This window comes from Thiocapsa roseopersicina (genome assembly GCF_900106925.1).
In the GTDB taxonomy this organism is placed as follows: domain Bacteria; phylum Pseudomonadota; class Gammaproteobacteria; order Chromatiales; family Chromatiaceae; genus Thiocapsa; species Thiocapsa roseopersicina.
Window position 1 is genome coordinate 114,533 of the sequence record NZ_FNNZ01000003.1, and the last position, 53,698, is coordinate 168,230.

A 53,698-nucleotide genomic window follows, 5' to 3' on the forward strand; every position below is an offset into this window, starting at 1 on the left:
TCTCAATAATCTCAACCTCCAAGCCGAGGCGTCTCTGTTTCGCAACCGCGTCGGGACCATGACGTTCGAAAACCCGCTGTTCATCACCACCAATACCATCACAGGCGTCTCTCCGAGCACCTTCACCAGCGGCCGCTACGATCTCTACCCGAACAACGACTATTACAACATCCTGGGTGAATACGGTCGTAACTTTCCGGATTTCTACAAGGCCAGGCTCACTGCCGTCGCCTCTCTGGCCTGGATGAAGCAGGATGATGACCTGATTGCGCCGACCACCTTCTCGCTGGCCGGAGGCAATATCAACGGCGTCAGTACAGAGAATATGTGGAATACCACGCGGGCCAACTCGAAGCAGTCTGCCGACGCGGAGATCAATACGCAGCTCTTCAGTTTGGGTCTGGTCATGAGCCCGACCGATAAGCTCGATGTCGAGGGCAAGATCCGCTATTACGAGACCGAGAACAAGACCGAGTTCTTCGCCTGTAATCCGTTGACTGGTCAGTGGGGGCGCCTCCTGAACGACGGCAGCGGCGGGTCCTTTGTCGTGCCGAATCCGACTGCGGGCAGTAATCCGGCCGGCACTCTGCCAACCGCTTACAATCAGGCTGGATGTAATCTCGCTGCTGTCCGGGAGCTCGGTCTCGTCCCGAGTGCGGGGAACGTCAAGATTCGGAATACGCCCTACGATTACAAGCAAATGAACTATGTGCTTTCGGGCGACTACGACCTCGGCAGGGCCTCGAGCCTGAATCTGACGCTCGAGCGGGAGGAGTTCGACCGGGCCTATCGGGAGCGTGATTCCACTTGGGAGAACAGCCTCGAGCTCGGGTATACCAATCGCGGGTTCAGCTTCGGCACGATTCGCGTTTCGGCAGAATATGCGGAGCGTCGCGGGGATACCTACAACATCGAGGCCGATCCGAATTCCAGCAGTGCGATCTTCGGACCTGCGCCCGAGGCGAACGGCACCAATGTGGCGAGCTGGATCCACGCACCCTCCGGTTTGCGAAAATTCGACCTTGCCGATCGGGATCAGACGACCCTGAACGGGCGCGTGAACGTGATCGCGACCGAATCGGTGGATGTCGGTCTCGTTCTGCAGTACCAGAACAACGATTATCCGGCGTCGGATATCGGCCGTACCGATCGATATCGTATCGGATCCGCGAGTCTCGACGTGAACTACCAGCCGAGCGCGGCTTTCGGATTGTACGGGTTCTATACATACCAGCAAGGCAATATGAAGCAGAGCGGGATCCAATCGCTCGGCTGTGTCATCGGGAACTACTATTACTTCTATTCCGATGGCTCGATTGCAACCAATACGACCGGTATCGCGCCGGCGCCGCTCAACAGCGGGGCGAGACTGCGTGATCAGACACGCGTCAGCGGCACGAACTGGCACAGTCTCTGCGGTGATGAATCGGCGATCAATCCGCTTTACAACACCGCTCGTGCCTGGAGCGTGGAGAGCGACGACTACAACCACACCTTCGGCGTCGGCGGACGCTACGACTTCGGCTGGGCCAGGGTCGAGCTCGACTATACCTATACGACAGGCGTCACCCAGATCGGATACAACTACAACCCGAATGCCCTAGGAATCACCAATCCGGACACCTTGGCACTCATCGGCTCGGGCATGCCGGATCTGAATACGACACAACAGTTTGCGGATCTGAACCTGATTGTACCCGTCAATAAGTCTGTTGCCGTACGAGCGCTCTATCGCTACGAGACGGGTTCGATCGACGACTGGCATTACGACGGCGTCTCCGAGAATCCGATGCCGACGGCGAATACACTCTATCTGGACTCGGGTCCGGAGGACTACAGCGCCAGCGTCGTGGGTCTTTTTGTACAGGTGACGTTCTGACCTTAGGCGACGGGGGAACGAGATGGGCGCATCCGCACCGACGACGATCGGGATACCGGGGGATCAAGTGTTGAGAGAGTACTTCGACAACCATAGACGGCTGACTTCGATTCCGACCAAGCCAATAGGACGGGTGAAGATGACGACCATGTTGACGGTGATTCCGTTGATTGCGGGTCCGATTGCGCAGGTCGAGGGACAGGATGCCAAGGCAATCGTCGCGGCCGAGTGCGTGGCCTGTCACGGCATGGACGGCAACGGACCGGTACCGACCTTCCCCAAGCTTGCCGGGATCCAGCAGGAGTACCTCGCCAAGCAGCTCGTCGAGCTCGCCAACGGGACGCGCAAGAGCGATGTGATGAAGCCGATTGCGGAGAAATACTCGCAGGCCGAGTTATTCGCTCTGGCAACCTACTTCAGCGGTCAGCTACGCAAGCCCGGTGTGGTCACGAACCCCGCGCTGGTCGAGGAAGGGCGGATTCTGTATCACCAAGGCAATAAGGAGACCGGTGTTCCGGCTTGCGCCGGGTGCCATAAACCCGACGGCACGGGTACGCCGCGCTCCCCGATGCTCGCGGGACAGGATCCGGCCTATACGTTGCAGCAGATGCGAAACTTCGACCACGACATCCGCACCAACGATCGCGGCCGACTGATGCGCACGGTCGCGGGGCGGATGAACGAGGAAGAGATGCGCGCCGTGTCCGAGTATATCGCCGGCATGGCCGTGACACCGGGGCAGCCATGAGCGGGGAGAGCACCATGTCCAGGTTTATTGCAACGATCGTCTTCATCGCCGCCTCCTCGGTGCAGGCGGGCGACGAACCCAAACAGCCCGTCGCGCCGGGCTTCGAATCGCCGGGCTACGTGTGGAACGAGATGCGCGGCGAGAAGCTTCTCGCGCTGCAGGCCAAGGGCGATCCGCTGCGCGGCGGGATCGCCTTCGAGGTCTGTCAGGGTTGTCACGGTATGGATGCCCTCGGAGAACTCGACGGCACCTACCCGCGTCTGGCCGGTCAACATGCCTCGGTCTTGATCAAGCAATTGGCCGATGTCCGTGCGGGTATCCGCGACAACCGCAAGATGTATCCCTTCGCCGAAGAGCATGTCGTCACGACGCAGGAGCTTGCGGACATTGCCGCCTATTTGAGCGCATTACCAGTGCCCGCGGAGCACGGGGTCGGCCCGGGGACGGACCTGGAACGCGGCCGATCGCTCTACGAGCGCGACTGTGTCGAGTGTCACGGTTCGGCCGGCGAAGGGGATGCGACCAATTTTTACCCGCGCGTCGCAGGACAGCATTACCTCTACCTCTTGCGCCAGATGCACGACATTCGCGGCGGCAAACGCCGTAATGCCAATCCGGAGATGTGGGAGGTGAGCAAGGACTATCGGGACGAGGATATCCAGGTCGTCATCGATTACATGTCCCGATTGCCGTCTGATGGGTAGGCGATCTCGCACTTGCCGACCTCATCGGATCGCGGCTCAACGCTCGCGGATTAGGGGTCGCGACGATAAAGGGTGACCAGTCGCGCGATCAAGATCGCCGGATAGAGTTGCCCGATCAGGGCCTCCATGGCGACGAGCGACCGCGCAAATGGATGCAGCGGGGTGATATCGCCGTAGCCGACCGTCGTCAGCGTCACGAAGCTGAAATAGACCAATTCGGGGAGTGGTGGGTCGTTGATCTGGACGCCGGGGGCAAACCGAAAGGCATCCGGCGTCAGGAGCGAGAGAAAGAGGTAGGCATTTGCGAAGATCATTCCGATGATCAAGTACCCCGCGATGGCGCCGAGGATGCGGTAACTGTTGATCGGCCCCGCTCGGAAGACACGCTGAACGGTGAAATACGCCTGGGTGATGAAAAAGAGGATCGCACCCGCGGTGTCGATCAGATGGATCGTGAGCCCGCCCAAGACAAAATGCGCCCAATGCGAGGCGAAGGCCATCAACGCGATGATCGCGATACCGAACCGGGTGGCGTGATATCGGGCCGTGGCGAAGACACCCGTCAGCAGGATCAGCGAGAAGGTGATGCTGATCAGTCCTCCGTCGGCAAGCGGCGAGCCGTACAGCGGGGTAAAGACAAGGATGTAGAGCAGGAGCAGCAAGAGGAGGGCGGCGAGGCTGTGATCCGGATCCCTCCAGAACCGCCATCGAGTCGACGAGGTGATGTGCTGCGGGGTCATGAGTCGCCGTCCGGTGCGCGGTGTCGAGGAAGCTTTCCTCATGATTGGCGAGGTTCGATTCGGGAGGTCGCGGCTGCGACCTTTGGCGGGCTTTTCGGGGTGCGGATAGCGAACGCGCCCCGCTGTTCTGCGGGGCGCGTTTGATAGGGCTTTCTTGGATAAACGAAGACGAAGCCCGGGCTTGCTTAGTAGTCCATATCGTCCATGCCGCCACCCGGTGCAGCGGTGCCCTTATCCTTCTTGGGCTCGTCAGCCACCATCGCCTCCGTGGTGATCATCAGGCCGGCGATGGATGCGGCGTTTTGTAGCGCCGTGCGCGTCACCTTGGTCGGATCGATGATGCCCATGTCCATCATGTCGCCGTACTCGCCGGTGGCAGCGTTGTAGCCGAAACTACCGGTGCCCTCGGCAACCTTGCTCATGACGACGGAGGCCTCGTCGCCGGCGTTGGTGACGATCTGGCGCAGCGGCTCTTCCAGGGCGCGGCGCGCGATGGCGATGCCGAGGTCCTGGTCGCTGTTGGCGCCCTTCAGACCGACGACCGCGCCGATGGCACGGATCAGGGCCACACCGCCACCGGGGACGATGCCTTCCTCGACCGCCGCACGGGTGGCGTGCAGGGCGTCTTCCACACGCGCCTTCTTCTCCTTCATCTCCATCTCGGTCGCCGCGCCGACCTTGACGACCGCCACACCGCCGGCCAGCTTGGCCAGACGCTCCTGGAGCTTCTCGCGGTCGTAATCGGAGGTCGTGTCCTCGACCTGGCTACGGATCTGATCGCAACGGCCCTTGATCTCGTCGTGCGAGCCGGCGCCGTCGATAACGGTGGTGTCTTCCTTGCCGATCTGAACGGTCTTGGCCGAGCCCAAGTCGTTCAGGGTCGCCTTCTCCAGCGACAGACCGACCTCTTCGGAGATCACGGTACCGCCGGTGAGGATGGCAAGATCCTGCAGCATCGCCTTGCGACGATCGCCGAAGCCCGGCGCCTTGACCGCACAGACCTTAAGGATACCGCGCAGGTTGTTCACGACCAGGGTCGCGAGCGCCTCGCCCTCGACATCCTCGGCGACGATCAGCAGCGGCTTGCCGGCCTTGGCGACAGCCTCCAGTACGGGGAGCAGATCGCGGATATTGGAGATCTTCTTGTCGTAGAGCAGGATGTAGGGCGCATCCAGCTCGGCCTTCTGGCTCTGCTGATTGTTGATGAAGTAGGGCGAGAGATAGCCGCGATCGAACTGCATGCCTTCGACCAGCTCGAGCTCGTTCTGCAGCGACTTGCCTTCCTCGACCGTGATGACGCCTTCCTTGCCGACCTTCTCCATGGCCTCGGCGATGATCTCGCCGATCGAGGCATCGGAGTTGGCGGAAATCGTGCCGACCTGTGCGATCTCTTTGTTGGTCGAGCAGGGACGCGAGAGTGCCTTGAGCTCGGTGACCGATGCCTCGACGGCCTTGTCGATGCCGCGCTTGATGTCCATCGGGTTCATGCCGGCGGCGACGGCCTTGAGGCCCTCGCGGACCATGGCCTGAGCCAGCACGGTGGCAGTGGTGGTGCCGTCGCCGGCGATGTCGGAGGTCTTGGACGCGACCTCTTTAACCATCTGTGCGCCCATGTTTTCGAGCTTGTCTTTGAGCTCGATCGCCTTGGCCACGGAGACGCCGTCCTTGGTGACGGTCGGGGCGCCCCACGACTTCTCGATCACGACGTTGCGGCCCTTGGGACCAAGGGTGACCTTGACCGCATTGGCGAGGATGTCGACGCCGCGGAGCATTCGGGCACGGGCTTGCTCGCTGAAGGAAATCTGTTTTGCACTCATGGATTGCTTGCCTCGGTAAAGCGAAATGGGGGTATGCGGAAGAAGGCGGATGCCTGTTATTCGATGACGCCCATGATGTCGTCTTCGCGCATCACCAGTAGCTTCTCTTCGGAGAGCTTGACCTCGGTGCCTGAATACTTGCCGAACAACACGCGGTCGCCGACCTTCACATCCAGGCGGCGGATCTCGCCGTTGTCCAGCAGCTTGCCGTTGCCGACGGCGATGACCTCGCCTTCGATCGGCTTCTCGGTGGCCGTATCCGGGATCAGGATGCCGCCCGCGGAGGTGCGCTCCTCCTCTTTGCGACGGACGACGACACGGTCGTGCAAGGGACGTAGGTTCATAAACGAGGTGACTCCTTAAGAGCGAAAAACCGAAAGTTCGCGATCTCGACGGGCTGTTAGCACTCTGTCTGATCGAGTGCTAACAATCTAGAGAAAATTCCCAAGATGTCAAGCGCTGCTGAACCGCGTCCGGAGTCCTCCGATCCGGCGTCGGTGATTTCGACCTCGTGTTTCTCAAGGGCTGTCTGGGGACGCGGTTCAGGAGATTTCGGTTTTCGGCAAACTGCGGCGGAGCTCGTGGGGGCGTTCGAGGTTGCGGGATCGAGGTCGTTCTGAGCGGAGGCTTCCAGTCCGGACGCGGATCGAGGATGATGCCGCGATGGATGCATCGAACACTCCCGCGCAGCTTGATACGGAGATTCCGGCCGGGCGCGAGGCGCGCTTCGGCGGGATCGCTCGGCTCTACGGGGCGGCGGAGAGCGCGCGGATCGCCGAGCTGCATGTTTGTGTCGTCGGCGTGGGCGGGGTAGGCTCCTGGGCGGCGGAGGCACTCGCGCGCACCGGGGTGGGCACCATCACCCTGATCGACGACGACACCATCGAGGCGGGCAATGTGAATCGCCAGAGCCATGCCATGACCAGCCAATTTGATCGGCCGAAGGTCGAGGTGATGGCAGAGCGTATCCGAGACATCCATCCGCTCTGCCGGTGCGAGCCGATCCGCGATTTCATCACCGATCGGACACTCGAGGCGTATCTGACCCGCGGCTATGACGCGGTCATCGACGCGATTGACAGCATCCGCTTCAAGGCGGCGATGATTGCACACTGCAGGGCGCACAAGATCCGCATCGTCACGACCGGAGGTGCGGGCGGGCGGCGCGACCCAACCGCGGTCAGGGTGGCCGATCTGACCCGCACGCAGCATGACCCGCTGGCCTCCAAGGTGCGGCGGCGGTTGCGCGAAGCCTATGGATTTCCACGCGACCCGAAGCGGCGTTTCAAGGTCGACTGCGTCTACTCGCTGGAGCAGCCGGTCTATCCGCGCGCGGATGGATGTGTCAGCCACCAAAAGCCCGGAATCAGCGGCGTTTCCCTGGACTGTCGGCTCGGCTATGGGTCGGCAAGCTTCGTGACTGCGACCTTTGGCTTCGCAGCCGTGGCGCGGGTGATCGAGGTGTCGATTAAACCGCGTCCGGAGTGACGTGCAAGGTTTCAGTCCCGGGCGAGCCTAGAAGGAGCCAAAGAGGGCTCAGTTGACGCGGTTTGGATAATAAAACAAAGGCTTGTGGGAGATATGCCCAGGAAGCCGATGCCTCTTTCAGCTGTCGCCTTTACCCTCTGAGCCGCGTCGCGCCGACCTCTTTGGCGTGCAGCAAGGTTGCTTAACGCATCGACGATTCCGGATCGCTCTTCGGCGCGGTTCATAGGAGCCCCTCGCGCTTCAATTGGCTCGTCAACACCTCGATCTGCACGTCCAGGTCCATGATGTCGGACTCCAAGAGCTTCTGGCGTTGCTCCTGAAACACCTCCTCGATGCTCGTCAGGACTCGCCTGAAGTTGGCGTCGAGTTCCGGCGAGGCGGCGCGCTGGTGCGTCCTCGCGTAGCCTTCAACGACGCGCTGCACACCGTCGAGGTAGACGTTCAGAAACTTGCGGGCACGTCGCAGGTCCCGCGGGTCCTCTTCCAGCAAGGTCAGGATCTCGCGGGCGAGCGCGGCGACGCGCCGCAGCCGTTGATTGAGCTCGGGTTGTCGGACGTCGCGGCTCGACTGCTCCACCGCAGCGATCGAGCGCTCGGCTTGCGCCAGAGCGGCAAGCACCTGATCCGTGGTGTCGAGCCCGGAGGCGGCCGTCACCCGCTTGGCTTCACCTGGATCGCCCCCGTAGAAGAGCCGACACCCAAGCAGGGCCACGAGCCCGAAGGCGAAGGCGATGCCCGGATGGTGCCCGACGCCGAGCCAGGCGGTGAGGCCGGTGCCCAAGCCGATTAGGCCGCCGCCGATGGCCTTTAGCGGCCACGGCGTCTTGGCGACGAGACGGTGCGAGTAGGCGGCTTCCGCGACCAACCCGCGCCACAGCAACCAAGCCCCGCACACCAATAGCGCGTAACCGACGGCGTTGCCGATCATCGGCACCAAGAGTCCGCGTGCCATGGCGATGACCGCGGCAACCAAGACCGGCACCGTCAGCAGGAACATCAGGAGGCCCGTTGCCGGGGTCGGCTGACGCGGGATCGAGCGCCGCTCTTCACGGCTGCCGAGAAGCTTTGAGCGGACGACAAAGATCAGGACGGCGATCGCTGTCAGGATAGCGACAAGCGCAAGCACGCGGATCATGGATGCGTCTCCCGAGGCATCAGCGCGGTGCAGCGGTGTGCCGAGCGGTCTCGGCGGCAGCAGAAGCAGGAGACGAGCAGGAGACCGCCAGTGCCTGCCAAGAGGCGACGCCGACGGCGGCCAGGATCAAGAGCAGACCCAGTACCTTGCGCGGGAATTCAGGCATGGCGTTGGACGGCTCCTCAAGCCTCGGCTCGTTGCCGCAGCAACTTGACCTGGAAGAGTGTGTTGCGCTCCTCTTCTTCGAGCGATGACTGGATGAAGTGGATGGTCCGCCGATAGAGCGGAATAATGTTGTACTTGAGCGCGTTGACCCGCTTCTGGGCCTTGCGTTGCTCTTCCATCAGCCGGTGCAGCGCGGTTTCGACCTCGGCAAGACGGGCGAGCAGCACACAGGCATTGGCGAGGTTCTCGCGGGTCGTGTCGAAGCTCGCGTCCGTCCCCAAGAGGCCGACCGGCTTGAGCGGGATGCGCTCGCTGGTCACGGCAGGATACTCCACGCCGAGGGCGCGGCGCGGCAGGATGTCCACCGTCAGGGCCAGCTCGGATCCGAGCGCGGCCTGATGGATCCCGCGGCTGCCCATGCGCAGATGGGTGATGCTGAGACAACGATAGGCCTCGGCGAGCGCCTTTTCGGATGCCTCTCGCAGCCGCCGGTACTCCCCGATCCGCTCGTAGACGAGGCGCGTCAACAGCTCGCGCTTGCGTTCGAGCAGGTCGTGGCCCTCCTCGAGAAACTTCTCCTGCTTCTTGAGTCGGAGGAGCGTGTTCTTGGTCGGTGGAACCTTGATCAGTTGTTGTGCCATGTGGACTCTCTCAACCCGCGGTTGACCTCTCGCTCCGACGTCTCGTCGCACGCCCGACCCGCAATGACAAAGGCCACCTGATGATGCGACGCGTCTCCGGTCGGCCCCATAGGGGCGCCAGTCTCGTGCCGAACGCGGCGACCGGATCGATCCCGTGCGACGCTCGATAGCGCGCGCTCGCGGACCAGCTCCGCAGATAGCCGAGCAAGTCGTCGAGGGCCCAGTCGGCCGTCAGCACGAACGTCGGTGCCCGGATCTCGGGGAAGGGGAAATCCAGCGAACGGTAGCCGTCCTCGACGTGCCGACGCTCATCCGGCCAGAAAGGTTGAATGATCGCATGATAGTCGCCTCGGAGGCAGTGGTTGATGGCCGCGTCATCGGTCTCGAGGAGGCCGTAGCTCCAGACCGCCAAGAGGCCGTCGGGTCGCAGGACACGTCGGACCTCGGCGTAGAATCGCCCAAGGTCGAGCCAGTGCAGCGCTTGCGCCACCGTGACAAGATCGACCGAGTAGTCCGCCAATCCGCACGCCTCCGCGGGTGCGCGGCGATAAACGATACTCGGGTGCTTTATGGCTGCCGCAAGTTGGGCTTCGCTGATATCGGTGGCGATGACTTGCTCGAAGCGGCGCGCCAGCTCCACGGCGGCCTGTCCGCTGCCGGTGGCGCAGTCCCAAGCGCAGCGGCGTGCGGGCGCATGCTCGGCAAGCCATTGGAGCAGCCCTTCGGGGTAGCGGGGGCGAAAGCCGGCATAGTCGGCGGCGACGGGGCCGAAGTGGTCGACTTGCTGCATGGGGATCGTAGCGGCCATCACCCGGCGGGTAAGTGAGCAGGCGGCTGGAACCTTCAATTCAATCCATCTGTTGCATGGATCAATAAGCGGTCGACTGCCGGATCTAGGTTCAACCGCGCTCGGCGAGACACTCGGGGCTGCCGACCTCCAGCTCGCGACACACCAAGGGCCGCTGTGCGTAGATTCGGCACAGCAGGGTGTCGCGGTCCAGTGCCGCGCACCAGCCGTCGTCGAGGCGGTCCATCAGGGTACGGCCGAAGTGGTCGGTGACGGTGAGATGGCCGGGGACGCCGGTGTCGGTAAGACACCAAACCTCCAAACGACAGCAGCTGGCGGCGCAGGTCTCGCAGGTGACCGGAGCGGCGGGAGCCGGGTTCGGGTGGCCCTCTACGAACGCCAAGCCGACCTCGACACCGCAGGCACGACGACCTCGGGTCATTTGCGTGTCCCGGATGGTTGTTGCGGAGTCATGATACCGACGTCATTGCGGGGGGCTGCGGCTCAGCAGCCGAGTGAGACAAAGCCTTGGTCGCGAATAACGAGGTCGCGCGGCGATCAAGGAAGGGAACCGTGAGGGGAACACCCGAGTTGCCCGGGGTTCCCCTGGGCGATCCCGGCGGCTCTGAGCGCGTGCGCGACCGCAGCCGGGATCAAACAGCGGACTACTTGTACTTGCCGCTGATGGCACCGGAGGCATCTTCCTTCTCAAGTGCCTCTTTCGTCGCGGCCTGCGCTGCGGCGTTGGGGGTCGGATCCTTGACCTGTCCCTCGGCACCTTGATCGGTCGGGTAGTCGCCGCTCAGTTCTTCGCCCTCCTTCTTCAGCATCGCGCCGGTCTTTTCCTGCGCCTTCGCATCCGGGGTCGGAGCTTTCAACTGAGCCTCTTGCCCGACGTTCATCGGCTCGTCGCCCGAGACGAGCGGCGTTGCAGGCTGCTCGGCAGCAACAGTGCCGGCGAGCATGATGGCGAGTGCCGCAGCGGAACTGAACAGGATTTGCTTCGTTTTCACTTGCTTCTTCTCCTTGCTGGTCGCATGAATCGGACAATCCAGACCGATCGCCTCGGCGTCGATCGACGACCGGGGCAGCATGCTGGACTCTCCGGACTGAAGTGACTGGTCGTGCCTCGAATCCGCGATCGCCGTCCGCCGCCGCGTTTCGACGGGCACCCTCGCTCAAGCGCCGAGTGCTCCGTCGATCTGCTCCTGCCGTTTCTTTCCTGCCTTAGTGTGTCGTGTCGCTCGGACAAGCGCGGGGCCTCCGGCAAGACATCGCCGCTGAATCATAGCAGGTGTTGGCGACGATCAAAGGGTGCCGGAATCGCACTGCGTTTGTCGAGCGGAAAATCCGACTCGACGAAGGATACTGCAAGGCAGGTCTCAATGTGAGCCTCGATCGATCCTTTGCGTGGGCCCGCCCGAACCCTTGGCCGAGGAGGTCGCTCAGGAACGCTCTCGCCGGCGCGGTGCGAGTAGGCTGAGCAGCGTTGCTGCCGCCCCCAGGAAAGCGAACAAGACCTTAAAGCCCCACTCGCCCAGGATGACGGTCAGGTTGTTGTCCTCGGATCGGACGTGGTCGGTTCCCGGCGTTTGCCCGGAAAGGGATGTTGCCGGTTGCGGCTCGGACGGTGTGTGTTGCATGGATGCCTCCTCCGGCTTGGGTTGGGGGTTCGGTGCGACGGGGTAATCGGCGATGTCGCCTCGCGGGCAGCGTTCCTCGGGTGATCGGCTTTCCGGGGACGCATCCGAGGGGGGACGTCGAAGACGTGATTCTAGAACAAAAGATCGCTCAAGATCTCGGGGCACTCGAGTAGGGGATTATGGCCGACGCCGGGCAGAACGTGCAGTCGCGTCGCGGGACGCCGGCGTACGACCTCCCGGGCGATTCCGAGAAAGCGCGTATCGGCGGCTCCGACGATCCAGGTCAGCTCCCCCGTAAAGGCGGCTAGAGGCTTCCAAAGGCTCGGCATGCGCGCGAGTCCGTGCTGCTCGAGAGAGGCCGCAAGGCCCGTCGGTGGTTGGCCTAAGCGCCGCCGACGCTGCCGCTTCAGAACCGTGCTCGGCAAACCGGCCTGGGTTGCGAATAAGGGTTGTGACTCCCAATCGTCCACGAACGCGTCGATTCCGTCGTCGAGGAGCCGTCGGATCCACGCCCGGTCATCCGCGAGCCGATCGGCACGTTGCGATGCGTCTTCGAGGCCCGGATGGGCGGAGATGATGGTCGCACGGCGAAAGCGGTCCGGATCAAGCGCCATCAAGCCGAGCGCGAAACGTCCGCCCAAGGAATAGCCGATGACCTCGTCGACGCTGTCGGGAAGGGCACCTAGGATGTCGCCGATGCTGTCTTGAAAGGGCCGAACGGTCGTCGAGTCGGCGCCATGTCCGGGCAGGTCGATGGCGAGCGCACGCCCTTTCAGCCGCGGGCAACAGGCCCACCAATCCTCGCTGCCGCCGGTGAACCCGTGCAGCAGCAGGATCAGAGTGTCGCCTCGGCGATGCGGGCCTCGTGGTCCTTGTCGCGCTCGATCAGGGCGTAGGCCGAATGGTTGTGGATGGACTCGAAGTTTTCGGCCTCGACGACGTAAGCGGTGACCCGGTCATCCTCGTTGAGGCGCGTCGCGACATCACGCACCAGGTCTTCGACGAACTTGGGGTTGTCGTAGGCATGTTCGGTCACGTACTTCTCGTCCGGTCGCTTCAGCAGTCCGAACAGCTCGGAGGACGCCTCCGCCTCGACCATCTCGATGAGCTCCTCGATCCAGATGTGACCCAGCGAGCGCACCTGCACCGTCACATGTGAACGCTGATTATGCGCACCGTAGGCCGAGATCTTCTTGGAGCAGGGGCAGAGGCTGGTGACGGGCACGACCACCTTGATCTCCAGGCTCGGGAGGCCCTGTTGGATCTCGCCGATGAAGGTGACCTCGTAGTCGAGCAGGCTCTCCACGCCGGTGACGGGCGCCTTCTTGTTCACGAAGAAGGGGAAGCGCATCTCGATGTGACCGGCTTCGGACTCCAGGCGCTGCGACATCTCGGTCAGCATTTCCTTGAAGGAGGCCACGCCGATCTCGCGCTCGTGATTGTTCAGGATCTGCACGAACCGGGACATGTGGGTTCCCTTGAAGTCGTGCGGCAGGTACACGTACATGTTGAAATTAGCGACCGTATGCTGCTCGGCGCCGCTGCGATCGCTCACCCGCACGGGATGACGGATGTCCTTGATCCCCACCTTGTCGATGGCGATCCGACGAGAGTCGGCGCTCCCCTGGACGTCGGCGATTTCGGCGCTGTCGGGTGCGGCGCAGCAGTTGGGCTCAAGCACTTGCTCCATGATGTGACTTCTCTCGATGGATCGTCTTTGTTCTCAAACCCGCAATTTGGGGGCTGAGGCCGACAAGACAAACCGGCGCGGGTTGCCCGTGCCGATCAGCGGTGTCGATCCTCGGTGCAGTCCACGTTGCGGAGACGATGTGCGCCTCAGTGCTTGCGACCGATCAGTGCGCCCGCGATCCAGCGCAGGGGCTCGGCCCCGGACGAAAAAATCGCGATGCTTTCGAGCGCATCGGCGATCAAAACGGCGGCCATCTGCTTGGCTTCGGGCAGCCCGACGAGAGCCGGGTAGGTCGCCTTCTCCAAGACTTGATCGCGACCGGCGGTCTTGCCGATCAGATCGGTGTCGCCTTCCACGTCGAGCACATCGTCCTGGATCTGAAAGGCCAGACCGAGACATTTGGCATAGCGATCGAGCCGCTCGGCATGATCCGGGTCCGGTGCGTCGTGGGCGAGGATGCCCATCTGCACAGCCGCTCGGATCAAGGCGCCGGTCTTGTGGATATGGATATGCTCGAGCATGGCGACGTCCAGCAGGTTGCCCTCGGCGGCCAGATCGAGCGCTTGCCCGCCGACCATGCCGCGTGCCCCGCTCGCACGCGCGAGGCTTGCGACCATGTCGATGCGTTTCTCCGCGTCCAGTCCGGGCGACTCGGCCAACGCCTGGAAGGCGAGGGTCTGGAGTGCATCGCCGGCCAGGATCGCGGTCGCTTCGTCGAAGGCGCGATGACAGGTCGGGCGCCCGCGCCGCAGATCGTCGTCGTCCATCGCTGGGAGGTCGTCGTGGATCAGTGAGTAGGCATGGATCAGCTCGACGGCACAGGCGGGGCGGTCGAGCAGCGCGGGATCCACACCGAGTGCCTCGCCGGCGGCATAGGCTAGGAGCGGACGGATGCGCTTGCCGCCGCCGAGGACCGTGTAGCGCATGGCCTCGTGCAGCCGAACCGGCTGCACGCTTGCAGGGGGCAGAAGCGCGTCGAGCATGGCTTCGACGCGGGCGCAGCAGCGTACGCGGAAGTCGTCCAGAGTGGCGTCAGTCATTGGATTCGAAGGGCTCCAGATCGGAACCGGATTCGGACCGGGGTCCGGCATCGGGCCGAGTGTCGGTGAGGATGCGCACGCGTTGCTCGGCCACATCCAGCGCCTGTTGACAGGCGCGGGTCAGGCCGATACCGCGCTCGAAAACGGTCAGTGACTCTTCGAGACTCATGTCGCCCTTTTCGAGGGCATCGACGATCGATTCCAGCTCGGCGAGCGACTGCTCGAAGGAAGGCGGGGGCGGAGCGACTGGCTTTTTCATGCGCTTGAACCGCGTCCTAAATGGATACCGATGCTTCGTTGGATCACGCCGCTCGGTTGAATCCAACGGGTTCTGGCCGGACGCGGTTTAAGGTCTTTCGGATGTCGAGTTAAGTTACCCCAGCTCTTCGGATGGGTCAAACCGCAAGCCCCGCCAAGCCCGGCGCCGGTGCGCCGGGCTTGGCGCCAACTGACAATCATGTGCTACGGTTCTGCGCTATCATGATGACCAACAATGTGACCATTCGGAGCCGACCATGGGTGCAGTCAATCTGGCGGAAGCCAAAGCGCATCTGAGCGAGCTTGTGAGCAAGGCCCAGAGCGGCGAGGAGACCATCATCACCCGTCGCGGGCAGCCTGTGGCCAAGCTGGTCCCGATCGCCCAGCCGAAGAAGGCCCTGCGCTCGCTCGCGCAGTTCCGTTCCGGTTTGCCGCAAGCGGACAGACCAAGCGTGGAGCTGATTCGGGAGCTGCGCGACGAAGGCTTTTAAACCGCGCCCGGTGCGGTATGCGATGTTTTTGGATGGGATTGACCCCGGCAGACCTGACGTCCGCTGGAGCTGGCGCGGTTTAAGCGATTAAGAAATATATAATTTTAAATCGCGTCCCCGCCAAGGGCCCCGGATGCACCAAATGTCGAACTCACTTGAAAGTAAGCAACTCGCTCTGGACGCGGTTTAATGGTCTACCTGGATACCAGCTTCATCGCACCGTTGGTCATTGCCGAGGAGATCAGCGACGCTGTCGAGACATTCGTCATGACAGTGCAGCCGGGCGATTTGGCTACGAGCCTTTGGACCCGGGTCGAGCTGGCGAGTCTGATCTCGCGCAAGCGACGCATGGGCGAGCTGTCCGACACCCAGGGCGAGGCGGTTCGTCGCGAGCTCGCGCGTGTTCTGGAAGAGTCATTTTTGTCGCTTGTGCCGACCGCGCCTGACTTTGCACTTGCTGCGCGATATCTGGAAACGCCAGCGACCGGTTTGCGCGCCGGCGATGCGCTGCATCTGGCGATTGCGGCGGGACAAGGCGCCGAAACGATCTTGACGCTCGATGCCGGATTCATGCGCGCGGGGAGACTTCTGCACCTGCCGGTCGCGCACGGCATCATGCCTTAGGCCGTCCGGCGAGCAAGCAAGCCAGCGAGCCCCGTTGGTCCTCGCCCGCAAACCCACTCCAACCCGACCACGACAACAGACAGGATCGACGCACAGCCCCCATGACCGGCCACTACGATGCCTCAGCCATCGAGGTCCTCAGCGGCCTCGACCCGGTGCGCAAGCGCCCCGGGATGTATACCGACACCACCCGCCCCAACCACCTGGCCCAGGAGGTCATCGACAACAGCGTCGACGAGGCGCTCGCCGGACATGCCCGCCGCATCGAAGTCGTGCTCTTCGCCGACGGCTCGCTCGAGGTGAGCGACGACGGGCGAGGCATGCCGGTGGATATCCACCCCGAGCAGGGTCTGCCCGGCGTGGAGGTCATCCTCACCAAGCTGCACGCGGGCGGCAAGTTCAACGGCGACAACTATCGCTTCTCGGGCGGGCTGCACGGGGTCGGCGTCTCGGTCGTGAATGCCCTCTCCAAGCGCCTGGATGTCTGGGTCAAACGCGGCGGTTACGAGCACCACATGGCCTTCGCCGGCGGCGAGAAGGCGAGCGATCTCGTGCAGCTCGGCAGCGTCGGGCGCGGCCATACGGGCACCCGATTGCGCTTTTGGCCGGATCCGAAGTATTTCGACACGCCCAAGATCGCCACACGTCCGCTGACCCATCTGCTGCAGGCCAAGGCCGTCCTCTGTCCCGGACTCGAGGTCCGCTTTCGCGACGAGGCGAGCGGCGACGAGCAGGTCTGGTGCTACCAGGACGGCCTCAAGGACTATCTGCTCCAGGCGCTGAACGGGGCCGAGACCCTCCCGTCTCAGCTCTTCGTCGGCGACCTGGAAGGCACCAACGAGGCGGCGAGCTGGGCGCTGGGCTGGTTGCCCGAGGGCGGCGAGGCGGTCGCCGAGAGCTATGTGAACCTCATCCCGACCGTGCAGGGCGGCACCCATGTCAACGGACTGCGCACCGGTTTAACCGAAGCGGTGCGCGAGTTCTGCGAGTTCCGCAACCTGCTGCCGCGCGGCGTCAAGGTGGCCCCGGAGGATGTTTGGGGCCGCGTCAGCTACATCCTCTCGGTCAAGCTGATCGAGCCGCAGTTCTCCGGGCAGACCAAGGAGCGGTTGTCCTCGCGCGAGTGTGCGGCCTTCGTCTCGGGTGTGGTCAAGGACGCCTTCAGCCTCTGGCTGAATCAGCATGTGGCCGAGGGCGAGCGGATCGCCGAGCTGGTCATCGGTGCCGCCCAGGCGCGACTGCGTGCCGGTCGCACCGTCACCCGCAAAAAGATCACGCAGGGGCCGGCCTTGCCGGGCAAGCTCGCCGACTGCACCACGACCGATCCGGAGCGCGGCGAGCTCTTCCTGGTCGAAGGCGACTCGGCCGGCGGCTCGGCCAAGCAGGCGCGCGATCGCGAATTCCAGGCGATCCTTCCGCTGCGCGGCAAGATCTTGAATACCTGGGAGGTCGACCCGGCCGAGGTCTTGGGTTCGCAGGAGGTGCACGACATCGCGGTCGCCATCGGCGTGGATCCGGGCAGTGACGATCTCGCGCGGCTGCGCTTCGGCAAGATCTGCATCCTCGCCGACGCGGACTCGGACGGCGCCCATATCGCGACCCTGCTGTGTGCGCTCTTTCTCCGTCACTTCAGGCGCCTGGTCGCCGAGGGGCACGTCTTCGTCGCCATGCCGCCGCTCTATCGCATCGACGTCGGCAAGCAGGTCTTTTATGCCCTGGACGACAGCGAGAAGCGCGGCATCCTGGACCGCATCGAGGCCGAGAAGATCAAGGGCAAGGTCAATGTCCAGCGCTTCAAAGGCCTCGGCGAGATGAATCCGGGACAACTGCGCGAGACGACCATCCATCCGGATACCCGGCGCCTGGTCCAGCTCACGGTTGAAGCGGACGACGAGAGCAACAACCTCCTCGACATGCTGCTGGCCAAAAAACGCGCTTCCGACCGACGGGCCTGGTTGCAGGAGAAAGGCGACCTCGCCGAGGTTTAGCGGTGCGCCGTTGCGACTCGACACTCCACTCCGGGATGACTGAATCACCATGACTCCATTTCGCCTGGGACATGCCGCGGATCCCGATTGGCGTCTGGCCGCCGATCGATGTCTGACGCAGATCGGGAGTGTGCCCCGGGAGGCGACGCTCGGATTCCTCTACGTGACCGACGCCCTTGCCGACGATCTCGGCGACATCCTACGCAACCTTCGCGCGGCGACCGGCATCGATCAATGGGTCGGCAGCGTCGGTCTGGGCATCTGTGCGACCGGTGCCGAATACTACGAAGAGCCCGCGCTCGCGGTCATGCTCGGGGAGTTTCCGAGCGATGACTTTCGCGTCTTCCCGAGCCTGGTCGAGGATCTCGACGACTTCGATCTGCGTCACGGCGACTGGATGCGCGCCAATCCGCCGTACCTGGGCTTAGTCCACGGCGACCCATCCAACGGCCTGACCGAGATCCTGATCCAGCAGCTTGCGCAGCGCACGACCGCGGGTTTCCTCGTCGGCGGTCTCGCCAGCGCCCGCGGGGACGCCTTGACCATCGCCGACGGGGTGACGCGCGGCGGTCTGTCCGGCGTCCTCTTCTCCGAGCGGGTCGGGATCCTGATCCGACTCAGCCAGGGCTGCTCGCCGATCGGACCGCATCACGTGATCACCGAGGGCCAGCGCAACATCCTGATGCGACTCGACGGCGAGCCCGCGCTCGATGTGCTCAAACAGGATATCGGCGAGATCCTGGCCCGCGATCTGTCGCGTCTCGGCGGCTACATCTTCGCCGGCTTGCCCATCCAGGGCTCGGATACGGGCGACTATTTGGTCCGTAATCTGGTCGGCATCGATCCCAATCACGGCCTGGTCGCGATCGGCGATCTGGTGGAGCCCGGACGCGAGCTGATGTTCTGCCGGCGCGATGCCGACACCGCCCGCGAGGATCTCGACCGCATGCTCAAGGGCATCAAGGGTCGCCTGTCCGCTCCGCCGCGAGGCGGCATCTACGTCTCCTGTTTGGGGCGCGGGGTCAACCTCTTCGGTCCGGATTCGGCCGAGCTCAAGCAGATCCAGGCCGCGCTCGGCGATGTGCCCATCGTCGGTTTCTATGCCAACGGCGAGATCTCGCAGGATCGTCTCTACGGCTATACGGGCGTCTTGACCCTCTTCACCTAAACCGCGTCCAGAGCGAGATGCTGAATTTTCGAGTGAGCTCGACGTTTGGTGCATCCATGGCCCTTAGCGGGGCCCCGGTTTAAATCGAAATATTTTTTAATCACTTAAACCGCGCCTGCTCCAGCGGTCATCGAGGCTGCCCGGGTCGACTCCATCCAAAAGCATTGCATACCGTACCGGGCGCGGTTTAACGACCAATGGTGACTGCGATGAAGACGGACACGGCTATCAGTATTTGCACCATGTTGCCGGCCGAGGTCGATCTCGCCATCGAGTGGGCCGCGCGCGAGGGTTGGAATCCGGGTCTCGACGATGCCGCCTGTTTCCGAGCGGCCGACCCCGAGGGTTTTCTGATGGCGTTCGTCGACGGCGAGCCTGCGGCAAGCCTTTCGGCCGTGCGCTACGGCGAAACCTTCGGTTTTATCGGTCTCTACATCGCCGCGCCGCCCTATCGCGGGCGCGGCATTGCCCTGCGGCTGTGGCAGGCCGGGATGGCCTTTCTCGGCGATCGGGTGATCGGTCTCGACGGGGTGCCGGAACGCCAGCACGACTATCGTCGCTCCGGGTTCGCGCTGGCTTGGCGCAACGTCCGCTATTCGGGCACGGTCACGCTTGCGGCCCCGGATGATCCGCGTCTCGTTCCGGTCGATCCGGGCCTGCTTCCCGCGCTGCTCGATTATGATCGACCCTTCTTTCCCGCACCCCGAGATCGGTTCCTGGATGCTTGGCTCACCCAAAGAGACACGCGCCGCAGCTGGGCCTTCGTCGAGCCCGCGGTTGACACGGGTGGCGGATCCGGCCGTGTGACGGGTTACGGGACGGTCAGGCAATGCCGCGCCGGTTGGAAGATCGGGCCGCTCTTCGCCGACGATGCCGTGCGTGCCGATCTGCTCTTCCGCCGCCTCGCCGCCTGTGCCGGCACGGACACCGTGATCCTGGATCTTCCCGAGCCCAATCCCGCGGCGCTTGACCTGGCAAAGGGCTATGGCCTGTCCCCCGTGTTCGAGACCGCGCGCATGTATCGAGGCACGGCGCCCTCGCTCCCGATCGATCGGATCTACGGCGTGACGACCTTCGAGTTGGGCTGAACGGGATTCGCGCAAATCAGCTCCGCGCCTAGGCCCTTGTGGTCGCACGCTGCCGCTAGAGGCTTGCCTCGCGAAGGCATGACCCGCGTGCGACGTCTTGTCGATGGCACTCGTTGCAAATACACTGACATCCTCATCTGGCTCGGCCGCGTCGCGGTCGAGCCTTTTTGGTTTCAACGCGCGATTTCGGAATCCGGCATGAGACTCGACAGGCGTCACTGGTGTGCGACCCTGATGATCTTTGCGTCCGTGCTCGTCACGCAGGCCGAGGCGGGCGAGGTCTTGGACAGCGTGAAGTCGCGCGGGCAATTGCGCTGCGGGGTGAGCGAGGGCATCCCCGGCTTCTCCGAGCGCGATGCCGAGGGACGATGGCGCGGTCTGGATGTCGACTTCTGTCGCGCGGTGGCGGCGGCGGTCTTGGATGATCCGGACAAGGTCGAGTGGGTGCCGCTCTACGCCTCGGCCCGTTTCCCGGCACTGCAATCGCGCAAGGTCGACCTCCTGATACGCAACACCAGCTGGACACTGACCCGCGAGGCGGTGTTGAAGGTGCAGTTTCCCGGAATCCTGTATTACGACGGTCAGGGGTTCCTGGTTCCGGCCGCGGCCGGCATCGAAACACTCGCCGATCTCGCCGGCGCCACCGTCTGCGTCGAGAAGGGGACAACACACCGGCGCAATCTGGAGACCTACTTCGCCGCGCACGGCTGGTCCGTGGAGCCGCTGGTGATGGACTCGGCCCCAGAGACCGCGCAGGCATTCTTTGACGGTCGCTGCCGTGCCTACACCTCGGACGCCGCGCAGCTCGCCGCCATGCGTCTGCTCGCGCCGGCGCAGCGCGAAGCCGACCTGATCCTGCCCGAGCGCATCTCCAAGGAGCCCTTGAGCCCGGTCGTTTGGCGCGGCGACCCCGAGTGGACCACCTTGGTCCGATGGGTCCTGAACGCTCTGATCCTCGCGGAGGAATACGGCGTGAACCGCGCCAACATCGATGCGGTGGATGCGGAAGGAACCAACCCCCTGGTCCGACGCACCGACGACGAGCGCGGGTTGATCGCACGCGCGCTCGGCGTCGAGCCCCGGTGGGGGATCCGCGCCGTGCGTGCCGTCGGCAACTACGGCGAGATGTTCGAGCGCAACGTCGGGCGCGACAGTCCCCTGAAGATCGAGCGCGGTCTCAACCGGCTCTGGACCGAAGGCGGTCTCCATTATGTCCCCCCGCTCGACTGAGTGACGCCGTCATGACCGACCTTCAGATCTATCTGACCCTCGGCGTCTTCGCTGCCGTGATCCTCTTGATCGCTTTCGATCTGGTCGACATGGTGGTCGCGGCCCTGCTCGGGGTCAGCGTCTTGATGGTGTTCGAGGTGATCGACGGATCCGATCTGGTCCCCATCATCGATACCGCCGGCGGCCCGCTTGCGCTCTTGTTCGGCGGCATGGTGGTGGCGCGGGTGATCGGCAAGACGGGCATCTTCGACTGGCTCGGCGACGCCGTTCTGCGCGCGACCGGCGGGAGCGGCAAGCGTCTGTTGCTGCTCATCGTCGCCCTGGTGGCCCCGATCTGCGCCCTGTTGCCCAATGCGACCGCCGTGATCCTGGTCGCGCCGGTGATCATCGGGGTCTGCCGGGCGCTCAAGGTGGATTTCGCCGGGCCGCTGATCATTACCGCCATCGTGAGCAACGCGGCCGGCATGCTTACCCTGGTCGGCGATCCCGCGACTTTCCTCGTCGGCAGTGCGATCGGGTTGTCCTTCGTGGATTACCTGCGGATGGTGAGTCCAGGTGGCCTGCTGACCGTGCTGGCGGTCATCCCCCTGCTGCCGCGTTTGCTGCCGGAGATCTGGGCAACACGTGTGACCCTGCCGCCGTCGCGCCCGGGCGTGCGCATCGAGCGGCCCGTCTTCCTGGCCCTCTCGCTGCTCGTCCTCCTGGTCATGGTGGTCCTCTTTTTGATCGGCGAGTCGCTGCCGACCCATATCGTTCCGCCCGAGGTGGCCATCGTCGGCGCGGCGCTCGCGCTGCTCGTGGTTTACGGCGTGCGCATCGAGCCGGTGGGGGAGGTCCTGCGCGACGTGGATTGGAAGACGATCCTCTTCCTCGGCGCCATCTTCACCCTCGTCCAGGCATTCATTAAGACCGAGCTGCTGCAGGGGCTGTCGATCCAGCTCTACGCCTGGTTCGGGGACGATCTCCTTGCGGTCGGACTCCTGTCTCTGGCCGGTATCGGGATCCTCTCGAGCCTGCTGGCGAATATCCCCGTGGTCGCCGCGGCGCTGGTCATGATCACCGGTTATCTCGTTGCGGCCGAGGCGGTCCCGGAGGTCGCTCTGGCGAGCGGCTTCGTGGATTGGCCGAGCGCCGTCATGCCGGTGTTCGTGGCCATGATGTTCGGCGCCACCCTCGGCGGGAACGCGACCCTGATCGGCGCGTCGGCCAACGTCGTCGCCGTCGGCATCTGCGCCTCGCACGGCCGGCGCGTGACCTTCATGCAGTTCCTGCGTATCGGCCTGCCGATCGCGGTGACCCAGTTGTCGGTTGGGGCGCTTTATGTCCTTGCCCTCGCCTGGTTCCTGGACTGACGCGCCTTTTCCAGCCGCGATCAAGCGTGACGCCGATCCCCGTGCCAGCGATGCAGGAGCAGCCATTCCACGAAGCTCAGGATCGCATAGAGGACGACGCCCATGAGCGCGAGCAGCAACAGGGCGGCGAACATCTTGGCGATCTGCAGCCGATTGCCGGCCTCGAGGATGCGCCAGGCGAGTCCGTCGGTGTTGCCGGAGGCCGCGGCGAACTCGGCGACCACGGCACCGACCAGTGCGAGTCCACCCGCGGTCTTGATGCCTGCGAGCAGATAGGGCAGGGAGGATGGAACCATGAGCCGGATGAAGGTCTGGCGAAAGTCCGCGCGATACAGCCGGAAGAGGTCGCGTAGATTGGGGTCGACCGCCTTGAGACCTGCGGTCGCGCTTGCCAGGACCGGGAAGAAGGCGGCGATCCAGGCCAGGATCAGCACGGTGAGCCAGGCGTTGTCGAGTCCGACCCAGACGATGATCAAGGGGGCGATGGCGATGATGGGTGTGACCTGCAGGATCACGGCATAAGGCGAGAGCGCCGCCTCCGCGATACGGCTGGAGGCGAAGAGCGCTGCGAGTGCCGTGCCCGAGACCGTTGCCAGAGTGAAGGCCGCCAATGTCGTGCCCAATGTGGTCCATGCCGAGCCGAGAAGCGAGGCCCCGTCGGTTGCGAAGACGGCCAGAATGGCGCTCGGCGGAGGCAGGATGAAGGGCGGGATCTCCAGATAGACGACGGACCACTCCCAAAACCGGATCAAACCCAGAAAGAGCGCGATCGGCAGGATGATCCGCAGGCCCCGCATCAGCATGTCGAGACATCCTCCAACGCGTCGAGGATGTCGCGCGCGGTCGCATTGAAGGCGGCGGATGTCCGGTAGCCGGGCTCGCGCGGGTAGGGCGCGGGGTTCTCGATGTCGGCGACCAGACGTCCCGGACGCCCGCTGAGGATCAAGATCCGCTGCGACAGATAGACGGCCTCGAAGACCGAGTGGGTTACGAAGATCCCGGTAAACCGACGCTCGGCCCAGAGACGCAGCAGGTCGTCGTTGAGCTTGCCGCGGGTGAATTCATCGAGCGCCGCGAAGGGCTCGTCCATCAAGAGGACATCGGGGTCGGCGACCAGCGCGCGTGCGATGGAGACACGCATGCGCATCCCGCCCGAGAGCTCGCGGGGCAGGGCATCGGCGAAGCCCGCGAGACCGACTTTCTCCAGCGCGACACGGGCGCGTTCACGCGCTTCGCTCTTGGCCATGCCGGCAAGCTCGAGCGGCAAGGCGATGTTGTTGGTCGCAGTCGCCCACGCCATGAGCGTCGGTTCCTGGAAGATGAAGCCGAGCGATCCGCGTGTTTGCGGCCAGCCGACACGGCCCCGTGTCGGCTCTTCCAGCCCGGCGATGAGCCTCAGTACCGTGCTTTTGCCGCATCCGGAGGGGCCGAGCAGGGAGACGAAGGCGCCGGCCTCGATGTCGGCGCTGAGCTCCCCGAGCGCGGCGGTGCCGTTGGGGAAGGTCTTCGCCAGTCGGTCGAGGCGCAGGCCGCTGCTCACGGTTTTGGCGGGAGGAAATCGAGCGAGAAGGCGCGCCGCCAATCCAGCGTCGTCGGGTAGACCCCGTCGGCGGACATGGTCTCGAAGAAGGCCTGCCAGCGTGCCTCCGTCATGACGCCGATCCCGGCAGTCTCGGCATCGCCCGCGGTGGCGAGCCGGTAGCGGTTCATCTCGGCGATGGCATGCAGCAGCACAGCGTCGGTCATCTCCGGGTTGTCGGCCTTGATCAGGCTGTTGCCGGGCGTGGGGTCGCCGGTGAGATAGTCCTTCCAGCCGGCAATGGAGGCGGCGACGAAGGCCCGTACCTGTTGCGGGTTGGCTTGGATGCGGCGATCCGAGGCCAGGATGAGCGTCCCGTAGGAGGGGTAGTCCTCGTCGGCCATGAGGAAGACCTGCGGTGTGATCCCGCTCGCCTTTTCGATCTCGTAAGGCTCGCTGGTGACATAGCCCTGCTGGATCGCACGCGGATCGGCGAGAAAGGGGGCGAGATTGTAGGTGTACTTGCGGATCTGACGATCCGTGAAGCCGAATTTGGCCTTCAGCCAGATCCAGTGGCTGCCGACGCCTGCGTCCGAGATCATGATCGGCTTGCCCTTCATGTCGGCAATGGATCGGATGTCCTCGCGCGGGTGCGTGATCAGGACCTGCGGGTCTTTCTGGAAGATGGCCGCGACGGCGGTCGCCGGAATCCCGGCCGCGACCATGTTGAGCGGAATAAAGCTGTTGGAGCCGATCCCGAAATCGACCTCGTTGGAGCCCAGGAGCAGGGGGACATTCACCGAGGGGCCGCCCTGGATGATCTCGACATCCAGCCCCTGCTCGGCATAGAGCCCGAGCGCCTTGGCTTGGTAGAAGCCGCCTTGCGGGGCCTGCGCCTTCCAGTCGGTGACGAAACGGATCTTGGTCGGCTCGGCGGCCGGTGTCGATCCGGCGACGGCGAGGCCGAGCAAGGCCGCAGCGAAGATGATGGCGTGCTTGGACATGCTCAGCTCTCCGAAGGCGTTTCCTCGCTCGGGACGGCATCCTGCAACGGGCTCAGGAGTCGGTCGAAGTCGTCCGGGTTGACGTACTGAATGACCACGGTCCCGTTGGGGCTGCGGCCGATGTCCATCCCGCGTTCGGGGTAGAGCCAATGGACGATCTCGGTCTCGGGCTCGGTCAGACGCAGATCGGGTGTGCCGAAGCGTTGCTCGATCAGCGCGTTGTCCAACCTGGCCTTCGGAAGGTAGCTGATGGATCGGATCGGGCGGGCGGACAGGGTCTCGACATCGGCCGGGTCGAGCTTGATCTTGCGGCTACCGCTGCCGACCTGGCTGATCCGCAGGCCGCGCTCGTACATGGCGGCGAGGGTGGCCTGGTCGACATCGAGCGCGATCACGAAATCCGCGCGCAGGCGCTGGAGATGGATCTGGTCGAAGAAGGCCTCCACACCGTAGGACTCGGCTTGCGTCGGGTCTTGGAAGAGATTGACCTTGCCGTCCTCGCCGAACAGCCTGCGCACCTCCGCCAGCGTGGTCTCCCCGATTGTGAAGCCGAAGACCTGCGAGTGCCCGGAAGCATCCTGCGTGACCCGCCAAGGCAAGCGATCCGGGCCGTCCTCGATGGATGCGGGCATGAGGAGAAGAACACCCAAGAAGCCTAAGACGGCGACGCCGAGGACGGAGAGAATGATCTGTCGATCCATGGGTTTGGAGTGCTCCGGATGATGCGATTGCGATCGAGCAAGCGGTTCGCCGGCGTGCGGCGATCAAGATTCGGACCCGTATCGATGGTCGATTACGACAACGACAACCACAACGAACGGCCTCGACACATCTGCCATGCTGCACTAGCCACTAGCCACTAGCCACTAGCCACTAGCCACTAGCCACTAACCACTAGCCACTAACCACTAGCCACTAGCCACTAACCACTAGCCACTAGCCACTAGCCACTAGCCACTAGCCACTAGCCACTAGCCACTAGCCACTAGCCACTAGCCACTCATCACTCACCACTCACCACTCACCACTATACAAAAACCTGAACCGCGTCGACTCCAAGTCTCGCGGACCAAGCCGAACGCGAAGCAATGCTGAACCAGCATTGATCACGCCGGACGCGGTTCAGCCCGGTTCAGCGTGATTCAGCGCCAGAGGCATCAGACCGGCGACGACGCGCCGCCCTTCCGACATCAAGATGTTGTAGGTCCGGCAGGCCGCACCCGTATCCATGACCTCGAATCCGATACCGCGCCCGATCACGGCAAAATAGAGTGCGGGGTCCGGAAAGACCTGTGTCTCGCCGGTCCCCAGTACGATGACCTGGGTCTCGGGCTCGATCGCGATCAGTGCATCCAGGTGCTCGACCGTCAAATCGGCCGGGTCCGCCGGACCCCAGCCGTCTTCGATCCGGCTCGGCGTCACGATCAACCCACGGGTAAAGCGTCGCCCCCCGATCAGGATGCCGTCGTTACCGTAGGCGTCGATCAGTTGGCCGCTGCTGCCGTCTGCTTCGGAGAATCTCATGGCGCGAACATAACCGAAGGTCACTTGATGGAACAAGGTGAGGCCGACACAGCGAGATAAGAACCCGAGCGAACAAGCGGGCAGGTCGAAGGGGCTCTGTTAGAATCGCCGCCACGCGTCCCAAACAACCGATCCGGAAGCCCATGACCGTCCGTACCCGATTCGCCCCGTCCCCTACCGGTTACCTGCACGTCGGAGGCGCCCGCACGGCGCTCTTCAGCTATCTCTTCGCGCGCAAGCACGGCGGGCAGTTCGTGCTGCGGATCGAGGATACGGACCTGGAGCGCTCGACGGCCGAGTCCGTGAACGCCATCCTCGAGGGCATGACCTGGCTCGGGTTGGACTACGACGAGGGGCCCTTCTACCAGACCCAGCGCTTCGATCGGTACAACGCCGTGATCGACGAGCTGCTGGCCAAGGGCTTGGCCTATCGCTGCATCTGCTCGAAGGAGCGCCTGGAAAAGCTGCGCGAGGATCAGATGGCGCAGCGGCTCAAACCGCGCTACGACGGCCATTGTCGCGGACACGAGGTCGACCCGAACGAGCCGCACGTCATCCGCTTCAAGAATCCCGCCGACGGCGTCGTGGTCGTCGACGACATGATCCGCGGCCGGGTTGTCTTCGCCAACGCCGAGCTGGACGACCTGGTCATCCGGCGCAGCGACGGTGCACCCACCTACAACCTGAGCGTGGTGGTGGACGACTCGGATATGGGCATCACCCATGTCATTCGCGGCGACGATCATCTGAACAACACGCCGCGCCAGATCAACATCCTGCGTGCGCTCGGCCACGAGCCGCCGCGCTACGCCCATGTGCCCATGATCCTCGGCGACGACGGTGCGCGTTTGTCCAAGCGCCACGGTGCGGTGAGCGTCATTGCCTATCGCGATCAGGGCTATCTGCCCGAGGCGCTGCTCAATTATCTGGTCCGTCTGGGCTGGTCGCACGGCGATCAGGAGCTCTTCTCCGTCGAGGAGATGATCAAGCTCTTCGAGATCGGCGACGTCAACAAGGCTGCCTCGGCCTTCAACACCGACAAGCTCGATTGGTTGAATCAGCAGTATCTGCATCATGCCGATCCGGCGCGGATCGCCCGTCTGCTCAGTCCGCACATGGGTCGGCTCGACATCGATCCCGCGACCGGCCCCGATCTGATCGAGGTCGTCAAGGCGCAAGCCGCGCGCGCCAAGACCCTGACCGAGCTGGCCGAGATCAGCGCCTTCTTCTATCGCGATTTCGAGACCTTCGACGAGGCGTCCGCCAAGAAGCATCTGCGTCTGGTGGCCCGCGAAGGGCTCGAGCGCCTGCGTGCCGCCTTCGAGCTGATGGCCTACGAGGATTGGACGCTCGAGGGACTCAAGCACGTCGTGGAAGGGATCGCCGAGGAGCTGGGGACCAATATGGGCAAGGTCGCCCAGCCCCTGCGCGTCGCCATCGTCGGTCGCGCCGCCTCGCCCGGCATCGACGAGACCCTGCGGCTCGTCGGCAAGGATGCGACGCTACGCCGGATCGACAAGGCGCTGGCCTATATCGCGGCGCGCGGCGGCAACGAGTCGTCTTGAGACCCGCGTAGGGAAGACATCCGGGTCACCCCGCATGCGGGGTGACGCCGCGCGTGGGTGCCTCCGAGGGTTTCGGCGGCCCCGCCATCAAAAAGCCAATCGGGAATCAAGGTATGTATATCGCCATGGTCAGCGCCGAGTGTGCGCCGATCGCAAAAGCTGGCGGGCTCGGTGATGTCGTGCACGGGCTCTCGCGCGAGCTTCTCGCGCTCGGGCAAGAGGTCGAGGTCTTTTTGCCGGGATACGATTCGCTGCGCCACGATCTGATCGAGGGGCGCCGCGAGGTCTGCCGCGGGTTGCGCGTCCCCTATTTCGATCAGTGGATCGACTGTCGGGTGGATTCGGGCGAGGTCGACGGGATCACCTGCTTCTTCATCGAGTCCGATTCGCCCCATCGGTTCTTTCAGCGCGGGCGCATCTACGGCGAGGCCGACGATGCGGACCGCTTCGCCTTCTTCTGTCGGGCCGTGCTGGAGTTCATGCTGACCTCGGGCAGGCGCCCGGACGTCATCCATTGTCACGATTGGCAAACCGCGCTGGTGCCCGTCCTCCTCTTCGAGATGTACCAGCGCCTCGGACTGACCGACGTCCGTGTCTGCTACAGCCTGCACAATCTCGGCTACCAGGGTGTCGTGGGTGAATCCATCCTGCGTCAGGTCGGTCTGGATCCGGCACGCCTCATGACGCCCGACCGTCTCCAGGATCCAGCCAATCCGCGCGCGGTGAATCTGATGAAGGGCGGGATCGTCTTCTCCAACTTCGTCAACACCGTCTCGCCGCGCTACGCCTGGGAGATCCAGAACACCGAGCAGGGGATGGGGCTGCAGGGTGTTCTGAAGACCCACGACGGCAAGTTCGGCGGTGTGCTCAACGGCATCGACGATGCGGTCTGGAACCCTGCAACCGACCGGCACATCCCCGAGCCCTTCGATGCCGAGCAGCTCGACGGCAAGGAGGCCAATCGCCGGGCCTTGCGGGATTACTTGGGCCTCGTTCAGGACGAGAAGCCGATCGTGGCCGTCGTCAGCCGGCTCGACTATCAGAAGGGCGTGCATCTCCTGCGTTTCGGCATCGCGCATGCGTGCGCGCTCGACTGCCAGCTCGCGCTTCTCGGGGCCGCGCTCGATCCGGTGGTTGCCGAGCAGTTCCGGCGCCTCCAAGAAGACACCGAGGGGCACCCGGATTGCCGTCTGGTCCTTGCGTATGACGAGGAGCTGTCCCATCTCATCTATGCAGGCGCAGACATGATCCTCATCCCGAGCATCTACGAACCCTGCGGGTTGACCCAGATGATCGCGATGAAATACGGCGTAGTCCCGATCGCGCGGCGCGTCGGGGGGCTCGCCGATACGGTCTTCGACGCCAACTACTCGGATCGTCCCTTCGAGGAGCGCAACGGTTATCTCTTCGACGACCTGACCGAGTCCGCCCTGGCCGCCGCCATGGAGCGCGCGATCGATCTGTGGCGGAATCACCCCGAGTATTTTCGCCAGCTGCAGATCAACGGGATGCGTGTCGACCGCTCATGGGGCCGACCGGCACGCCAGTACCTGGACATCTACAGCCACATCCGAGTGCACTGAACCGAAGATGACTCCGCGACTCTCACCGACCCCCGCACCCTCCGTGCCCTTGGACCTGACGGCCCTGCGCGCGCAGTTTCCGATCCTCGCAACCCGGGTGCACGACCAGCCGCTGGCCTATTTGGACAATGCCGCGAGCACCCAGCAGCCGCTCCAGGTCATCCAGGCGGTGAGCGACTATCACCAGCAATACCACGCCAACATCCATCGCGGCGTCTACCAGCTCTCGCGCAATGCCACCCGGATGCACGATTACGCGCGCGAGATGGTCGCGCACTTCCTGCACGCCGCAGAGCCGGTCGAGTGTCTCTTCACGCGCGGGACGACCGAGTCCATCAATCTGGTCGCCGCCTCCTGGGGGCGGGCCAACCTGCAACCGGGCGACGAGATCATCCTTTCCCACTTGGAGCATCACTCCAACATCGTCCCTTGGCAGATGGCCTGCGAGGCCACGGGTGCGCGCATCCGGGTCATCCCGATCGACGATGCCGGCGAGCTCGACATGGACGCCTACCGTCGCCTGCTCTCCTCGCGCACCCGGCTAGTCGCGGTCAACCATGTCTCCAACGCACTCGGGACGATCAATCCGGTCAAGACGATCATCGAGGAGGCCCATGCCGCGGGGGCGCTGGCCCTGATCGACGGCGCCCAGTGGGTCGCCCACGGCGCGACCGATGTTCAGGCGCTCGACGCCGATTTCTATGCCTTCTCCGGACACAAGCTCTACGGACCGACCGGCATGGGCGTGCTCTACGGGAAACGCAGTCTGCTCGAGGCGATGCCGCCGTACCAGGGCGGCGGCGACATGATCGAGCAGGTCACCTTCGAGAAAACGGCCTACGCTCAGATTCCGAATAGATTCGAGGCCGGCACGCCCCATATCGCCGGCGCGGTCGGTCTGGCTGCGGCCATCGAGTGGCTCGAAGGGGTCGGATTCGAGCGGATCGGCGCGCACGAGCAGCGTCTCCTCCGGTTGGCCACCGAGCGGCTCTCGGCGATCCCCGGTCTCGAGATCAAGGGCACCGCACCGCACAAGGCCGCCGTGGTCTCCTGGGTGATGGTCGATCCACCGATCGGCACGCTGGATATCGGCATGCAGCTCGATCTGCGCGGCATCTGTATTCGAACCGGCCATCATTGCTGTCAGCCGCTGATGGATCGCCTGAGCATCGCCTCCACCGCGCGGGCCTCCTTCGGTGTCTACAACACCGAAGCCGAGGTCGAGCGGCTCGCCGATACGCTCGCCGAGATTGTCTCCGCCGCTCGCGACGCGTCCGCCAGGAAGGGGTCGACCGAAACGCCTCCCGCGGAGCTCCTCTATCCGGCCGCCGTCGCCGACTCGCCCGCGTCGGCCGCCGAAGAGATCGCGGAGATCTTCGATCTTCTCCCCGATTGGCCGATGCGCCATCAACAGATCATGGATCTCGGCGAGCGCCTGACGCCCATGCCGGATGACTTGAAGACCCCGGAGACCTTCGTGCCCGGGTGCCAAAGCCGCGTCCATCTAGCAGCCCGCGTGCGTCCAGGATCGGACGACGTCATCGAGTTCCTCGCCGACAGCGACGCCAACATCGTCCGCGGCCTCATCGCCCTTCTGCAGCAGCTCTACTCCGGCCAAACGGCCGGCGCCATCCTCGCCTTCGACGCGCAAGCCTTCTTCAGCCGACTCGGCCTCGACGCGCACCTCAGCATGACCCGCCGCAACGGTTTGGTCGCCATGGTCGAGCGGATTCGGCAGGTCGCGGCCGGGTTGGGGCGGTAGCTTTCAGCCGCCAGCCGCCAGCCGCCAGCCGCCAGCCGCCAGCCTTCAGCTATCAGCCGTCAGCTTCGGGCCTCCGGGTCGAGGTCGGGGGATCGACTCTCCAGGCACGTTTCAGTTTTCGGTGAGAAGCTCGACGTGCGCTCCGGCGAGATCTGAACAGAAATTTGGCAGTTTCCCGTCCTGAAGAAAACTCGAAGCGATCAGCATCCTATCGCCGCATAGATGTTTGACGGGGATGACAAACCACACACTTTTCCACGCCTCACGGCGCCTTCCCTCTAACGAATCCCGCGAAATCCGCTCCACAAAGCTGAGAGCTGAGAGCTGAGAGCTGAGAGCTGAGAGCTGAGAGCTGAGAGCTGAGAGCTGAGAGCTGGAGGCAGGCGGCAAAAACCCAGCCATGCCCCCATCGCTCATGTGTCAAATCTTGTTGACATTGCCAAGCGTCAAGCTAATATGACACTTGGGATGACATGTAAATCCCGTGGTATTTGGATGTATCGCGCCGAACGGGCCGCTCCCGCTTCGGTGTTCGCCAAATGTACCCCCGTCGCACAGATCCTGAGCGGCGACCTCGGCACAACCCGTAAGGAGGCCAACTCAATGGCTGGGCAGCAATCTCCCGCCTCAACACCGACCGGCAGCAGCAAAGCTCGCGGACAGGCGAAGCCTGTCGTCGCACAGCAGCAACAGCCGGAAAAGAGCCTGTCCGGGCTTACTCCGGAACAAGCAAAAGAATTTCACGAGCAGTTCAAGGTTACCTACACGGCGTACGTCGGGATCGCAGCACTCGTGCATCTTTTCGTCATTGCGAGCAACCCCTGGTTCTAAGTCGAGGAGATCATTTTCATGCTTCAAGACGCTTTCCGTAACGTTCTCAACTACAGCCCGAGTCAGCGGGACTACCGGATTTGGCTGGTGATCAACCCGGCCGTTTGGTTGGTGCCGATGTTGGCGGCCCTTCTCGTGATCGCGCTTGGTGTCCACCTGTACGCCTTCTCCATCCCGGGTAACGCATGGGAGTCCGGCAAGGTCGCCGAGCCAGCCGCGGTTACGCCGGTTGCCGAGCCTGCTCCGGTCGAAGCTGCGCCTGCCGCCGAGGCTGCTCCGGTCGAAGCCGCGCCTGCCGTCGAGGCCGCTCCGGTTGAAGCCGCGCCTGCCGTCGAGGCCGCTCCGGTCGAAGCCGCGCCTGCCGCCGAGGCCGCTCCGGTCGAAGCCGCGCCTGCCGCCGAGGCCGCTCCGGTCGAAGCCGCGCCTGCCGCCGAGGCCGCTCCGGTTGAAGCCGCGCCTGCCGCCGAAGCCGCTCCGGTCGAAGCTGCACCTGCTGCCGAAGCCGCTCCGGCCGAGGAAGGCGCACCCGCCGTCGTGCCGGTTCCGGTCGAAGTGATCGTGGTTCCCGAGGCAGCCTAAGCCTCTTCGCTTGCCCTGCGTCGGCTCGGCGTGCGGTGCTCGATAAAAACCAGCAAAGGATCTTAGTCATGGCACAGTCTCTGTCCGGTCTTACCGATCAACAAGCAAAAGAGTTTCATGAGCAGTTCAAGGTGACCTACACCGCCTACGTCGGGATCGCTGCATTGGTTCACCTCTTCGTGATCGCTGCCAATCCCTGGTTCTAATCCGACTTCTGACGAGATCAAGATTATGAGTGACGTCCAGATTGCAAAGCCGAAGAACCCGGAAGACGATTGGAAGGTGTGGCTGGTCCTCAATCCCGCGACATGGCTGATGCCGATCTTCTTTCTCCTGTTGATCATTGCCTTGGCACTCCATGCAGTCGTGTTCCAGATGGGATTCGGTTGGGCCTGATCGGCTCCCCGATCAGCACCCCCGATCGCGATCGAGCAATCGCGGATTCGTTCATCCCTGAATCGAATTCGCGTGTAGCCTCGCCAATCGCGTTTTCGGATCGCGCCATGCTCTACGGTTTCGCGCCGTCGAGCATGGCCGACACCGATCAATCGGCTCCGGAATCCAAGGCCTTCTCGCCATCTCCGTTGTCTTCCTTTCCGTATCGACGGACCTTCCGTATCCCGCTCTGAGTCGTCCCCAAAGAGGGATCTCGACCCCGTCCGCTGCCGTTTGCGTTCCCCTCACGCCCGGTCGACAGTCTCCCGAGCGAGCGCTATCCTTAGCATGGTACTGCGTTTAAGCGATTTACCCCTCTCGGCGTCCGAGCGTCTGCCTGCTGTCCAGGCGGAACGAGTGCCGGGCGGCGTTTCGACCAATCAGACGGTTTGAGGTATCTATGGCGATCAGCGAAGCGGATGCGGATCGGCGGAGCTACGAGCGTGTGTCGTGGGAGCACCACGCTCGCCTGATGCAACTCGGCTCCGATGCGGGCAGCAGCGCCCCTGGGGTGCACCCGGTGCTCGGGCGCAACATCAGCGAGGGAGGCCTGCAGGTGTGGGCCGATCGCATGTTCGCCGTGCGTTCTCGACTGCTGGTCGAGATGGAGACACCGGAGATCCCGGAGGGGATTCAAGCCGTCGGCTCCGTGGTCTGGGTTTCACCGAGCACCGCCGAGGAGCGCTGGCTGCTCGGGATCGAGTTCTCGGATGTCGGCGACACCGCACTGGCGCGAATCCGCTCGCTGATCCAGCCGACGGACGGCCGCAACTGAGCGTCGAGCCCCGGCTTTGGCACGGCCCGATGCGCCCTTCCGTCACTCTTCGCTTTCCGAGATCATGAAACCGGCAGTTGTTCTTCTGAGCGGGGGTTTGGACTCCGCGACGGCATCGGCCATCGCGAAATCCGAAGGATTTGCGGTCCATTCCCTGTCGTTTCGCTACGGCCAGCGTCACGGCATCGAGCTCGAGTCCGCCGCCCGCGTCGCCGAGGCGCTGGGGGTCGTGGAGCATGCGATCGTCGAGATCGATCTGCGGCGTTTCGGCGGGTCGGCGCTTACCGCAGACATCCCGGTCCCAAAGGGACGTTCCGCCGGGGCGATCGGCGAGGGGATTCCGGTCACCTATGTCCCGGCACGCAACACCGTCTTTTTGTCCTTCGCGCTCGCTTGGGCGGAAACCCTCGGGTCCGAGGACATCTTCATCGGCGTGAACGTACAGGATTACTCCGGTTATCCCGACTGTCGACCGGCCTTCATCGAGGCGTTCGAGCACATGGCCAATCTGGCGACCGCGGCCGGGGTCGAAGGGCGCCAACGGCTCAAGATCCACGCTCCCCTGATGCAGATGACCAAGGCCGAGATCATTGCCCGGGGTCTGTCGCTCGGTGTCGATTACGGACTCACCAGTAGTTGCTACGACCCCGGAACGGACGGCCGTGCCTGCGGTCTCTGTGATTCCTGCTTGCTCCGCGCCAAGGGCTTCGCGGATGTCGGCTGCCCGGATCCTCTTCTCGTTCGTTTCGGTCTCGCCGTCCCATGAGGGAACATCTGTATCATGTCGCCGCTGTCCCCTTCGAGGCCGCGCGACGTGTCTCCATCCTGCCTGCCGGGCACCGTTCGCGCCGTCTGCACGGGCACGGCTTCCTCGCCAAGGTGCGCGCAGAGCTGCCGGTCGATTGGGCGCCGTTTCCCGGCGGGGAGACGGAAGCGCTTGCTCGGGCCCTTGCTGATTGCATTGCGCCGCTCGATTACAGCGACCTGAACGCGCACCTGCCGATCCCGACCGACGAGAATCTCGCCCGCTGGGTCCGCGCGCAACTCGGCGTTCCCGGGGTCGTGTCGCTCGGCATCCAGAGCACCCGCGATCAGGGTGTCGATCTGGATGGGCTCGAGCAGGCCCATGTCTGGCGACGCTTTCGTTTCGAGGCCGCCCACCGTCTGCCGAATGTGCCCGAGGGCCACCAGTGCGGGCGGATGCACGGTCACGGGTTCGAGGTGATCCTGCATGCCAATCAGGATCTCGCCGGAAGTGACATGGGTGTCGACTTCGATCGGCTTGAGGAGATCTGGGCACCGCTGTACGCCGAGCTCGATCATGCCTGTCTGAACGACATCCCGGGTCTGGAGAACCCGACCAGCGAGATGTTGGCGCGTTGGATCTGGGACCGACTGCAACCGGTCTTTCCGCACCTCTCCTGTGTCACCGTTTACGAGACGGCCACCGCCGGTTGTCACTACGACGGCGTGCATTATCGAATCTGGAAAGAGCAGCGCTTCGAGAGCGCGCTGCAGCTCGTCCAGGCACCCGAGGGCGATCGGCGCCGCCGTCTGCACGGTCACAGCTATCTGATGCGTCTGCACCTGACCGCCCCGCTGGACGAGGTGCTCGGCTGGACGATCGACTACGGAGACGTGAAGCGACAGTTCAAGCCGGTCTACGACCGGCTCGACCATCATCGGCTCGACGCGCTGCCGCGCCTGCGCCAAGCCGATCCGGCCAACCTGCTTCTCTGGATCCGCGAAGAGGTTGCCGCCGCGCTGCCGCAATTGGATCGGATCGACCTGCACGAAACCCCGGGCTGCGGCGCCGTTCTCTGCTGGGGCGCGTTGGGGCCGGCACTTCCGCTATGAGCTACAGCGTTAAGGAGATCTTCCACACGCTGCAGGGCGAGGGCGCGCAAGCCGGTCGAGCGGCGGTCTTCTGCCGCTTTGCAGGCTGCAACCTCTGGTCCGGACGCGAGCAAGATCGCGCGACGGCGGTCTGTCGATTCTGCGATACCGATTTTCGCGGGACCAACGGCGAAGGCGGGGGGGTGTTCGCAGATCCCGAGACCTTGGCCGAGCGGATCCGGGCGACCTGGTCCGAGCACGCCGGTTCGGGTGGTCGGCCCTTCGTGGTGCTGACCGGAGGCGAGCCGCTGCTCCAGCTCGACCTTGCCTTGATCGAGGCGCTGCATGCGCAGGGTTTCGAGATCGCCCTCGAGACCAACGGCACCCTGTCTGTCCCGGCCGGAGTCGACTGGATTTGCGTCAGCCCCAAGGCCGGCGCGGATCTCGTCCGGCAGAGCGGCGCGGAGCTCAAGCTCGTCTTCCCCCAGCCCGGACTCTCGCCGGAGGATCTCGAGCATCTCGCCTTCAAGCATTTCTTCCTCCAGCCCATGGACGGTCCGCACCTTCAAGAGCATACCCGCCAAGCGATCGCCTACTGCCAAACCAGGCCGCGCTGGCGTCTGAGCATCCAGACGCACAAGCTGCTCGGTTTTCCTTGACGATCTCGCGGGTTGATTTCGGCGTCGGGCAGGCCAGATTCGCGCCATGCCCGCTAAGGGAGCGCTGCAGCAGTCCACATCATGCCAAGCCTTTCGATCATCATCCCGACCAGGCGCATCGGTCCGCATGTCGAGCCCTGTATAGAGTCCTGTCGACGTTCCTTCCCGGACGCCGAGATCATCGTCGTCGTTGCCCTCCCGGGCGAGCATCCTCTTCGGCCTGCGGAGCTGCCGGGTCCGCCCGAAGGCGCGACACAGATCCTTTTCGCAACCCCGGGACGCGGCCCGCAGTGCAACGCCGGTGCCCGCGCCGCCGCGGGCGAGCTTCTGCTCTTCCTGCACGACGACAGCATCCTGCCCCGGCAGGCCGCCGCACTGACGCAGTCCGCCTTCGCCGCGGAGGATGCGGAGCTCGCCTGCTTTCGTTTGCGCTTCGACGACGCTCATTGGCTGCTCGGCGTCTATGGCTGGTTTTCGCGGTTCGACTCGCTCCTCACCAGCTTCGGTGACCAGGGGATCCTGATCAGGAGAAGCTTCTTCGACCGTCTCGGTGGATTTCCGGAGTGGCCCTTGTTCGAGGATGTCGAGCTGCTGCGTCGTGCCCGACGTCGCGTGCGTGTTCTGAAGCTTCCAGGTGTGATGACGACCTCCGCCGTGCGCTTTCGTCGCAATGGTGTGGTCCGACAGCAACTCATGAACGCCGGGCTCATTCTGCGCTACCTGCTCGGCGCAGCACCGACGAGGCTCGCCGAGCGCTACGAGCGAGGTCGAGGATGAGCATCGACCAGTGGCTAGCCCTTGCCATTCTGGCGGCGCTGTTCGCGTTGGAGGGCGTGATCCCCTTCTATGACCAGGCCGCGGGACGCTGGTCTCATGCGGCTCGGAACATCGGTCTCGCCCTCGTCAGCGGATTGGTCGGTGCCTTGATGGCGCCCCTGATCCTCCTGTCGATCGAGCTGGCGCAGACGCGCGGCTGGGGCCTTTTGAACGCGACCGAGTTGACGGCTCCGATCGCCGTTATTGCCGGCCTCGTGTTGTTCGATCTTTGGATGTATGTCTGGCACCGCGCGAACCACGAGGTCCCGCTGCTGTGGCGGCTCCACCGCGTCCATCACACCGACCCGCGGATGGACTCCACGACCGCGTTTCGCTTTCATCCCGGCGAGATCGTCCTTTCGACCCTGCTCAACGCCGCCGTGCTCCTTGGGCTCGGACTCGGTCTCGCAACCTTGATTCTCTACAGATCCCTGATGGTCGCGGTCATCCTCCTGCACCACAGCAACATCCGCCTGCCCGAGGCTTGGGATCGGCGTCTGCGGATCCTGGTGGTGCCGCCGTCGATGCATCGGGTCCATCACTCGGAGGTCGTTGTCGAGACCAACTCCAACTACGGGACCATCTTCTCTTTCTGGGACCGTCTCCTCGGAAGCTTCCGACTGCGTGACGACCTCCAGCGGATCCGCTTCGGGATCGGCTATTTCGAAGGTCCGCAGTGGCAGACGCCGCTGCAGCTGCTGATGCTGCCGTTGCGGGAGAAGCCGCATGCCTGAGAGAAGCCCCGTGCGGCTGCTGTTCGTCTACAACGCCGACAGCGGACTCTTCAATACCATGGCCGACATCGGGCACAAACTCTTCTCGCCCGAGACCTACACCTGCCGGTTGTGCGCGATCACCTACGGCCTTCTGACCGAAAAGGCCGAATGGCGAGAATTCGTCTCATCCATCGACGCGGAGTGCGAGTTCCTGCACCGCGACGAGCTCCACCGCCGCGAACCGGGCCTCGCGACCACCCTTCCGGCAGTGTTTCGCATGACGGATCAAGGGCCGAAGATTTGCGTCGATGCGCTGACCCTGAATGCCTGTTCGAGCCTTGCGGATCTGAAGGCGCTGATCCTGAGCCGTTGCCTGGAAGAGTCGGTGTCCGGATAAGGAATGCACATGAACGATCGAACCCCCGCTCCCCGGCCCGGGATCGCCGACTTGTAGTCGACCTCTTCGCCCGTCGGGTCTTGGCACTGTCGGGTGTCTTGGCACTGCCACGCCTGGCTTCGGAGTACGCAGATGCTCCGGTCTGGTGATCTTCTGTTGGTGCTGCGCCGTCATGGCTTTTTCGGTTATCCTCTGTACATGAAAAACGAAACCTTGTCCCGCGCGAACCCTTACCTGAAAGACGCCGTGAAGGCTCGGCGCAATCGCGTGCGCAGTTTGGCCAGCTCCACTGCCATCGAGACGGGTGAGCCGATTTCCGTTATTGAAGAGAAGCTCGACCGGAAGCCTGTTGGGCGGTCTCGCGTAACACTTGCTTGACCAGCATCCGCATCGGTTCGTAATTCTCCAGACCGGCCTGAATGGCTGCAAAGTACGCATCCTTATTCGCATCCCACGACGTGAAATCCAACTCGGGCCAGCACTGCCTGCAGTGCCATAACGCTCGCGAGTAGACGCGAAATGCGGCCATTTCCCTCTCGGAAGGGATGAATCAAGATCAGCTCGACGTGTACGACAGCGATCGCATCAGCCAATCGGTCCTCTGTCATGCCTGCGGCGGGCGTCTGCCGGCCGAGGATTTGGCTGTCCAGTTTTGTCATCAATCTCGGAATCTGGTCGCTGGCGGCGAACGGAAAACCCGCCTTTCCCATATTCAGCGTTCGATACTGTCCCGCCCAGTTGTAAAGGTTTCCCAACCAGCGGCGATGCCATTCGAGCAGATCCGCAACGCTGATCCTCTGATCCACCCTGACGCTCTCGATCACGGCGTCATAGAGCTGGCTCAACAAATCCAACTCCACGTTGGCCATCTCCGCCGGGTCGGTAATGCCGAGACGGTTGGCCAGCACACGTCCCTCGGATCCTGGCTCGAATTGCGCCTGGCGGTGGCCTGTCGTGTCGTAACGGTTGCTCATTCAGTTGTCATGCCTCGGGACCGAGAGATCTCGCTCTCCGCAGGTTGGCCTGGGTGCTCAGGTCGACGCGACTCCGTCCGGCGAAACGACTTCGCCGGAGTCGGGGCATCCGGCTGAGCAGCCTCAATCCGCTTCAGGCTGAGCCCAGTCGATCCGATCCTGCGAGATTGCTTGGCCGATGATGTCATCGGCGAGGTCTTTCAATCCTCGTGTCGACTCGACTGAGAATCGGAACCCGTCGTAGCTCATCCGCGATTACGACGGCACATGCATTCGCCAAGCGTTCGCTCCATCCGCGCTTTTCGTTCTGACTGCCGGTCTCCGGGCGGGGGCCGGCATGTTCCAGTGCGAAAAGGAGACCCGGGTCAGGCTCGAGGTCAGTCCACAGCATGTTGAGTCCGTCCGGTATCGAGCCGACGCGCCGGGGTGCTTTTCGATTCCGGCGACGGGTCACCGCGCATGAAGACGATATGCTCTTTGAGGTCGGCGAGAAACGCGGGCAGAAACTTGAGCCGTGATCTCGATGCGCGCTCCAAGAAGCCGGAAGCCGCGCGATGGGAGAGCGGCGCCGACTCGGAGGGTGCAAGGAGATCGAGCAAATGCCGATAGTCGTGTCGCAACGGCCAAGCGCTCGCCTCGAAAACGCGAATCCGCCCGCCTTCGCCGTAAGCCGCGTCCGGCCAGCGATCCAGGCTTCGCACCTCGCGGTTCTGAACGACCACGGAGCTGGGGGCGTGAAGCCGGTCGACCAGCCAGCGCGCGACACCTACGGTGACGGCGTTTCCGACGAGCTTCCAGCGTGGGCCGTTCTTCAGGTTGGTCATGGCCGGAGCCGTCCAACCACGCTCGAATCCTTGCAGCGCTTCGGCGTCTTCGATACCGGGTGTGACGAGCGTTGGCCCATTATCGCCGTCACCGTCGTCGGCACAACCGACGCCTGTGCGACTTGAGGATGAATCCATCTATGGGTGGCGGGGTAGACCGGCGGAGGGTCGTCACCCTTGCGTCCGGAAACAGTGATGCCAAGCGGCGCACCGGTCCGAGATGCCGGCGGTGTGTTGGGCACGCTGCGCTTTGCCCAACGGGTATCGCTACGTCCGAAATCGCTTCAATCGGTTCCCTGATAATACTTGGCCAGATCCGTCTCCTTCACGCGGGTGAGCATGTCGCGCGGGAACATGCTCATCAGCTCCCAGGCGAGGTTGAGTGTGGCCTCGATGGAGCGGTCTTCGGACTCGCCTTGGCCGACGAAGCGTTCGTCGAAGGCGTCGGCGAAGGTCAGATAACGGCGATCGCGCTCGGAGAGCTCGTCGGCGCCGATGATGGAGGCGAGGTTGCGGGTCTCCTGCGCGCGGGCATAAAGGGCGTAGATCTGGCCGGCGACGCGGGGATGGTCCTCGCGGGTGTCGTCCTTGCCGATGCCGTCCTTCATGAGTCGCGAGAGGCTCGGCGAGATATGCACCGGGGGGTAGATACCCTGATTGTGCAGCTCGCGCGAGAGCACGATCTGGCCCTCGGTAATGTAGCCGGTGAGGTCCGGGATCGGGTGCGTGATGTCGTCCGAGGGCATGGAGACCACGGGCATCATGGTGATGGAGCCGTGGCGGTTGTGGATGCGCCCGCAGCGTTCGTAGATCTCGGCCAGATCCGAGTAGAGATAACCGGGGTAGCCCTTGCGCGCCGGGACATCGCCCTTGGCGGTGGCGACCTCGCGCAGGGCCTCGGCGTAGTTGGTCATGTCGGTGAGGATGACCAGGACGTGGCGATCCAGATCGTAGGCCAGATATTCGGCGGCGGTCAGGGCGGTGCGGGGCAGGGTGAGGCGCTCGACCGGCGGGTCGTCGGCGAGGTTGATGAACATCACCACGTTGCGCAGCACGCCGGAGCTGGCGAACTCGTCCCGGAAGAACTTCGCATCCGCATAGGACACGCCCATCGCCGCGAAGACCACCGAGAAGCTCGACTCCTGGTCCACCAGCTTGGCCTGGCGTCCGATCTGGGCGGCGAGCCGGTTGTGCGGCAGACCCGAGCCGGAGAAGATCGGCAGCTTTTGACCGCGCACCAGGCTGTTCAGCCCGTCGATGGTGGAGATGCCGGTTTGAATGAACTCGCGCGGATAGGTGCGTGCGGCCGGGTTGATGGCCGATCCGCCGACCGGGCGACGGATGTTGGAGAGCACGGGCGGGCGACCGTCGCGCGGGACACCTAGTCCGTTGAACTCGCGCCCGAGGATCTCGGGGGAGAGCGCGATCTCGACCGGCTCGTCGAGGAAGCGCACCCAGGTGTTCTCCAGATCCAGGTCGTCGGTGCCTTCGAAGACCAGGATCAGGACCTCGTTGTCGGCGCTGCGGATGACCTGGCCGTTGCGCGTGTTGCCGGCGTGGTCTTTGATCTGCACGCGGTCGCCGAAGGCGATTCCGGCGGTGTCTTTGACGACCAGCAGGCCGCCGCGGGCCTCGATTGCGGTGCGATATTCTTTGATGCTCATTGAACCGCGTCCGGCATGCTATGCATTGTGTTCATGTTGATCCGATGTCGTCTCAGTCCGTGACCGCTGGAGCAGACGCGGTTCAAGTCTCTTAAGAATTTTACTTTCCTGAACCGCGTCCTACCGTCGTCATTGTTTGGGACAAGGACCAGCTCGCCCCAAAACACCGCATGTCGCTCCAGACGCGGTTCAGGCTTGTTCGCCGTGTTTGGCGTATTCGATCCGCACCGACTCCATCGCATGATCGACGTCGGCGCGGAAGGCGAGGACCTGATCGAGCTGCTCGCTGGAGTACATGGATTTGATGCGTCGCATCTTGGCCATGAGCGGGAGATGTTGCAGCTCCGAGACCGGTACGCCGAGCTTGATCAGGGCGGCACCGCGTTTATAGATGGTGATGGCCAGATCGAGCAGGGCGTATTGTTTTTGCGGCGAGCAGAAGGTGTCGATCTCGTCGAGCGCGCTTTGCTGGAGCACGCCTTCCTTGATCAGCGAGGCGCCCTCCAGTTCCCAGCGTTGCGCGTCCGAGAGCGCCTCGGGTCCGACCAGGTTGACGATGCGCGAGAGCTCCGCATCGCGCGCCAGCAGGGCGAGTGCTGCGGTGCGGCGTTTTTCCCAGTCCGGGTCGATCTCCTTGTGCCACCACTGCGCGGCGGTTTGCACATGCTTGGAAAAGCTGGTTACCCAGTCGATCGAGGGATAGTGACGGGCGTCGGCCAGCTCTTTGGAGAGCGCCCAGAAGGTCTCGATGATGTCCTTGGTGTGGCTGGTCACCGGCTCGGAGAAGTCGCCGCCCGGGGGCGAGACGGCGCCGATCAGGGTGACCGAGCCGGAGCCCGCACCGTAGGTCTCCACACGTCCGGCGCGCTCGTAGACCGCGGCGAGACGTGATGCGAGATAGGCCGGGTAGCCTTCCTCGACCGGCATCTGACCGAGTCGCCCGGAGACCTCGCGCAGTGCCTCAGCCCAGCGGCTGGTGGAGTCCGCGAGCATGACCACGTCGTAGCCCATGTCGCGGTAATACTCGGCCATTGTAATGCCGACGTAGACCGACGCCTCGCGTGCCACCACCGGCATGTTGGAGGTGTTGGCGACCAGCAGGGTGCGCTCCATCAGCTTGCGGCCGGTGTAGGGGTCGTCCAGCTCGGGGAAGCTTTCGAGCACGTCGACCAGCTCGTTGCCGCGCTCCCCGCAGCCGACATAGATGACGATGTCGGCGTTGGACCAGCGCGCGATCTGCTGCTGAACGACGGTCTTGCCGGCTCCGAAGGGTCCGGGAACGGCGCCCTTGCCGCCCTTGAGCTGCGGGAAGAAGGTGTCGATGACCCGCTGACCCGTAATCAGGGGCGAGATGCCGTCGTCGCGACGCAGGTAAGGCCGCGGTTTGCGCACCGGCCAACGCTGATACATGCTCAGACGGTGGCTGATGCCGCGCGGATCGCGTACCCGCGCGATGGTCGACTCGATGTCGTACTCGCCCGCCGGAGCCATTTCCAGCAGCTCGCCCTCGACCCCCGGCGGAACCATGATGCGGTGCAGGACGGTTGTGGTCTCTTGAACCGTGCCCAGGACACTGCCCGGGCCGACCTTGGCGCCCGGGCTCAGCTCGCGGTTGGGCTCGAACTCCCATTCGCGGGCGCGATCCAGGGCCGGTACCGAGATCCCGCGCCGAATGTAGTCGCCGGACTGCAAGGCGATCTTCTCCAGCGGGCGCTGCACGCCGTCGAAGATGCCGCCCATTAGACCGGGACCCAGCTCGACCGAAAGCGGCCAGCCCAAGCCCTGCGCCGGCTCGCCCGGGCGCACCCCGTCGGTTGACTCGTAGGTCTGCACGATTGCCAGCTGACCCCGCAGCGAGATCACCTCGCCGAAGAGACCCAGGTCGCCGATCTTCACCTGCTCGCCGCTGCGCACGCCCGGCAGCTCGACGGTGACGATGGGGCCGTTGATGTCTCGGATGACACCCGTTCGCTTGGTTTCACTCATGGGTTTCACTCATGGTCTCATCCGCTGAAGAGGTTGCCGGTGTCGAACCCGCTCGGCAACAGCCGTTCGAGGATGACCTGTTGGACGGCGGGGCGCAGACGTTCCAGTCGACCCTCGTAGGTATTGTCGACGCGGATGCGTCGGTCGCGGCTGGCGACGAGCACCCCGCCGAGCGTCTCGATCGGCTCCTTGGAGAGGGTCACGGTCTTGTGCTCCGGGAGGGTCTCCAGGATGGCGTCCCAGCGCTCGGTCATGCGCTGCAGATCGCGTGCATTGGCCGAGACGATCAGGGACTTTTCCTCGATCAGGTTTGCCGCACGCACGATCAGGCTGTCCAGCCAGGCATCGTAGCGCTGGAGGTCGTCGCCGAACGTCCTCATTCGTCCGGCGAGCGCGCGCTCGACATCCTGCACCAGGTTCCAACGCATGCGGTCCAGGTGCGTCTGCATCTTCAGCTCGCTGGCCTGGACGTGTTGGCGGAAGGTCCGCTCCGCGAGCGTCTTGGCGATGCTCTCTTCGCGGCTCTCGCGCATGCGCAGTCGTTCCGCGGCCTCGCGCAGGATGTTGTCGCGGCTGCGGCTGGCGCGCTCGCGATACTCGCCGGCAAGCCGTTCGGCGCGGGCCAGAATGGCCTGCTCAAGCTCTTGTACTTGATTCACGATCGACCCTCGTTAAATCGCGTCCGGAGCGAAAACCGTCGCTTTGTCGCTTGTCGCTGTCTTGCGGACACCAGGGGCGACGGTTGAGACGCGATTTAATTGATTGAATGCTGTTTGATGACAACCAAGACCTTCGTGGGCTCACCCGGCGATCTGCGAGCCCCGTCGGCTCATGGCTCCGCCTTGGCGTTGACGACGGCGTTGCCGAACAGGGCCGCCAGCCGCCGGGCCACCTCGCTCCCCAGCTGCGGCTGCTCGCCGAGCGGCGGCACCGCGATCACGACGATCCGACCACCCTCGCGACGCACGCGCTTGAGGCTCGGGATGTCCTGCGCCATGACGGCATCGTCGACAACCACGAAGGCCTTCTCGCGCCCACGCAGCAACTCCCGAATAGTTCGGTCGACCAGCTCGGGATCGGGATTGGGATGCGTCTCGAAACCGATGAGTCGAAAGCCGTCCGCAAGCCGATCCTCGCCCAGAAACAGCATCCGGGTGGGCCGGTCGTAATCGTAGGTGTGCTGCGCGTCCACGCCGGGCTCGCTCAGATCCGGTTGAGCAAGAGGATGGAGATGACCAGCCCGTAGATGGCGATACCTTCGGCCAGGCCCAGATAGATGAGTGTACGGCCGAGGTTCTCCGGCTTCTCGGTGATGGCCGCCAGCGAGGCGGCGCCGATCGGTCCTACGGCGATACCGGCACCGATGGTCGAGAGCGCAGTCGGGATGCCGGCACCGATGATCGCCAGACCCATGCCGACGGACATTTCACCCGCGGCGGCAATGCCTTCCGCGCCCGGCTCCACTGCAAAGACATCGTTGATCCCGAACACCAGCAAGCCGAGCTGGGCGCCGACGAAAACCACCAGCTGGGTCGCCATCGCCGGTTTGTACCAAGGCCGTGACCGGGTGGCGAGCTGAGGACGGAATTCGAGCATGAGGCCGAGCAAGATAAGGCCGAGGACGGCAAAGGTCATGAGGGCGACGAGCCAATACATTGAGTGCTCCGGTGTTTTGTTTGGATTGTGGCGATTGAGTTCTTCCGCGGCACAAGGCCTGCGCGGAATCGATGCTTTTAGGTGTTTGGTCCGTTTGGTACAACAGCAGATTTGACTATGAACGAATGACTTAGGCCGATCCACGCGGGAACTTCAATGGCGCGAACTCATGGCCGTTCCCGGAGAAGTAGCGCGAGAACCCCTCGAAATACTGCAGGCGCATTACCTGGATCATGACAATTCCGCCCTCCAGGACGATGACGAAGATGTTGCCGAGAATCAGGGTCACGACATGACCGAATGCACCCATCATCCCCGCGAGGGTGAAGATGGCAATCGAGAGCGCCACGTGATTGAGGCTGAAGGCGGCTACACGCAGGAACGACAGGGTGTTGGAGACATAGCCGATCAGGGTCTCCAGTGTCTCGATCACGACCACCAGGATCTTCTCGCTGATCGGTGCCTGCTGATGCTGCCAACTGTGCCAGGCGAGTGCGGCGAGCGAGCCGATCACCAGCACCATCGGAATCGTTCCGAACGTATCGGCTGCGCTCACGCGAACCCCGGGGACACCCTCGCCGGCCGTGGCGATGTTCACTGCGCCGACGATCAGTGCGAGATAGAAGATCAGATTGACGATGCCGTGATGTCCGAAGACGGCCCCCGACCAGTTGCGGATCACCAGTCGGTTGTAGATTGCGAGCAGACAGGCGATGGTCAGAAAGACCACACCCCATCCCAAAGCGATCCTCATCATCAGGAGCGGGTCGCCGAGCGGACTCATCCAAAGTGCAGGGATCAGATGCTCTTCGCCGAAGATGCTGCCGAAGAGCACGCCGAAGACCATCGAAGACAGCCCGGCCATCAATCCGAACGGCCAGAAGCGCCCGAGCTTCTTGCGCAGAAGCCAGGCGGCCAGCGCGATCACGGCGCCTTGGCCGATGTCGCCGAACATGCTGCCGAACATCAAGACGAAGGTCACCGCGAAGAGCGGTGTGGGATCGACCTCGCCGTACTCTGGCACGCCGTATTGCTTCACCAGCATGGCGAAGGGCGAGAGGATCCAGCTCTTGGCCGGCACCGTCGGGACAAGTACGCGTTCCTCCGCCGTCGGGTTGCGCACGCTCATTTCGAAGGGATGGTTGAGCGACTCGCGCAGGCGTGCGTCGAGCCGCTCCACCGAGCGTGCCGGGACCCAGCCGGCCAGATAAGCCAGGTAGCCGGCGCTGCGGATCGAAGGATCGAGCGAGACCAGCGGCTCGGCCAACATGAGGGTGCGCCGAGCTTCCAGCAGCGGTCCCGCAAAGGGGTCGGACCAGCGTGCGAGCGTCTCGAGCAGGGTCTTGCGTTGAGCATCGATCGACTTGCGCTGAGCGTCGAGGTCGCGCTGCAGCTCGGCCGGGGTGCGGTCGAGCTCCTGCGGGATGGGTAGGTTCTGAAACCCCGCGGCGTCGAGCACGGCGGAGAGCTGACTCTCCTTCGTTCCGGCCGGGCCGACAATCACGACATGGGCGTTTTCGTCCTGCTGCATATAGACATGCAGGATGTACCCGGCCAGCCCGACGGCGCCTTCCAATTGGCGCAGGTTCTCGCGCGGAACCAGACCGACGTAGAAGTCGAGGAAACGCGTCTTGCTGCGCAGCATCCCCAGATCGATGTTGAGATGGGCGAAGTTCGCCAGTGCCGCTTGTTGCTCCTTCACCAGGCGCTCCTCGTCGTCGAGACGGCGCAGGTCTTCCTCGTAGGCGGAGCTCTCGTTCCAGACCTTGCCCAGCCACGCGTTCAAGGTCTGCAGCTCGGCGAAATCGACGACGCGGACCTCCTCGATCTCGGGGGTTTGCGGCACCGGGATCAACTTGCCGATCTTCTCGAGACGGGCCGTGGCTTGGGTAAAGACCTCGCGATACTCGCGCCCGGGCAGACCGGCGAGCCGGGCCTCGGTCGGCGGGCGTGTATCCGGGTGAAAGCTCTCCATGTCCGCCAAGGCGAGCGATGCCTGCGGAAGATCCTCGGTGAGGACCAGGAGCCGGACATGCTTCATCGGTGTCGAGCGCAACATGCGTCAGCCCCTGTGCATCGGATGGTGAGCCGGGGTACGCATCAGGCTGCCCGACTCCCGGCCCAGGGGCACCCGGGCTCGGAGAGCTCGACCGCGATCTCGATGGCGGCGGAGGGGAGATTCAGGATCTGGCCTTGGGCCAGTGCGAACAACAACAGAAGGTCGCGCTCGCGCAGCATCAGATAGGCCAATGCACGGGCGACGCCCGATTGGGTGCGGTGCAGAACCCAATGCGCCTCTTGTGCTGCGTAGGCGCCGATGCGTTTCTGAACGTCGACGATGTTCTTGCTGCCGGCGAGCAGTCGATCCAGCGGTGTGGGCAGGGTGGCGACGACGCCCTCGAAGGTCTCGACATTCACCAGGTGCAGCAACCGCTCTCGCGTGAGCAGGCGCATCGAGGGGACCAGATGGTAGAAGGTCTCCGAGGCCGAGAGCTGGTAGGAGAACCGGAAGCGCAGCAGCCACATCAGATTGATGCGATCCAGCTCGGCGCCCATCAGGCGTTTCAGCGGGTTCAGGTTCGCGTCGCTGAAGGCCATGACCTGCCGCAACAGCCCGGCGTAATAGCGTTGATCGATCGCCGCCTCCAACGCGAAAGGCTCGCGCTGCTGCTCGTAGACCTCGCGCGCCTGGCGGGCAAGGGTGCGGTGGGCTCCTGCCTCCAGCTGGCGCAACAGCTCCAAGACGTTCTCGGCGCGAAAGAGCTCGGTGCTGACCTCCTCGGACAGGCGCATGTGCTCGGGCAGCACATAGAGATTGTCCTGGATCTCCTTCTGATCGAGGTCGTAGAGCTTGCCCCGGATCAGGGTCTTGAGATTGAAGAGTGCGTACTTGCGCCCCCAGTCGAGCACCAAGGCGCGTTCGGCCGTGTTCATGGGCCTCACCAGGATGAGCAGCTCGCCGAGCAGTACCTGAATCAGGCTTTGCTCTACCGCCCGGCTGCGCGCGCGCGTGGACTGTTGCTCGTCGAGGATGGCGGCGAGGCCGAAACGCTCCGCCAAGGTCGCCAAGGGCAGGTGAGACAGTGCCGCGATCCCGCTAGGCTCGAACAGCTGCGTCGCCATGACGGAGACGCGCGTGTTGAGGTAGGCGTGGTCGGCAATGATGGTCATGAAGCAACCGCGGGTGAGCTGCTGATCGGATGGCGCGCCGGTGAGGAATGCATTCGGCTTTCAGCGATCGGGGTCGATCAGAACCTGAAAGGCGGCATCCAGCGCCTCGCCCTCGCGGCGCTCGGCCTGATCGCGCAGTTGGACGTGCCGCTCGTCGTAGCGACGGCGCAGCTCGGCGACGTTCTGCTCGGCGCGCTCCTCGGCCTTTGCGATGAAGCCCCGATGCAGATCCGGGATCCGCGTGGTGAAGCGATCGTTCTCGGATTTGGCATCCGCCATCGCCTTTTGAATGGTGCGCTCCTGCTCGGCCTCGGCCTGCTGAGCGATCTTCTCGGCGCGCATCTCGGCTTCGAGGAGGCGTTGGAGGGTGTCGTCCATCGTGGGCTACCTGCAAGAACAACAGAGGTACGGGGATCTAACCTTACCCGAAGACCGGGCAAAAAGCGCGCGACACTGCCGAGCGTTATACCCAGATCGAGTCCGAAGTGCATGCGCCGGTCGGTGCGATCGGTCATGAAGCTGACCCGGATCAAATCCAACAAGCGCCGCCGCCACGCATCCGGCGACGGCTGGACTAGAATATCAGCGTATTCTAACGAAACCGCTTCCCGAGTGGAATGCACGGGTACAAGGAGCGGAGAGGCTCGGTCGAGGCCCAAGGTCTTTGGGCCAAGTCCTTTCCGGGGAACGCGGTCGACGTGCGATGGAGCGAGACGCGGCGTGATCAAGCAGCCCTCCGATGCGGACCTGGAACGGATCGATGCCGCGTTCAATCGGGCACTGGCCGCCGAGGCATCCGCGCGCGAGTCGGTCGAAGCCTGTCGCATCGAAGCCGATCGGCTCTTGGCCGAAGCCGAAGGCCACGCACGCCGCCTCGTCGAGCGTACCGACCGACGCCTCCTCGCCGTTCAGCGGATCGCCGACACCAGTCTACAGCACGCCCTTTCCGAGCTCCTCGGTCGGGTTGCCGAGCCGCTCGGCGACGGCCTCGGCGCCGCCGCCGACACTCGATTGAACACCGCCATCGATACTCTCGCCGAAGAGATGATCGGTGCCGGCGCCGATATCGGCGGCGCAGTCGGGCCGCGGGATCGCGAGGGCGGTCCGTCATGAACGCCGGCCCCCGTCTCGCCTACGCCCAAGCGCGCCTTCAAGCACGCCTATCTCAGCTGCCTACGGCGGCGGATTGGCAGCGCTTGTCCGGCGCGCGCACCCTGGCCGCCTATCTGGAAGAGGCGCGCGTGACCGGTCTGATCGATTGGGTCAGGTCCTTCTCCGGATTGAGTCAGGCCCATGAGCTGGATCGCGGTTGTCGCACACTCGCGCTCGAGACGGCCGAGACCGTCGCCGACTGGTCGCCTGCGGGCTGGCGGGCGGCGATCGAGTGGGTCGCTTGGCTGCCTTGGCTGCCGCAGCTCGAGCATTTGGCGCGCGGCGAGACCTTGCCGGATTGGTCGACCCTGGACGTGAGGCTGCGTGGCCTGATCGGCGAGGACGGCGCACTGGATCGGCAAGCCTGGGAGGCGAGCGGGCTTGCCGCGCTGTCGCCCGGGCCCGACGCGAGCGGTGCGGCGCTCGATCTCGGCGAGCGCTGGCAAACGGCATGGCGCGAGCGCTGGCCGACCTGTCGAGGCCGCTGCCGGCGCGATCTGGACGGATTCTCCCGGTTGATCCAAGGACATCTGGAGCGCTTCCGCGGCGTACCTTCCGCCTCCGCATGGGAGCTGCGCGAAGCCCTGCGCGATCGGCTGCGCGCCTATCTACACCAACATCCGGTTCAGCCCGTCGCACTCTTTGCCTACCTCGCGATCGTCTTCCTGGATCTCGAACGGTTGCGCGGGGCCTTGCTCAGTCGGGCGGTCTTCGACACGGAGCGTTTGGGTTTCTGATGTTGCGTCCTGCCTCCACGCGCTGGTTCGAGGTGCTGTGCCCACGGCGCGAAGCCGTGCGCACGGTGACCGAGCTCGCGCGCACCGGGGCGGTCGAGATCGAGATCCGCGATCGTGTCTGCGGGGATTCCCCGCTTGCGCATCTCTCCGAAGGACTCGGGGTCTACGAGGCGCTGAAGGTCCGCTACGGGCGCTACTGGGAGCGCGGACGGCTGCGGCGAAAGGTCTTGGTCGAGTCGCCCGACGTGGTCTTGGAGCGCGCGCTGGCGCGTGTCGGTGCGTGGCGGTGCGAGGCCGATCCGCTGATCGACATCCTCCAGTCCTGCGAGGAGGAGCTGACCCGTCTGAAGTGGTTGGCGCAGGTGATCGGCAAGATCATCGACAGTCCGCTCGACTTCGGCGCGGTGGCGCGCAGCGGGCCGGTTCTCGGAACCTTCTGCGCGGTCTTGCCGAGGGATGCCCGGCCGCAGCTGCCGGACTGCGTCATCCCGCGTCAAATCCCGTGGGGCGATGAGTATTGCGCCATGATTCTGGGTCCGCGGGATCGGCTCGATGCGGTCAAGCGTCTGGTGCAGGCGGCCAAGGGACGGGTCATCGAGCGGCCGCCGTGGCTGAAGGGCGATGCGCGCGATTCGCTCGCAAGGATCGGTGCGCGGCGCGAGTTTCTCTCCACGCGCGTTGTCTATCTCAAGGCCGAGCTGGATACCCTGTTCGACGAATACGACCTCGGCGACACACTCGGGGAGGTCGACGGGCTGGCCTGGTTTGCCGGACACGTCGGGTGTCTGGAGCGTGCCGGCGAGCATCTGATCTGGGTCACGGGTTGGACCGACGATCTCGGCGGCGAGCGACTCCGCGCCGCTCTCGACGCCGGACGCACCCGCGCCCTGCTGCGCCTGACCAAGCCGCCACCCGGCAAGCGCCCGCCGCAGATCCTGGACAATCCACCTTGGGTGCGTCCGTTCGAACTCTTCGCGCGCGCCTTGGGCGTGCCGGGCTCGGACGAGGCGGATCCGACGCCGTTGTTGCTTGTCGTGGTGCCCCTGTTGTTCGGCTACATGTTCGGCGACGTGGGTCAGGGCGCGGTGCTGGTTGGCCTCGGGCTCTGGCTGCAACGGCGCTGGCCGGAGGCGCGCTTGATGGTGCTGGGCGGCGTCTCGGCGATGGTCTTCGGGATCCTGTTCGGGAGCCTCTTCGGTCGCGAGGACATCATCCCCGCACTCTGGATGCATCCGCTGCACGATCCCTTGACCTTGCTCGCCGTCCCTTTGCTCTTTGCCGTGGTCTTGTTGAGTCTGGGGCATCTCCTGTCGGGTCTGAGCGCACTCTGGCGCGGCGAGCTCGGGCGCTGGCTGATGCAGGATCTGGGCTTTCTGGTGCTCTATCTGGGGTTGATCGCGACGGTGCTGCGCCCCGGCCTCGGCTGGATCGCGCTGCTCGGGTTGGCGTGGTACCTGATCGGCGCCTTCCTGGTCCATCGCGCCTTGCTCGGAGGGCTTGCCGCCATCGGACACCTCTTGGAGTCCGGCAGCCAGATCCTGGTCAATACGCTCTCGTTCGCGCGTGTCGGCGCCTTTGCGTTGGCCCATTCGGCACTCTCGGTCGCCGTGGTCACCATGGCCGATTCGGTGCCGCTCTGGGCCGGGATCCTCATCATGATCCTGGGCAATGTCCTGATCATCCTGTTGGAAGGGCTGGTGGTCTCGATTCAGACCACGCGGCTCGTGCTGTTCGAGTTCTTCAACCGCTTCCTGCAGGGCACCGGGAGGGTCTTCCGGCCGCTCCCGGCGCCGCCGCCCATTGTGCGGGAGGCCGTGCAGGGTGCGGTGTGAGCGGATCCGGGTCCGTCGGCGGTTCAACGCGTGCTAAACCGCGTCCAGTGCGAGACGCGCATGTTCGAGTGAGATCGACATTGGGTGCAACCACGAGCCTTCGCGTGGACGCGGTTTAAAATGATTAATTTTTTAATAACTTAAACCGCGCCGACTCCAGCGGTCGTGAAGTCTGCCGGGTCTGATCCCATCCAAAAACATCGCATACCGCGCCGGGCGCGGTTTAAAAGGAGTGGAGTCATGAATCGACAAATCCTGTTCGCCGGTGTGATGGTGCTGGGCGTCGCCCTGCTCGCCGGAATCTCCAGCCTGCTGCTCTGGCAGCCGGGTGCGATCGCCGCGGAGGTCGTCGCGCTCGAGGTGACGCCGCTCGATCCGGATGTACTGCGCTGGGGGTATCTGGCGGCCGCCTTGGCGACCATGGCGAGCTCCATCGCAGCGGCCTATGCGGTCGCGTCCATCGGCGCGGCAGCCGTCGGTGCCTTGGCCGAGAAGCCCGATCTGTTCGGGCGGATGGTCATCCTGGTCGGACTCGCGGAAGGCATCGCCATCTACGGTCTCATTATCTCGGTGTTGATCCTCAACCGGCTCGGTTGAGGAGCGCATCGTCATGGCCGCCTGCGCCTTTCTGGGCGACGAGGTCAGCGGGCTCGGCTTCCGGCTCGCGGGGGTCGAGGTCCATTGCCCCGAGTCGCAGGAGGTCCGTGCGCTCTTTCTGCGGCTGCGCGAGGAGACCCGCGTGATCGTCATGACCGCCGAGATTGCGGCCGCATTGCCGCCCGATCTGTTGCGAGACGCGGAGTTGGCGACCTGGCCGCTGGTCCTGGTGATCCCGGACGTGCGCAACCGGGTTGCCGCACCGGATCTCGTCGCCGAGGTGCGGCGCCGTTTGGGGATGGCCGAATGAAGCTCGAGGAGCGCGAACGTGGTTTGCTGACCCTGATTCAGGAGTATCGGGATGCGGAGTACCGTGCGCTCTTGGAGACGGCGCGGGCCGAGGCGAAGACCCTGCTCGCCGATGCCTA

General features: G+C 64.1%; 62 protein-coding genes (2 of these 62 cut by a window edge). 33 read left to right on the plus strand and 29 right to left on the minus strand.

The genetic code is table 11. The features are described 5' to 3' along the window. The 3 genes from BLV04_RS04665 to BLV04_RS04675 form a co-directional block, all read left to right on the plus strand. A protein-coding gene (locus BLV04_RS04665; RefSeq protein WP_093028624.1) for an MtrB/PioB family outer membrane beta-barrel protein crosses the window boundary here: on the plus strand, nucleotides 1–1,879 show its 3' portion. 887 nt of this gene lie to the left of the window's left edge; the window shows 1,879 of its 2,766 coding nt (coding positions 888–2,766); the start codon falls outside the window, past its left edge; the stop codon is at nucleotides 1,877–1,879. A 139-nt stretch (nucleotides 1,880–2,018) separates the two neighbouring features. Further along, the gene (locus BLV04_RS04670; RefSeq protein WP_175534499.1) at nucleotides 2,019–2,627 is read left to right on the plus strand and encodes a c-type cytochrome; all 609 of its coding nucleotides are present in this window, start codon (nucleotides 2,019–2,021) and stop codon (nucleotides 2,625–2,627) included. A gap of 14 nt (nucleotides 2,628–2,641) precedes the next feature. Then, complete coding sequence (locus tag BLV04_RS04675; RefSeq protein WP_093028995.1) at nucleotides 2,642–3,331, plus strand: c-type cytochrome; 690 nt, start codon at nucleotides 2,642–2,644, stop codon at nucleotides 3,329–3,331. 50 nt (nucleotides 3,332–3,381) lie between these two features. Here BLV04_RS04675 and BLV04_RS04680 read toward each other — a convergent pair whose 3' ends face one another. The 3 genes from BLV04_RS04680 to BLV04_RS04690 all read right to left on the minus strand — a co-directional run bounded on the left by BLV04_RS04680 (nucleotide 3,382) and on the right by BLV04_RS04690 (nucleotide 6,232). After that, nucleotides 3,382–4,071: a potassium channel family protein gene (locus BLV04_RS04680; protein ID WP_175534500.1), complete on the minus strand. Its 690-nt coding sequence runs from the start codon at nucleotides 4,069–4,071 to the stop codon at nucleotides 3,382–3,384. Nucleotides 4,072–4,256: 185 nt separating this feature from the next. Continuing rightward, complete coding sequence (groL, locus tag BLV04_RS04685) at nucleotides 4,257–5,888, minus strand: chaperonin GroEL (RefSeq protein ID WP_093028630.1); 1,632 nt, start codon at nucleotides 5,886–5,888, stop codon at nucleotides 4,257–4,259. Nucleotides 5,889–5,944: 56 nt separating this feature from the next. After that, nucleotides 5,945–6,232, minus strand: coding sequence for a co-chaperone GroES (locus BLV04_RS04690; protein ID WP_093028632.1), 288 nt, complete (start codon nucleotides 6,230–6,232; stop codon nucleotides 5,945–5,947). Between the two features lie 319 nt (nucleotides 6,233–6,551). Between BLV04_RS04690 and tcdA the strand changes: the two genes are divergently transcribed. Further along, the gene (tcdA, locus tag BLV04_RS04695) at nucleotides 6,552–7,376 is read left to right on the plus strand and encodes a tRNA cyclic N6-threonylcarbamoyladenosine(37) synthase TcdA (protein ID WP_093028633.1); all 825 of its coding nucleotides are present in this window, start codon (nucleotides 6,552–6,554) and stop codon (nucleotides 7,374–7,376) included. A 220-nt stretch (nucleotides 7,377–7,596) separates the two neighbouring features. Here the strand turns inward: tcdA and BLV04_RS04700 are convergent, their stop codons facing one another. The 11 genes from BLV04_RS04700 to BLV04_RS04745 all read right to left on the minus strand — a co-directional run bounded on the left by BLV04_RS04700 (nucleotide 7,597) and on the right by BLV04_RS04745 (nucleotide 14,736). Continuing rightward, nucleotides 7,597–8,511, minus strand: coding sequence for a 5-bromo-4-chloroindolyl phosphate hydrolysis family protein (locus BLV04_RS04700; protein WP_093028635.1), 915 nt, complete (start codon nucleotides 8,509–8,511; stop codon nucleotides 7,597–7,599). Between the two features lie 19 nt (nucleotides 8,512–8,530). Next, the gene (locus tag BLV04_RS24810) at nucleotides 8,531–8,677 is read right to left on the minus strand and encodes a hypothetical protein (RefSeq protein ID WP_175534501.1); all 147 of its coding nucleotides are present in this window, start codon (nucleotides 8,675–8,677) and stop codon (nucleotides 8,531–8,533) included. A 16-nt stretch (nucleotides 8,678–8,693) separates the two neighbouring features. Beyond that, nucleotides 8,694–9,317, minus strand: a complete 624-nt coding sequence (locus BLV04_RS04705; RefSeq protein WP_093028637.1) for a V-type ATP synthase subunit D — start codon at nucleotides 9,315–9,317, stop codon at nucleotides 8,694–8,696. Between the two features lie 10 nt (nucleotides 9,318–9,327). Further along, nucleotides 9,328–10,107 carry a class I SAM-dependent methyltransferase gene (locus BLV04_RS04710; protein WP_217633655.1) on the minus strand — a complete coding sequence of 260 codons (780 nt, stop codon included), beginning with the start codon at nucleotides 10,105–10,107 and terminating at the stop codon, nucleotides 9,328–9,330. A 109-nt stretch (nucleotides 10,108–10,216) separates the two neighbouring features. Then, nucleotides 10,217–10,546, minus strand: coding sequence for a YkgJ family cysteine cluster protein (locus BLV04_RS04715; protein WP_245731720.1), 330 nt, complete (start codon nucleotides 10,544–10,546; stop codon nucleotides 10,217–10,219). A 223-nt stretch (nucleotides 10,547–10,769) separates the two neighbouring features. Next, nucleotides 10,770–11,198: a hypothetical protein gene (locus tag BLV04_RS04720; RefSeq protein ID WP_093028641.1), complete on the minus strand. Its 429-nt coding sequence runs from the start codon at nucleotides 11,196–11,198 to the stop codon at nucleotides 10,770–10,772. Nucleotides 11,199–11,549: 351 nt separating this feature from the next. Beyond that, nucleotides 11,550–11,747 (minus strand): hypothetical protein, encoded by a 198-nt coding sequence (locus tag BLV04_RS04725; RefSeq protein ID WP_093028643.1) that lies wholly within the window; start codon nucleotides 11,745–11,747, stop codon nucleotides 11,550–11,552. Nucleotides 11,748–11,878: 131 nt separating this feature from the next. Next, nucleotides 11,879–12,586, minus strand: coding sequence for an alpha/beta fold hydrolase (locus tag BLV04_RS04730; RefSeq protein WP_342721892.1), 708 nt, complete (start codon nucleotides 12,584–12,586; stop codon nucleotides 11,879–11,881). Continuing rightward, nucleotides 12,583–13,437 carry a GTP cyclohydrolase FolE2 gene (folE2, locus tag BLV04_RS04735; RefSeq protein ID WP_093028647.1) on the minus strand — a complete coding sequence of 285 codons (855 nt, stop codon included), beginning with the start codon at nucleotides 13,435–13,437 and terminating at the stop codon, nucleotides 12,583–12,585. The genes BLV04_RS04730 and folE2 overlap by 4 nt, the downstream gene beginning before the upstream one ends. A 146-nt stretch (nucleotides 13,438–13,583) precedes the next feature. Beyond that, complete coding sequence (ispA, locus tag BLV04_RS04740) at nucleotides 13,584–14,477, minus strand: (2E,6E)-farnesyl diphosphate synthase (protein WP_093028649.1); 894 nt, start codon at nucleotides 14,475–14,477, stop codon at nucleotides 13,584–13,586. Further along, nucleotides 14,470–14,736, minus strand: a complete 267-nt coding sequence (locus BLV04_RS04745) for an exodeoxyribonuclease VII small subunit (RefSeq protein WP_093028651.1) — start codon at nucleotides 14,734–14,736, stop codon at nucleotides 14,470–14,472. The genes ispA and BLV04_RS04745 overlap by 8 nt, the downstream gene beginning before the upstream one ends. A gap of 256 nt (nucleotides 14,737–14,992) precedes the next feature. On the opposite strand from BLV04_RS04745, the gene BLV04_RS04750 reads away from it, so the two are divergent. From BLV04_RS04750 to BLV04_RS04780, 7 genes are all read left to right on the plus strand, one after another. Next, on the plus strand, nucleotides 14,993–15,226 hold the full coding sequence (locus BLV04_RS04750; RefSeq protein ID WP_093028653.1) for a type II toxin-antitoxin system Phd/YefM family antitoxin: 234 nt from the start codon (nucleotides 14,993–14,995) through the stop codon (nucleotides 15,224–15,226). Nucleotides 15,227–15,415: 189 nt separating this feature from the next. Further along, on the plus strand, nucleotides 15,416–15,850 hold the full coding sequence (locus BLV04_RS04755; RefSeq protein WP_093028655.1) for a type II toxin-antitoxin system VapC family toxin: 435 nt from the start codon (nucleotides 15,416–15,418) through the stop codon (nucleotides 15,848–15,850). A gap of 101 nt (nucleotides 15,851–15,951) precedes the next feature. Further along, on the plus strand, nucleotides 15,952–17,838 hold the full coding sequence (gene parE, locus BLV04_RS04760) for a DNA topoisomerase IV subunit B (protein WP_093028657.1): 1,887 nt from the start codon (nucleotides 15,952–15,954) through the stop codon (nucleotides 17,836–17,838). Nucleotides 17,839–17,887: 49 nt separating this feature from the next. Then, the gene (locus BLV04_RS04765; RefSeq protein ID WP_093028659.1) at nucleotides 17,888–19,006 is read left to right on the plus strand and encodes an FIST signal transduction protein; all 1,119 of its coding nucleotides are present in this window, start codon (nucleotides 17,888–17,890) and stop codon (nucleotides 19,004–19,006) included. Between the two features lie 209 nt (nucleotides 19,007–19,215). Beyond that, the gene (locus BLV04_RS04770; protein WP_217633656.1) at nucleotides 19,216–20,094 is read left to right on the plus strand and encodes a GNAT family N-acetyltransferase; all 879 of its coding nucleotides are present in this window, start codon (nucleotides 19,216–19,218) and stop codon (nucleotides 20,092–20,094) included. A 198-nt stretch (nucleotides 20,095–20,292) separates the two neighbouring features. Beyond that, a complete protein-coding gene (locus tag BLV04_RS04775; RefSeq protein WP_217633657.1) occupies nucleotides 20,293–21,324 on the plus strand; it encodes an amino acid ABC transporter substrate-binding protein in 1,032 nt (343 codons plus the stop codon). A gap of 11 nt (nucleotides 21,325–21,335) precedes the next feature. Beyond that, entirely contained in the window at nucleotides 21,336–22,676 is a 1,341-nt protein-coding gene (locus tag BLV04_RS04780) for an ArsB/NhaD family transporter (protein ID WP_093028663.1), read from the plus strand. 20 nt (nucleotides 22,677–22,696) lie between these two features. Here the strand turns inward: BLV04_RS04780 and BLV04_RS04785 are convergent, their stop codons facing one another. From BLV04_RS04785 to BLV04_RS04805, 5 genes are all read right to left on the minus strand, one after another. Beyond that, nucleotides 22,697–23,479 (minus strand): ABC transporter permease, encoded by a 783-nt coding sequence (locus tag BLV04_RS04785; RefSeq protein WP_093028665.1) that lies wholly within the window; start codon nucleotides 23,477–23,479, stop codon nucleotides 22,697–22,699. Beyond that, a complete protein-coding gene (locus tag BLV04_RS04790) occupies nucleotides 23,473–24,216 on the minus strand; it encodes an ABC transporter ATP-binding protein (protein ID WP_093028667.1) in 744 nt (247 codons plus the stop codon). The genes BLV04_RS04785 and BLV04_RS04790 overlap by 7 nt, the downstream gene beginning before the upstream one ends. Further along, complete coding sequence (locus BLV04_RS04795; RefSeq protein WP_093028669.1) at nucleotides 24,213–25,199, minus strand: ABC transporter substrate-binding protein; 987 nt, start codon at nucleotides 25,197–25,199, stop codon at nucleotides 24,213–24,215. Before BLV04_RS04795 ends, BLV04_RS04790 begins: the two co-directional genes overlap by 4 nt. A 2-nt stretch (nucleotides 25,200–25,201) precedes the next feature. Continuing rightward, nucleotides 25,202–25,900 (minus strand): hypothetical protein, encoded by a 699-nt coding sequence (locus tag BLV04_RS04800; protein ID WP_093028671.1) that lies wholly within the window; start codon nucleotides 25,898–25,900, stop codon nucleotides 25,202–25,204. A 421-nt stretch (nucleotides 25,901–26,321) separates the two neighbouring features. Next, nucleotides 26,322–26,723 (minus strand): Mth938-like domain-containing protein, encoded by a 402-nt coding sequence (locus BLV04_RS04805; protein WP_093029001.1) that lies wholly within the window; start codon nucleotides 26,721–26,723, stop codon nucleotides 26,322–26,324. A gap of 143 nt (nucleotides 26,724–26,866) precedes the next feature. On the opposite strand from BLV04_RS04805, the gene gltX reads away from it, so the two are divergent. The 16 genes from gltX (at nucleotide 26,867) to BLV04_RS24815 (ending at nucleotide 39,055) form a co-directional block, all read left to right on the plus strand. After that, nucleotides 26,867–28,288, plus strand: a complete 1,422-nt coding sequence (gene gltX, locus BLV04_RS04810; RefSeq protein WP_093028673.1) for a glutamate--tRNA ligase — start codon at nucleotides 26,867–26,869, stop codon at nucleotides 28,286–28,288. A gap of 113 nt (nucleotides 28,289–28,401) precedes the next feature. Continuing rightward, nucleotides 28,402–29,871, plus strand: coding sequence for a glycogen synthase (locus BLV04_RS04815; protein WP_093029003.1), 1,470 nt, complete (start codon nucleotides 28,402–28,404; stop codon nucleotides 29,869–29,871). A gap of 7 nt (nucleotides 29,872–29,878) precedes the next feature. After that, on the plus strand, nucleotides 29,879–31,633 hold the full coding sequence (locus tag BLV04_RS04820) for a SufS family cysteine desulfurase (RefSeq protein WP_093028675.1): 1,755 nt from the start codon (nucleotides 29,879–29,881) through the stop codon (nucleotides 31,631–31,633). 705 nt (nucleotides 31,634–32,338) lie between these two features. Then, nucleotides 32,339–32,464, plus strand: a complete 126-nt coding sequence (locus tag BLV04_RS25480) for a light-harvesting protein (RefSeq protein ID WP_093191812.1) — start codon at nucleotides 32,339–32,341, stop codon at nucleotides 32,462–32,464. An 18-nt stretch (nucleotides 32,465–32,482) separates the two neighbouring features. Next, nucleotides 32,483–33,043 carry a light-harvesting antenna LH1, alpha subunit gene (pufA, locus tag BLV04_RS04835; protein ID WP_093028679.1) on the plus strand — a complete coding sequence of 187 codons (561 nt, stop codon included), beginning with the start codon at nucleotides 32,483–32,485 and terminating at the stop codon, nucleotides 33,041–33,043. Between the two features lie 68 nt (nucleotides 33,044–33,111). After that, on the plus strand, nucleotides 33,112–33,249 hold the full coding sequence (gene pufB, locus BLV04_RS04840) for a light-harvesting antenna LH1, beta subunit (protein WP_093028681.1): 138 nt from the start codon (nucleotides 33,112–33,114) through the stop codon (nucleotides 33,247–33,249). Nucleotides 33,250–33,274: 25 nt separating this feature from the next. Further along, nucleotides 33,275–33,439, plus strand: a complete 165-nt coding sequence (gene pufA, locus BLV04_RS04845; protein ID WP_093028683.1) for a light-harvesting antenna LH1, alpha subunit — start codon at nucleotides 33,275–33,277, stop codon at nucleotides 33,437–33,439. After that, complete coding sequence (locus BLV04_RS25225) at nucleotides 33,430–33,672, plus strand: hypothetical protein (protein WP_093028685.1); 243 nt, start codon at nucleotides 33,430–33,432, stop codon at nucleotides 33,670–33,672. The genes pufA (BLV04_RS04845) and BLV04_RS25225 overlap by 10 nt, the downstream gene beginning before the upstream one ends. A 206-nt stretch (nucleotides 33,673–33,878) precedes the next feature. Then, nucleotides 33,879–34,253 carry a PilZ domain-containing protein gene (locus tag BLV04_RS04855; RefSeq protein WP_093028687.1) on the plus strand — a complete coding sequence of 125 codons (375 nt, stop codon included), beginning with the start codon at nucleotides 33,879–33,881 and terminating at the stop codon, nucleotides 34,251–34,253. 64 nt (nucleotides 34,254–34,317) lie between these two features. Continuing rightward, entirely contained in the window at nucleotides 34,318–35,019 is a 702-nt protein-coding gene (gene queC, locus BLV04_RS04860) for a 7-cyano-7-deazaguanine synthase QueC (protein WP_093029007.1), read from the plus strand. Then, nucleotides 35,016–36,110: a 6-carboxytetrahydropterin synthase gene (locus BLV04_RS04865; protein WP_093028689.1), complete on the plus strand. Its 1,095-nt coding sequence runs from the start codon at nucleotides 35,016–35,018 to the stop codon at nucleotides 36,108–36,110. Before queC ends, BLV04_RS04865 begins: the two co-directional genes overlap by 4 nt. Further along, on the plus strand, nucleotides 36,107–36,748 hold the full coding sequence (queE, locus tag BLV04_RS04870) for a 7-carboxy-7-deazaguanine synthase (RefSeq protein ID WP_093028691.1): 642 nt from the start codon (nucleotides 36,107–36,109) through the stop codon (nucleotides 36,746–36,748). Before BLV04_RS04865 ends, queE begins: the two co-directional genes overlap by 4 nt. Before the next feature lie 81 nt (nucleotides 36,749–36,829). Then, entirely contained in the window at nucleotides 36,830–37,525 is a 696-nt protein-coding gene (locus BLV04_RS04875; protein WP_093028693.1) for a glycosyltransferase family protein, read from the plus strand. Beyond that, nucleotides 37,522–38,298: a sterol desaturase family protein gene (locus tag BLV04_RS04880; protein WP_093028695.1), complete on the plus strand. Its 777-nt coding sequence runs from the start codon at nucleotides 37,522–37,524 to the stop codon at nucleotides 38,296–38,298. Before BLV04_RS04875 ends, BLV04_RS04880 begins: the two co-directional genes overlap by 4 nt. Beyond that, complete coding sequence (locus tag BLV04_RS04885) at nucleotides 38,291–38,677, plus strand: hypothetical protein (RefSeq protein ID WP_093028697.1); 387 nt, start codon at nucleotides 38,291–38,293, stop codon at nucleotides 38,675–38,677. The genes BLV04_RS04880 and BLV04_RS04885 overlap by 8 nt, the downstream gene beginning before the upstream one ends. A 132-nt stretch (nucleotides 38,678–38,809) precedes the next feature. Next, nucleotides 38,810–39,055, plus strand: a complete 246-nt coding sequence (locus BLV04_RS24815) for a hypothetical protein (protein ID WP_175534493.1) — start codon at nucleotides 38,810–38,812, stop codon at nucleotides 39,053–39,055. Nucleotides 39,056–39,117: 62 nt separating this feature from the next. Here BLV04_RS24815 and BLV04_RS04890 read toward each other — a convergent pair whose 3' ends face one another. The 10 genes from BLV04_RS04890 to BLV04_RS04935 all read right to left on the minus strand — a co-directional run bounded on the left by BLV04_RS04890 (nucleotide 39,118) and on the right by BLV04_RS04935 (nucleotide 49,330). Next, nucleotides 39,118–39,651, minus strand: a complete 534-nt coding sequence (locus BLV04_RS04890) for a Fic/DOC family protein (protein ID WP_245731722.1) — start codon at nucleotides 39,649–39,651, stop codon at nucleotides 39,118–39,120. A gap of 377 nt (nucleotides 39,652–40,028) precedes the next feature. Beyond that, entirely contained in the window at nucleotides 40,029–40,475 is a 447-nt protein-coding gene (locus tag BLV04_RS04895) for a hypothetical protein (RefSeq protein WP_139191859.1), read from the minus strand. A gap of 284 nt (nucleotides 40,476–40,759) precedes the next feature. After that, nucleotides 40,760–42,139, minus strand: coding sequence for a V-type ATP synthase subunit B (locus BLV04_RS04900; RefSeq protein ID WP_093028701.1), 1,380 nt, complete (start codon nucleotides 42,137–42,139; stop codon nucleotides 40,760–40,762). Nucleotides 42,140–42,328: 189 nt separating this feature from the next. Then, the gene (locus BLV04_RS04905) at nucleotides 42,329–44,125 is read right to left on the minus strand and encodes a V-type ATP synthase subunit A (protein ID WP_093028703.1); all 1,797 of its coding nucleotides are present in this window, start codon (nucleotides 44,123–44,125) and stop codon (nucleotides 42,329–42,331) included. Between the two features lie 17 nt (nucleotides 44,126–44,142). Beyond that, nucleotides 44,143–44,784, minus strand: coding sequence for a V-type ATP synthase subunit E (locus BLV04_RS04910; protein ID WP_093028705.1), 642 nt, complete (start codon nucleotides 44,782–44,784; stop codon nucleotides 44,143–44,145). 170 nt (nucleotides 44,785–44,954) lie between these two features. Continuing rightward, nucleotides 44,955–45,275, minus strand: a complete 321-nt coding sequence (locus tag BLV04_RS04915; RefSeq protein ID WP_093029009.1) for a V-type ATP synthase subunit F — start codon at nucleotides 45,273–45,275, stop codon at nucleotides 44,955–44,957. 53 nt (nucleotides 45,276–45,328) lie between these two features. Further along, nucleotides 45,329–45,781 carry an ATP synthase subunit C gene (locus BLV04_RS04920; protein WP_093028707.1) on the minus strand — a complete coding sequence of 151 codons (453 nt, stop codon included), beginning with the start codon at nucleotides 45,779–45,781 and terminating at the stop codon, nucleotides 45,329–45,331. Nucleotides 45,782–45,911: 130 nt separating this feature from the next. Continuing rightward, a complete protein-coding gene (locus BLV04_RS04925; RefSeq protein ID WP_093028709.1) occupies nucleotides 45,912–47,840 on the minus strand; it encodes a V-type ATP synthase subunit I in 1,929 nt (642 codons plus the stop codon). A gap of 41 nt (nucleotides 47,841–47,881) precedes the next feature. Beyond that, the gene (locus BLV04_RS04930; protein WP_093028711.1) at nucleotides 47,882–48,952 is read right to left on the minus strand and encodes a V0D/AC39 family V-type ATPase subunit; all 1,071 of its coding nucleotides are present in this window, start codon (nucleotides 48,950–48,952) and stop codon (nucleotides 47,882–47,884) included. A 60-nt stretch (nucleotides 48,953–49,012) separates the two neighbouring features. Then, entirely contained in the window at nucleotides 49,013–49,330 is a 318-nt protein-coding gene (locus tag BLV04_RS04935) for a hypothetical protein (RefSeq protein WP_007195566.1), read from the minus strand. Between the two features lie 342 nt (nucleotides 49,331–49,672). Here BLV04_RS04935 and BLV04_RS04940 point away from each other — a divergent pair, with 342 nt between their 5' ends. The 6 genes from BLV04_RS04940 to BLV04_RS04965 all read left to right on the plus strand — a co-directional run. Next, nucleotides 49,673–50,065: a hypothetical protein gene (locus BLV04_RS04940; RefSeq protein ID WP_093028713.1), complete on the plus strand. Its 393-nt coding sequence runs from the start codon at nucleotides 49,673–49,675 to the stop codon at nucleotides 50,063–50,065. Beyond that, the gene (locus BLV04_RS04945) at nucleotides 50,062–50,841 is read left to right on the plus strand and encodes a hypothetical protein (protein WP_093028715.1); all 780 of its coding nucleotides are present in this window, start codon (nucleotides 50,062–50,064) and stop codon (nucleotides 50,839–50,841) included. Before BLV04_RS04940 ends, BLV04_RS04945 begins: the two co-directional genes overlap by 4 nt. Beyond that, complete coding sequence (locus BLV04_RS04950; RefSeq protein ID WP_093028717.1) at nucleotides 50,841–52,673, plus strand: V-type ATP synthase subunit I; 1,833 nt, start codon at nucleotides 50,841–50,843, stop codon at nucleotides 52,671–52,673. Before BLV04_RS04945 ends, BLV04_RS04950 begins: the two co-directional genes overlap by 1 nt. Nucleotides 52,674–52,913: 240 nt before the next feature. Beyond that, a complete protein-coding gene (locus BLV04_RS04955; protein WP_093028719.1) occupies nucleotides 52,914–53,270 on the plus strand; it encodes an ATP synthase subunit C in 357 nt (118 codons plus the stop codon). A gap of 13 nt (nucleotides 53,271–53,283) precedes the next feature. Continuing rightward, entirely contained in the window at nucleotides 53,284–53,580 is a 297-nt protein-coding gene (locus tag BLV04_RS04960; protein WP_093028721.1) for a V-type ATP synthase subunit F, read from the plus strand. After that, nucleotides 53,577–53,698, plus strand: the 5' end (the start) of a protein-coding gene (locus tag BLV04_RS04965; protein WP_093028723.1) for a hypothetical protein. The gene runs 508 nt beyond the window's last position; the window shows 122 of its 630 coding nt (coding positions 1–122); its start codon is at nucleotides 53,577–53,579; its stop codon lies off the right edge, out of view. Before BLV04_RS04960 ends, BLV04_RS04965 begins: the two co-directional genes overlap by 4 nt.

What these genes read in the sequence shown, in the direction of transcription:
- BLV04_RS04915 (WP_093029009.1), bottom strand. Translation starts at nt 45,275, where the DNA reads ATGCTGTTTCTGGGCGAGGATCGGCTTGCGGACGGCTTTCGACTCATC.
- BLV04_RS04855 (WP_093028687.1), top strand. Translation starts at nt 33,879, where the DNA reads ATGGCGATCAGCGAAGCGGATGCGGATCGGCGGAGCTACGAGCGTGTG.
- BLV04_RS04710 (WP_217633655.1), bottom strand. Translation starts at nt 10,107, where the DNA reads ATGCAGCAAGTCGACCACTTCGGCCCCGTCGCCGCCGACTATGCCGGC.
- BLV04_RS04725 (WP_093028643.1), bottom strand. Translation starts at nt 11,747, where the DNA reads ATGCAACACACACCGTCCGAGCCGCAACCGGCAACATCCCTTTCCGGG.
- BLV04_RS04945 (WP_093028715.1), top strand. Translation starts at nt 50,062, where the DNA reads ATGAACGCCGGCCCCCGTCTCGCCTACGCCCAAGCGCGCCTTCAAGCA.
- BLV04_RS04935 (WP_007195566.1), bottom strand. Translation starts at nt 49,330, where the DNA reads ATGGACGACACCCTCCAACGCCTCCTCGAAGCCGAGATGCGCGCCGAG.
- BLV04_RS04890 (WP_245731722.1), bottom strand. Translation starts at nt 39,651, where the DNA reads ATGAGCAACCGTTACGACACGACAGGCCACCGCCAGGCGCAATTCGAG.
- BLV04_RS04805 (WP_093029001.1), bottom strand. Translation starts at nt 26,723, where the DNA reads ATGAGATTCTCCGAAGCAGACGGCAGCAGCGGCCAACTGATCGACGCC.
- BLV04_RS04895 (WP_139191859.1), bottom strand. Translation starts at nt 40,475, where the DNA reads ATGACCAACCTGAAGAACGGCCCACGCTGGAAGCTCGTCGGAAACGCC.
- ispA (WP_093028649.1), bottom strand. Translation starts at nt 14,477, where the DNA reads ATGACTGACGCCACTCTGGACGACTTCCGCGTACGCTGCTGCGCCCGC.
- BLV04_RS04675 (WP_093028995.1), top strand. Translation starts at nt 2,642, where the DNA reads ATGTCCAGGTTTATTGCAACGATCGTCTTCATCGCCGCCTCCTCGGTG.
- BLV04_RS04670 (WP_175534499.1), top strand. Translation starts at nt 2,019, where the DNA reads ATGACGACCATGTTGACGGTGATTCCGTTGATTGCGGGTCCGATTGCG.
- BLV04_RS04765 (WP_093028659.1), top strand. Translation starts at nt 17,888, where the DNA reads ATGACTCCATTTCGCCTGGGACATGCCGCGGATCCCGATTGGCGTCTG.
- BLV04_RS04700 (WP_093028635.1), bottom strand. Translation starts at nt 8,511, where the DNA reads ATGATCCGCGTGCTTGCGCTTGTCGCTATCCTGACAGCGATCGCCGTC.
- BLV04_RS04925 (WP_093028709.1), bottom strand. Translation starts at nt 47,840, where the DNA reads ATGTTGCGCTCGACACCGATGAAGCATGTCCGGCTCCTGGTCCTCACC.
- groL (WP_093028630.1), bottom strand. Translation starts at nt 5,888, where the DNA reads ATGAGTGCAAAACAGATTTCCTTCAGCGAGCAAGCCCGTGCCCGAATG.
- BLV04_RS04905 (WP_093028703.1), bottom strand. Translation starts at nt 44,125, where the DNA reads ATGAGTGAAACCAAGCGAACGGGTGTCATCCGAGACATCAACGGCCCC.
- BLV04_RS04745 (WP_093028651.1), bottom strand. Translation starts at nt 14,736, where the DNA reads ATGAAAAAGCCAGTCGCTCCGCCCCCGCCTTCCTTCGAGCAGTCGCTC.
- folE2 (WP_093028647.1), bottom strand. Translation starts at nt 13,437, where the DNA reads ATGGAGCAAGTGCTTGAGCCCAACTGCTGCGCCGCACCCGACAGCGCC.
- BLV04_RS04955 (WP_093028719.1), top strand. Translation starts at nt 52,914, where the DNA reads ATGAATCGACAAATCCTGTTCGCCGGTGTGATGGTGCTGGGCGTCGCC.
- BLV04_RS04920 (WP_093028707.1), bottom strand. Translation starts at nt 45,781, where the DNA reads ATGTATTGGCTCGTCGCCCTCATGACCTTTGCCGTCCTCGGCCTTATC.
- BLV04_RS04930 (WP_093028711.1), bottom strand. Translation starts at nt 48,952, where the DNA reads ATGACCATCATTGCCGACCACGCCTACCTCAACACGCGCGTCTCCGTC.
- pufA (WP_093028683.1), top strand. Translation starts at nt 33,275, where the DNA reads ATGAGTGACGTCCAGATTGCAAAGCCGAAGAACCCGGAAGACGATTGG.
- BLV04_RS04780 (WP_093028663.1), top strand. Translation starts at nt 21,336, where the DNA reads ATGACCGACCTTCAGATCTATCTGACCCTCGGCGTCTTCGCTGCCGTG.
- BLV04_RS04770 (WP_217633656.1), top strand. Translation starts at nt 19,216, where the DNA reads ATGAAGACGGACACGGCTATCAGTATTTGCACCATGTTGCCGGCCGAG.
- BLV04_RS04960 (WP_093028721.1), top strand. Translation starts at nt 53,284, where the DNA reads ATGGCCGCCTGCGCCTTTCTGGGCGACGAGGTCAGCGGGCTCGGCTTC.
- BLV04_RS04800 (WP_093028671.1), bottom strand. Translation starts at nt 25,900, where the DNA reads ATGGATCGACAGATCATTCTCTCCGTCCTCGGCGTCGCCGTCTTAGGC.
- BLV04_RS24810 (WP_175534501.1), bottom strand. Translation starts at nt 8,677, where the DNA reads ATGCCTGAATTCCCGCGCAAGGTACTGGGTCTGCTCTTGATCCTGGCC.
- BLV04_RS04820 (WP_093028675.1), top strand. Translation starts at nt 29,879, where the DNA reads ATGACTCCGCGACTCTCACCGACCCCCGCACCCTCCGTGCCCTTGGAC.
- BLV04_RS04750 (WP_093028653.1), top strand. Translation starts at nt 14,993, where the DNA reads ATGGGTGCAGTCAATCTGGCGGAAGCCAAAGCGCATCTGAGCGAGCTT.
- BLV04_RS04720 (WP_093028641.1), bottom strand. Translation starts at nt 11,198, where the DNA reads ATGCTGCCCCGGTCGTCGATCGACGCCGAGGCGATCGGTCTGGATTGT.
- BLV04_RS04875 (WP_093028693.1), top strand. Translation starts at nt 36,830, where the DNA reads ATGCCAAGCCTTTCGATCATCATCCCGACCAGGCGCATCGGTCCGCAT.
- pufB (WP_093028681.1), top strand. Translation starts at nt 33,112, where the DNA reads ATGGCACAGTCTCTGTCCGGTCTTACCGATCAACAAGCAAAAGAGTTT.
- parE (WP_093028657.1), top strand. Translation starts at nt 15,952, where the DNA reads ATGACCGGCCACTACGATGCCTCAGCCATCGAGGTCCTCAGCGGCCTC.
- BLV04_RS04900 (WP_093028701.1), bottom strand. Translation starts at nt 42,139, where the DNA reads ATGAGCATCAAAGAATATCGCACCGCAATCGAGGCCCGCGGCGGCCTG.
- BLV04_RS04795 (WP_093028669.1), bottom strand. Translation starts at nt 25,199, where the DNA reads ATGTCCAAGCACGCCATCATCTTCGCTGCGGCCTTGCTCGGCCTCGCC.
- BLV04_RS04865 (WP_093028689.1), top strand. Translation starts at nt 35,016, where the DNA reads ATGAGGGAACATCTGTATCATGTCGCCGCTGTCCCCTTCGAGGCCGCG.
- queE (WP_093028691.1), top strand. Translation starts at nt 36,107, where the DNA reads ATGAGCTACAGCGTTAAGGAGATCTTCCACACGCTGCAGGGCGAGGGC.
- pufA (WP_093028679.1), top strand. Translation starts at nt 32,483, where the DNA reads ATGCTTCAAGACGCTTTCCGTAACGTTCTCAACTACAGCCCGAGTCAG.
- BLV04_RS04690 (WP_093028632.1), bottom strand. Translation starts at nt 6,232, where the DNA reads ATGAACCTACGTCCCTTGCACGACCGTGTCGTCGTCCGTCGCAAAGAG.
- BLV04_RS04705 (WP_093028637.1), bottom strand. Translation starts at nt 9,317, where the DNA reads ATGGCACAACAACTGATCAAGGTTCCACCGACCAAGAACACGCTCCTC.
- BLV04_RS04950 (WP_093028717.1), top strand. Translation starts at nt 50,841, where the DNA reads ATGTTGCGTCCTGCCTCCACGCGCTGGTTCGAGGTGCTGTGCCCACGG.
- gltX (WP_093028673.1), top strand. Translation starts at nt 26,867, where the DNA reads ATGACCGTCCGTACCCGATTCGCCCCGTCCCCTACCGGTTACCTGCAC.
- queC (WP_093029007.1), top strand. Translation starts at nt 34,318, where the DNA reads ATGAAACCGGCAGTTGTTCTTCTGAGCGGGGGTTTGGACTCCGCGACG.
- tcdA (WP_093028633.1), top strand. Translation starts at nt 6,552, where the DNA reads ATGGATGCATCGAACACTCCCGCGCAGCTTGATACGGAGATTCCGGCC.
- BLV04_RS04815 (WP_093029003.1), top strand. Translation starts at nt 28,402, where the DNA reads ATGTATATCGCCATGGTCAGCGCCGAGTGTGCGCCGATCGCAAAAGCT.
- BLV04_RS04785 (WP_093028665.1), bottom strand. Translation starts at nt 23,479, where the DNA reads ATGCTGATGCGGGGCCTGCGGATCATCCTGCCGATCGCGCTCTTTCTG.
- BLV04_RS04680 (WP_175534500.1), bottom strand. Translation starts at nt 4,071, where the DNA reads ATGACCCCGCAGCACATCACCTCGTCGACTCGATGGCGGTTCTGGAGG.
- BLV04_RS04885 (WP_093028697.1), top strand. Translation starts at nt 38,291, where the DNA reads ATGCCTGAGAGAAGCCCCGTGCGGCTGCTGTTCGTCTACAACGCCGAC.
- BLV04_RS04755 (WP_093028655.1), top strand. Translation starts at nt 15,416, where the DNA reads ATGGTCTACCTGGATACCAGCTTCATCGCACCGTTGGTCATTGCCGAG.
- BLV04_RS04775 (WP_217633657.1), top strand. Translation starts at nt 20,293, where the DNA reads ATGAGACTCGACAGGCGTCACTGGTGTGCGACCCTGATGATCTTTGCG.
- BLV04_RS04880 (WP_093028695.1), top strand. Translation starts at nt 37,522, where the DNA reads ATGAGCATCGACCAGTGGCTAGCCCTTGCCATTCTGGCGGCGCTGTTC.
- BLV04_RS04715 (WP_245731720.1), bottom strand. Translation starts at nt 10,546, where the DNA reads ATGACCCGAGGTCGTCGTGCCTGCGGTGTCGAGGTCGGCTTGGCGTTC.
- BLV04_RS24815 (WP_175534493.1), top strand. Translation starts at nt 38,810, where the DNA reads ATGCTCCGGTCTGGTGATCTTCTGTTGGTGCTGCGCCGTCATGGCTTT.